The sequence below is a fragment of the Candidatus Borreliella tachyglossi genome, assembly GCF_003076595.1.
GTDB classification, from domain to species: Bacteria; Spirochaetota; Spirochaetia; order Borreliales; family Borreliaceae; genus Borrelia; species Borrelia tachyglossi.
On sequence record NZ_CP025785.1, the window covers coordinates 690,754 to 748,424 of the forward strand.

Below are 57,671 nucleotides of genomic sequence, written 5' to 3' on the forward strand. Positions count from 1 at the left end.
ACTTTTTGAAATGTCTTTAGAATCTAGCACATTAAATTCAAGTTCATATTTATTTAAAAATTCTTCTATGTATGGTACATACATATCCATATCTTTTGAAAGGCAAGTTATCGCGATATCATTTAGTTTTAAATTATTATTTTGTGTTGAATATAAAATGTTATTTACTAGAATTTCTACTTCTCGTTTTTGTGTTTTTGTCTCTATTATTTTAAAACTATTATCTAAGTTCAATAGAGGAGTGTTTATTATAATATTGTTTTTAAAACTTGCTAAGAAATTTTTCTCTTCAAAGATTTGAATATCCGCTTCTTGTTCTACTTGCGTTTCTATGTCGTATTTTTCCACTTTGACTGGTATTAATTCTTCTATTAGAGAAGATTTGTATTGAGTTATATCTTCGAAAAGTAATTCGTATATTGTGAGTTTGAAAATTTTTTGTAAGCAATATAAGATCTTTCTGTCAATCTCTCTAGTTTCGCCAATAATTATTATTCTTTTTGTTTCAATGCTTTTTGGGATGTCTGTTGTTTCTTGTACTAGTCTGTAATACAAATCGAGAATATTGATTTGATCCTCAAATAGTTTTTTAAACATGTCTCTTTGCATTGATTCATATTGAGCCTTAATTTTATCTTTAAATAAGAGACTATTTTGCTGCCAGCTTTCAAGTAATTTAAAGAATTTGGAGTAATATTTGTGAATTAAAGTTATTATCTTTGATGCAAAGAGATATCTGTTTTTTGTTGATGTGAATTGCTTAATATTTTTCGTTTTGTTTTCTTTGAGTATATTATACAGAATGAATTTTTCTGTCTCGGAGTAGAGAAGTAAAGTATTGTTTTCTAGAAAATTTTTGATATTTTGGTTTTCTATTGAAAGTTCATATATCATTTTCATTATGTTTTGTTTTATATTAAGGTTATATGAAACTCCATTAAGAGCTGCTAGATATTTTTTGATTTGTGCATCTAGGATATTGCTTTTTAGAATGATGATGGTTTCTTTCTTAAATATGTCATCATTTCTAATTAACTCTTCAATTTTATTGTAAATTTTACTTACTTTGTTTGTTTTGTATATTTTGTACATAAGTTCATAGCATTTTGCTTTCTTGAGTTAGTTTGTTCCTTAAGTTTTTTAAGTTTTCTGTAATGCTTACTTTATATATATGTGGATTTATTATTCTCTTGTATGTGTGATCAAGGCTTTTAAGATCAGTTTGAGCTCTTTCTCTTATATGCCCTAGGTTTGCTTCGCAAGTGAGATGAATTTTGTTATTTTCAAATATAATATCCATTAGAAATTCGAAACTTTCATAAGTTTTTATTTCTTTAAATATATTTTCTTGTAGAGGGTGAAAAATTGTAAGTTTCTTTTTTAAATTTAACATTGCTTTTATTTCTTCTTCTTCTTCTTTTAAGAAGATTAGATCAAAAATCATTTGTTCATTTGAGTATACTCTAGCGATGCCTTTTTGAGAGGGTAGGGTTGACTTTTCAATGTTATTTGACATTTTCATCTTAGAAATAAATTTACCATCTTTGTTGATAGATATCATTTTATATACGCCTGAAAGGTTGGGATCGCCCTTAGCGGTAACTAAGTTAGTGCCTACACCCCAAAAGTCAATGGGTGCATTAATTGATGTGAGGTATCCAATAATCTCTTCGTCGAGTTCGTTGGATACAATAATTTTTACCTCACATAGCCCATTCTCATTAAGTTCTCTTCTAACTTCTTTGCTTAAATATTCAAGATCGCCGCTGTCGATTCTAACAGAGAAATTTTGACTACCTTTGAGCTTAAGTGCTTTAAAAACCTTGATTGCATTTTTAAGACCACTATTTAGGGTATCATAAGTATCAAGTAGTAAGCTTACATTATTTGGATATATTTTTGCATATTCCCAAAAAGCTTCTTCCTCACTGTCGAAACTCATTACCCAACTATGAGCCATTGTTCCGGTAACTGGGATATCGTATGCATATCCGGCAAGCACATTGCTTGTAAAATCAGCACCACCTATGTATGCAGCTTTACTTGCCGAGAGTGCACCATTGATTCCTTGAGCTCTTCTGAGACCAAATTCAGCTAGAGTTTTAGCACCAGCTTCTTTGATTCTTGCTGTTTTTGTTGCAATTAGACTCTCAAAATTTATCGTGTTTAATACTAATCCTTCTATAAGTAAGAGTTCAATTAGATTCCCTTCGATGATTAGTATGGGTTCATAAGGAAAAACGATTCTTCCTTCTTTTATTGAATTTATTTTTATGTTTAGTCTGAGTGTTCTTAGGTATCCTAAGAAATGCTTGTCAAAATAGTTTAGGCTTTCTAAATATTCAAGTTCTTCTTCTATGAAATGAAATTCTTTTAAGATATTAGTTAATGTCTGGATTCCAGCTAAAATTATGTACCCATTTTTAAATGGGGTTCTTCTAAAAAACATTTCAAATTGCGCTTTTGGATTGATGTTTTTTATGAAATAAGCATTCATCATTGAGAGCTCATAAAAGTCTGTAAATAGTGCTAAATTTTTCATCCTCTATATTATACACTAACTCAATAATTTGTTTTTTAGGATTTGTTGGTATGTATATTAAATTTTATTAAGTTTATTTTATTTAAATTGAATTAAAGTAAGTATCACTGCTTTTGAGGAGAATTGTATCATAGGTTTTGGTTTTACAATAATAGTATAATTGTTTATTGGAGATATTTATGAGGGAAAAGAATGTATCTAATTTTGATATTGTGATATTTGGAGTTACGGGGAATTTGTCTAGAAGGAAGCTTATTCCTTCTCTTTTTAATTTGTATAAAGATGGTTATATTAGCAATTTTAGGATTATTGGGTTCTCACGCAGAACTTTTACTGATGAGGGGCTGAGGCTTTATATTAAAGATTCTTTGTGGCAAGAAGAGGCTACTGCTTTAGTTGATGATTTTTTGAAGTTTTTTGTTTATTTGTCAGGAGATTTTAGAGAAAAAGATACTTATGCTAAATTATTTGACCTTCTGGATGATAGGGAGAGGTTGTATTACCTTTCAACCTCACCTGAATTTTATGAAACAATAATTGCAAATTTAAAACCATATTCATTTAATGATGCACTTGCCTTTTCAAAAATTGTTCTTGAAAAGCCTTTTGGTAGTAGTCTTGATACAGCTAGGTATTTAAACTCGCTTCTTTATTCTGTTTTTAAGGAGGAACAAATCTATAGAATAGATCATTATTTGGGCAAAGAGACTGTTCAAAATATTTTTACATTTAGATTTGGGAACTCTATTTTTGAGAATATTTGGAATAATCGGTATGTAGATTTTGTTCAAATTACAGTGGCAGAGGAAGTTGGAATTGATGGCAGATTTGAGTATTATGATTCTACTGGTGCCTTAAGAGATATGTTTCAGAATCATATCTTGCAACTTTTAAGTCTTATTGCAATGGAGCCACCTATTGGGTTTAATTCTGATTTTATTCATGATGAAAAGGTTAAGGTTTTAAAAAGTTTGAAAAAGCTAGGTAAAGGGGAAATTGAACAACGTATTGTTAAAGGGCAATATGTGTGCTCTCGGGTACAAGGGGTTTTAAAAAAAGGATACAAAGAAGAAGCTGAATTTTTGAAAATTTCAAATACTGAAACTTATTTGGCGATGAAACTGTTTATTAATAACTGGCGTTGGTCAGGAGTTCCTTTTTATATTAGAACAGGGAAAGCACTTGCAAGGAAATTATCAGAAATATATATTCAGTTTAAAAAGCCCGATTTCACTATTTTTAATACTAGTTTGAACAATCTTTCAAATGCTTTAATTTTTAGAATTCAACCAAGAGATGGTATCGAGATTAAGTTTAATACTAAGCGTCCAGGATATAATTATGATATGCAGGAAGCCAATATGGAATTTTCTTATCATTCTTCATTTAATAAATTTTTTGGTGAATCTTATGAGCGATTACTTCTTGATGCTTTTTTAGGTGATAGGACTTTATATGCTCGTAACGATGAAATTGATAGTTCTTGGGAATTTGTCTCAGATATTCTAGGTAAGTGGGAAGATATGAAAAATTGGGATTATTTTTATGGATCAGAAGGACCAGTTGAAGCAAATATGATTTTAGAAAGGGGTCATTTTTGGCGTAAGATCTAGACATCAAATCTAAATAGTTGATTTTTCTGCTTTAACTAATTTTAGAAATGCATTGCCTTAGTTTTGTTAGTGCAAGAGTAAGCATAAGCTTGAGATAACAATATGATTTTAGCTTTAATTGATAATTTTTCCCTTCTTTATTAAATTCCTCAAATATTAACTTATTTGTGATAAAATTACAAAAATATATCTATATTTTAAGCATGTAAGTAATTAAGGTAATCTAACTTACTCTTTTTGGTGTATATTTGGGGGGTATTGTATGAAGAATATTGACATTTATGTTAAACCAAGGTTTTTAGGACTTTTGCCTTTTATTGTATTTGTTGTGATTTATTTGGGTACTGGAGTTTATTTGGAATTTAGAGGTGTGGAAATGGCCTTTTATCAGCTTCCTGCAAGTGTTGCTATGTTGATTGCATCTATTACGGGATTTTTAAGTTTTAAGGGAAAATTTGAAGATAAAATTCATACTTTTGTTGAGGGCGCTTCTCAATATGATATTATTTTAATGTGTCTTATTTTTTTATTAGCAGGGGCTTTTTCTACTCTTTGTAAAGAAATAGGTAGTGTTGAAGCTTTTGCGAGTATTGGTCTTAGATATGTTGGGACTAGATGGGTTGTTTCAGGAATATTTTTAGTTACTTGTTTTATTACCTTTGCAGCAGGAACTTCTGTTGGAGCTATTGTAACTATTGCTCCAATTGCTTTTGAAGTTGCAAATAGGAGTGGTGTTAATCTAAGCTTAATGGCAGCTGCTGTGATGTGTGGTTCTGTGTTTGGCGATAATCTATCTTTAATATCAGATACAACTATTGTTGCAAGCCGTACTCAGGGAAGTAATATTGTAGATGTTTTTAAAGCTAGCGTTGTTTATGCCCTACCAGCAGCTATACTTGCTTTTTTTGGGTTATATGTTATTTCAAATAAAATATCTAATATTGATTTTATTTCAAATAACATCAATAATGCTGAAGTTTTAATTGATAATCCATTAAATTTGATTAAAGTAGCTCCCTATTTTGTTATTGTGGTCTTGGCACTAACGGGTTTAAATGTTTTCTTTGTTTTATTTGTAGGTATTGTTATTGCAAGTGTTATTAGTATTTTTAATGCGAACTTGCAATTTTTAGATGTAATGAAAAAGATTAGTGAAGGTTTTTTAGGAATGGGTGACTTAATTTTCCTATCAATACTAACAGGAGGAGTTTCTTTTATTGTAATTAGAAATGGAGGGGTTAGTTGGATTTTGGTTAAACTTAAAGCTTTAATACGAGGGAGGAGTTCTGCAGAGTTTGTAATTGCGTCTCTTTCTTCTGTTGTTGATGTTTTGCTTGCTAATAATACAGTTGCTATACTTATTTGCGGCAAGGTTGCAAAAGAAATATCTATTGAGAATAATATACCGCCTCATAGAAGTTCTTCTCTTCTGGATATGTTTTCTTGCATGTTTCAGGGACTTATTCCGTATGGTGCTCAAATGATAATTTTGGTGAGATTTTTTGATGGTTTTGTTTCACCTATCAGTATTATATTATTTTCAATTTATCAGCTATTTTTGTTGCTTTTTGTGATTTTATCTATAGTTGGTCTTGATATCAAGAGCTTTGTTTGGTCTTTTGATAGGCATTAAAAGCATTAAATTGGCTTCAGATTTTTAGATTTTAGAAGATCTTTTTACTAGGAGGACGTAATTGTATCTAAATTATTAGGAGGTTGAAAAATGAGTAATAGTAATTATATAAAGCCAAGTTTTTTGGGGCTTGTTCCCTTTCTTGTTTTTATTGTTGTTTATATTGGAACGGGAGTGGCTTTAGAAATTCAAGGAGTAGAGCTGGCTTTTTATCAGATGTCACCAATAGTTTCTATGCTACTAGCTGTGGTTATAGCATTTCTTTTGTTTAAAGGATCATTTGCAGATAAAATAGATGAATTTATTGCAGGGTGTGCACAGTCTGATATTATATTTATATCCTTAATATTTATGATTTCAGGTGCTTTCTCGGCTGTTTGTAAGGAGATAGGAAGCGTTGAAACTGTAGCGAATATTGGACTTAAATATATACCTTCTAATTTATTGGTAGCAGGTATATTTTTAATATGCCTTTTTCTTTCTACTTCAACTGGCAGTTTTATGGGTACTGTTGTAGCTATTACTCCGATAGGACTTGAGATAGCAAATAAAAGTGGACTTCCATTAGCAATGGTTGCTGGAGCTGTTCTTGGAGGCGGTGCATTTGGGGATAGTATGTCTTTAATATCAGATACAGCTATCATTGCAAGTCGTACCCAGGGGGTTAAGATTAGGGATGTTTTCAAAAAAGGTGCTTCCTTTACATTTCCTGCAGCTGTTCTGGCAGCTATAGCATTTGCTATTTTGGGATCTTCTGCTGGCAATATTGAGGTTGGCGTTCAACTTGGTGAGGTACATTATTTAAAGGTTGCCCCGTACCTTTTTGTTGTAATTTTTGCGTTTTTAGGGGTAGATGTATTTTTAGTTTTATTTTTTGGTATATTGATTGCAGGTGGTATTGGTATTTTTGATGGCGATTTAACTTTACTTGTTATGACTCAAAAGATTAATGAGGGGCTTTTAGATTTAAGTGACATGCTTATACTTGTTATTTTCACAGGAGGGGTTTCTTATATGACTATTAGGCATGGAGGTTTTGAATGGGTTTTAACTAAGTTGAAGCATTTAGCTAAGTGTAAGATGAGTGCCGAGTTTACGATTACTTTTTTAATAATGATGGTAACAGGATTTGTTGCAAATAGTGGTCTGGCCATTTTGGTTAATGGGCCTATTACTAAAGATATATCTGAGGCTAATTCAGGATGTTCTAAGCGTTGCGCGGCATTACTTTCGGTGTCTTCTTGTGCTTTTATTGGCGCCTTGCCATATAGTATGCATATGATTAGTGTAATAAAGCTTGCGGAGGGGGTGATATCCCCCTTTGATATCATTCCGTTTTTGTTTTATCAAGCGTTTTTAGTTGTTATTATTATTTTATCTATAATTATTCTTGGATTAAAAGAACGTTTGTTACGTTTTGCTAGAACTTAAAGAGTAAAACCTTGTCTCTGAAGGATGTGTTCTAAGAGATTTTACTTATTAGGATGCTAATTCTACATATATTCTTAGCTGTTCTTCTTTTACTTCTTTTGGTATCGCTTTAAATACTTCATATTTCGAAAAATCTTTTGGAATAAATTTTTCTTCCAAATATAAATTTATTTCAGGATTACTCTGAGATTCGCTCTTTAATCGAATTGATACATTCTTGTTTGGTGAATTATATCTTGTTGCTTCAAAGTTTGCATAGGATGCTTCATTCTCATATAGGAAGTTTATGAATTTATAAGCAAGTTCTTTGTGAGGTGCATCCGATGGAATTGCAATTGCATCAATCCAAAGATTTGTACCCTCAGGCGTATAGAAGTCTAGGTTTGGATCTTGCTTCATTGCAGCTTGAGCTTCCCCACTCCATGTTAGTTGAATTGATGCTTCACCATTAAGTATTAGTGACTTTGCAGCAATATCTGAAAAATATCCTACCAATAAGGGGACTTGTTTTTTTAATATCTTTCCAGCTTCTTTTATTTTAGATATGTCGTGTTCGTTAAATGAATAACCAAGTATTTTAAGTGCGACGCCAATGTTTTCTTTTGGAGAATCTAGCATTGCAATTTCCTTGCTGTATTTTTCATTAAATAAAATATCAAACCCATTCATATCTTTTATATCTACTTTTGTTTTGTTATAAAGTATTCCCATTAGACCCCAAAATATGGGTATAGAATAAGTATTGCCAGGATCATATTCTAGGGATTTCAGTTCTTCTAATATATGATCTCTTACATTTGGTAATTTTGAATGGTCTAGTTTTTCAATCTTATTTTCACTTGCTAATTCGTTGATCAAATATTCTGATGGAACTATTATGTCATAATAGCCTTTTGTATTGTTAAATTTTGCCATCATTTCTTCGTTATTATTGAAAACTTCATAATTTATTTTGATATTATTTTCTCTTTCAAATTGGGATAATAAGTTTTCATCAATATATTCTGCCCAGTTAAGGACATTGAGGGTACCTGTTTTCTCTTCAGAAGAACAAGAGAGCACCATTAAAATTATTATTGAAACTAATATTTTGTTCAAAAGTAAACTCCTTTTCTAAATTTCTGTGTCTGCTGTTAATTTTTTAATTCCTACAAGTTTATTAATACCAAATAAAAGACAGAGTATTACAAAAAATAGTATAGAAGAAATTGCATTTATTATAGGTTTTATTCCTCTCTTTGTTAAGGAATTGATAAGTATTGACAAGTTGTTAAACCCTTGACCTGTCGTAAAAAAGGATATTAAAAAATCATCAACTGACAATGTAAACGCAATAAGACCACCCGTAGCCACGCTTCCAATTATTTCTGGATATATTATGTTGCTAAATATTTGACTTTCTGATGCACCAAGGTCTCGAGCTGCATCAATAATGTTTTCCGGAAGTGAATATAGCTTGGGCAGAATTGTTATTACTACATAAGGTGTTGAAAAGATTACATGTGACATTAGCATTGTAGAGAAACCAAGTTGCATCTTGATAAAAGAGTAAAATGTCATTAAACTAATGCCTGTTACAATATCAGGATTAATTATTGGTATTTTGTTTATTGATAACAAGATTGTTTTTATTCTTTTGTTTTTTGTTTTATAAATACCATAAGCACCCAAAACACCAATTGCTACAGATATGAAGGATGATATCGTTGCTACTAATAGGGTATTATATATTACTGTTTTTACTTGCTGCGACGCAAAAACTTCTTTATACCATTTTAAACTAAATCCTTGCCAAAAAAAGCCATTATCCCCTGCGTTAAAAGAATAAACTACAAGAATTAGTATGGGCGCATAAACAAATCCAAATGTTAAGAATAAAAAAGTGTTTTTTAGTATTCTAAGCATATTAATATCCTATTCCACATTATTTTTTTGCATCAACTTAAGTATTGTTAAATTAAACATTAATATTACTATCATGACAATAAATGAAATGGCAGCTCCAGTATGCCAATCTTCTATGAATAAGAATTGTTTTTCAATTAAATTTCCTATTAAAATTTGCTTAGAGCCACCCAAAAGATCGGAAATAATAAATACTGTAATTGAGGGAATGAATACCATTATTATTCCTGTTGCAAGATATGACAATGTTAATGGTAATTTTATGTATAATAGTATTTGCCACATTCTTGCTCCAAGGTCTCTTGCAGCTTCAATATATTCAGATCTTATTTTTAAAAGTCCTGTATATATTGGCAAGACCATAAACGGCAAAAAATTATATACCATACCGATTATTACGGCTTGTTCATTGTAAAGCAAGTCTGCATTGTCAAATCCCATTATATTAAGCAAGTTATTAATGATTCCATTTTTTCCTAGTATCCTTATCCAAGCATAAGTTCTAAGTAAGGTGTTGATCCACATAGGAAGTATTATCATTATTATGAGCATATTTTGGACGCTTTTTTTTGATATTGATATAAACCATGCTGTAGGATATCCAATTAGAATGCAAAAAATGGTTGCAATTAAGGCAAATTTTATGCTTCTTGAGAAAATTCTTAAGTAGCTTGGTTCTAATAGCCGGATAAAATTTGCAAAGGTAAGTTCGTTGTGCTCATTAATGAATCCTAGAGTTATTATTATTACTAGTGGGAAGATGATAAATATTAACAAAAATAGAACATATAATAATAAAGTTAATCTCTTCATAGTTATTGTTCCTTGCGCATTACATGAATATCATCGGGTTCTAAGAATATATCAACTTCTTCACCGACTTTTGTAAGCTTTGTGCTTTGAACTAACCAGTTAGATTTGTTAATCGCTAGCGTCATTTCGTAATGTACACCTTGAAATATTGCTGAGGTTATAACGCCACTTAAATGTCCTTTACCTTTAGGAAGTATTTTTACATCTTCTGGCCGTATTACAAGATCAACGGATTCTTTATTTTTAAACCCTTTGTCAAGACATTTAAAATCTTTACCAAACATGTTAACAACAAATTCTTTCTCGTATGTTCCGTCAAAAATATTGCTCTCGCCAATAAAGTCAGCTACAAATTTTGTTTTGGGTTCATTGTAAATTTCCTCAGGTGTGCCAATTTGAAGGATTACGCCTTCATTCATTACTACTATTCTGTCGCTCATAGTTAAAGCTTCTTCTTGATCGTGCGTAACATAAATAAAAGTTATGCCAAGCTTTCGTTGAAATTTTTTAAGTTCTCTTTGCATCTCTTGTCTCATCTTTAGATCAAGAGCTGAGAGTGGTTCATCTAATAGTAAAAGCTTAGGTTCCATCACTATAGCTCTTGCAATAGCAACTCTCTGTTTTTGACCACCTGACAGTTCATTTATATTTCTGTAGGCGTATTTTTGCATGCCAATTAAAGAAAGTGCTACTTTTACCTTTTCTTTAATTAAATTTTTGTTTGTCTTTTTCATTCTAAGACCGAATGAAATGTTGTCAAAAACATTCATATGTGGGAAGAGTGCATAGTTTTGAAATACAGTATTAATCTCTCTTTTATTGGGAGTAATTTTTGAAATCTCTTTTGATAGGAAGTAAGTTTCGCCTTCATTTGGATTTAAAAATCCGCCCAGTATTTTAATTAGTGTTGTTTTTCCGCATCCCGATGGACCAAGTAGAGTAATGAATTCGTTTGTTTTAATTTTTAAATTAATTGTATCTAGAGTTTTATTACTACTATCAGTGTAGTAATGACTTAAGTCTTTAATCTCTAAGATATAACTATTCAACTAATGGAACCCTCCTTTTTTATGCGTGGTGTTAATTAATTATATGAGACTAGATTATACTTTATATTGATATTTATGTAAATGATTTTTATTTAGTGTTGTGACTTTTTTATATCAAGGATGATTTTTCCGAATTTGCCCTCTCTGTAGTCTTTTATTAATACTTTTGATGCTCTTTCAATGTCTATTTCGTGGTTTTTATTTATAAAACCCCTTGTTCTTGCAAATTCTTCTAAAATTTGCAGTGGATCTGTTGAGGATATATTATATCTATCTAGGAATTTATTTTTATTATTTGTATGCATTTCGTTAATTAAGTATAGTGATAGTTCTGTATTGTCTATTATTTCATTTTTTATCATGTCCAAGATTGCAAGTTTTTTTGCAGTCTCTTGGTCTTCTAAATTGTGCCATAAGATACCTGGCATATCGAACATGTTAATCTCTTCATTTACTTTTACTATTTGTATATTTTTTGTGTGACCTGGTTTATTTGCAACGCTTGTGCTTTTTCGCCCTACTAATAGATTAATTATTGATGATTTACCAACATTAGGGACACCCACTACTAAAACTTTTATTTTTTCTGTGTAAGTTCTAATTTTCTTCACATTTGCTGTTTTTTTTATATTGCCTATTATATGGTTTCTCATTCCTTTTTTATATATGTTGGTAATGATTACATTATTTCCAAGTGTTTCAAAATGTGCTTTCCATTTCAAAATTTCTCTTGTTTGTGCAAGGTCTGATTTGTTTAAAAGTATTATTTTGTCCCTTTGCGCATTTCTAATTATTTTTTCAGTTAGTGGATTTTTGCTACTAAGTGGGGCTCTAGCATCAATTATTTCTAGGACAATGTTTGTTCTCCTAAGGTTTTCCGTTATTAATTTTAGAGCTCTTTTCATGTGGCCAGGGAACCAGTTGATTTTATTTGACATGTTTAAATTATAGTTTAATTTAAATAGATATAAAAATTTTTGTATTGTTATATTCTTAGAGTTATGGTGAATTGTATTTTTTAAAAAAAGTATAGTTTATAATTTAAAATTATTATTAAAGAATGATTTGTAGGAGGTTTTGATATTATTGGAGAGATTAAAAGAGGTTTAATTGTTTCTTGTCAAGCTCTTGAAAATGAGCCATTACATAGCAGTTTTATTATGTCTAAGATGGCCTTAGCAGCTGAGATGGGAGGGGCAATTGGAATTAGAGCTAATGGCGTTCTAGATATTAGCAAAATAAAAACAGAGGTTAGTTTGCCTATAATAGGCATTATTAAGAGAGTTTATAATAATTTTCCTGTTTTTATTACGCCTACTATTAAGGAAATTGATGAACTTTGTAGTGAGGGAGTTGATGTTATCGCTCTTGATGCTACTCTGAGGGATCGCCCTGATGGGCTTTCGTTGTCTGATTTTTTTAATAAAATTAAGGAAAAATATCCCCAGCAACTTTTAATGGCAGATATTGCTTCCCTAGAAGAGGCTATTAATGCGGATAAACTTGGATTTGATTTTATTGGTACAACTTTGCATGGATATACAAAGGATACTGAAGGATTAAATATTGCAGATGATGATTTTTCCTTTTTAAAAAATTTGCTTAAGTACAATTTTAAATCAAAATTAATAGTTGAGGGGAAAATTGATACGCCTCTTAAAGCTAAGAGGAGCTTTGAATTAGGAATTTCTTTGGTTGTTGTAGGCGGGGCTATTACTAGACCTATGGAGATTACGAAAAGTTTTGTTGAGAAAATAAATGAAGTTAAGGAAATTTGAGAATATTTATAAGGTTAAGGAACCTTTTTATTTATAGGAGTTTTTATGGGAAAATTTTTTGAGCAGGCTCAAAAATTTGGGCGTTCTTTTATGTTGCCTATTGCTATTCTTCCTGCAGCAGGATTATTTTTAGGTATTGGAGGAGCGTTGTCGAATCCGGCAACTGTTAGTGTATATTCTTTTCTAGATATATTTTTATTGCAATCAGTTTTTAAAATAATTAGTGTGGCGGGTGCTATTATTTTTGTTAATTTGGCTCCGATATTTGCCATTGGAGTTGCAGTTGGGCTTGCAAAATCAGATAAGGGAACAGCAGGACTTGCAGCTTTTATTGGATATCTTGTTATGAATGCTACTATTGGTATTTTAGTTGATATGTCAGGGAAAGCTGAGGTTCTCTCAAGTGGATCTGTTGGAACAATACTTGGTATTAAAACTTTGGAGACAGGTGTTTTTGGGGGAGTTGTTGTTGGTATTCTAGCTTATTATCTTCACAATAAGTTTAACAAAGTTGAACTTCCAAAAGTTCTTGGATTTTTCTCAGGTTCTAGGTTCATACCAATAGTAGTGTCTTTTTCAAGTATTCTTCTTGCTGTGTTTATGTTTGTTTTTTGGCCATTTATGCAGTCTGGGATTGGCAGGATAGGTGTCTTGGTAGATGCGACAGGTTATATTGGTACTCTTATTTACGGTGTTTTTTTAAGAATGCTTGGTCCTTTTGGGCTTCATCATATATTTTATTTGCCGTTTTGGACAACTGGTCTTGGTGGTTCTGAAATTATTGATGGTAGGTTGATTGAAGGAACTCAAAACATTTTTTTTGCTGAACTTGCGGCTCAAGGTACTGATAAGTTTTTTATTGGGACTAGTCGTTTTATGAGTGGAAGGTTTATTACCATGATGTTTGGATTGCCTGGTGCAGCTCTTGCACTTTATCGTCTTGCAAAGCCTAGCGAGAAGACGAAGGTTTTCGGACTTTTGCTTTCAGCAGCCTTGACTTCCTTTTTAACGGGCATTACAGAGCCTCTTGAGTTTTCTTTTCTCTTTGTAGCACCGATCCTTTATGTTGTGCACGCTGTATTTGATGGGTTTGCATTTATGCTTTCTCATATTTTGGAAATTACAATAGGCCAGACTTTCTCTGGCGGATTTATTGATTTTATTCTTTTTGGGATTTTGCAGGGAAATTCAAGGACAAATTGGATCTTAGTTCCAATGGTAGGTATTTTGTGGTTCTTCCTATATTATTCTACTTTTGTGTTCTTAATATCTAAATTTGATTATAAGACACCTGGGAGAGAGGATAATGCAGAATCTAGCGATTCGGCTCTTTCTTCTGAAAAGAGCAAGTATAAAACTGTTGCTTCTCAAGTGATTGTGGGTCTTGGTGGTATTGATAACATTGTCGAACTTGATTGTTGTGCCACAAGACTTAGAGTGACTGTAAAAGACCCTCTAAAGGTTTTAAAAAATACTCTGGATAATACTGGAGCAAAAGGAGTTATTGTCAAAAATAATGGGATTCAGGTGGTTTATGGTCCTGGAGTTACAGTACTTAAGAATGAAATTGAGGAAATTCTTGAAAATTAATGATTCCGAATGCTTTTTTTGAATAAGTGGTATGCTACTGTATACCACTTACCTATTTGATATTTTTGATAAAATCAACTGCATATTTTGTTAAGTAAGATGTATTTTGGGCACTTCTGTAGCTAGCATTTCCTGCAGGAACATGAGAGTGAGTACTCTCAAGAAGAATCATAGGCATTACTTGTTTTTCCCCTTTATACTCGTTTATAAATTGACTTATTCCCTCAGAGTCCACCGTAGGATCGCAAGGTGAGTAGATTATTGTTATGGGTATGTACATATTATCAAATCTATGTAGATTGATTAACTTAACAAGACCCATCATGGCAATTATTGAATCGACTTGTTGTATTTTTGAATCGAATTTTTTAATCTCATTATGTTCTATTCGTTTTTTTTGTCTTATCTCAGATTTTTTGTATCCACCTGTTATGAGATATGCAATTTGTCGTCCCCAAGGATAGTAGATTAAGTTTGTTCTTCTGTCTTTAGGATAAATATTAGGTGACACTAAAACAACAGAGTGTATTTCGCTTGAGTAGCGTTGTGATGCCCAAATAGCACAAGCTCCACCATTAGAGGTTCCAATAATTATTAATTTTTCTCCTATTAATTTTCCAATCTGAATAGCCTCATCGATATCTTGAAGCCAGTCTTCGGTCTTAACACCCTTAAATGCATCCTTGTCGGCAATTCCATGTCCCTTAAGTCTTGTGTAGAAACTATTTGCACCCAATGCTCTAGCGATGTTGTGTGGAACAGGGTAAATTTCATTTTTGGATGCCCCAAATCCATGAATGTATACTACCGAGTATTCTGTTTTTTCCTTGTGTCTATTCCATATAATTTCTTTTATTGTATTGTTTTCTAGGTTAAACTTAGATTCCTCAGTAAGTAAGTATTGATCAAGATCTTCAAGTTTATCCGGGATTTTGATTTTTGTAAATTCATTCTTAGATTTTACTCTTGGTCCCATTATTATTAAAAGAAGTAAGAAGATAAAGATGAAAATGGCATTTTTGACATTCATAAATTGTTTCCCTTGTGGTTAGAGTCATAATGCGCGTTAAGATTTTCTTTTTGATCTTTTTGAGATTTCTGGCAGCAGTTGTTACATGCTCCTGAGTAAATGATTTCAATAGATTTAGTTTTCCATGCTTCGCCAAGTTTGTCTTTCAGAATATCTTTTATGTCATCAAGTTGTATAGGGTAAACTTGATTGCATTGATTGCATTTAAAGTGAGCTATTGTAGAAGACAAACTTAGATAAAATCTTGTTTCTTTTTGGTCAGTCGTTTTTATATCTTTAAGGATATGGCGTTCTTTGAGGATATTTAGTGTATTATACACTGTTGCTTTTGATAAACTTGGTATTTCTTTGATTAGCTTATTGTAGATTTCTTTTGCTGTAAAATATTCTTTTGGATTTGACGCTATGTGTAAAATTATTCTATTCCTTGAATGAGAGGCTTTCATTCCTAACTCTGTTGTTAATGATTTTAGCAAGACAGGGTCATTAGTAATTCCCACTTTTTCCAAAGTGGAGTGTACTTCTATAGTGTTGTTATTCATATAATACCCTTTATTGTTTAAGATTAAGTACTTTAATGTCCTTATAAAAATAATTCTATAACGATTTAGCAATATTTTACTACTGATGGCTATTTATTTTCATCTTTTTTATGTTTGGATAAAAGAGTAGATTTTTTATTTTTGAATTTATCTTTATTTTATTGTCGAAATTATTATTCATTGGGAGCAATAATAGATTTAAACTCAAAGAATAATTTTTCAAATCCTCAGATTTTACTCTATTGTAAGAGCCTCCTATATTTAAGATGAACCATCTCTTAGAGCTTCTTTTTTCAATTTTATAATTGATCGTATATATAATATATTTTTCAATATTTAAGAAACTGATAAAGAAGTTGCTGCTTTGATCGCTTCCCTTAGATATTAAAAATTCTGTGCCATTAATATATCCTTTAATATCTTTTTTGGTTTCAATGATTTTTTCATAAGTGTCAGAGTCATTGTATCGTGCAGTAATTTTCAAGTATGTTCCTTTGTCAACTTCGAAGATAGGTATCTCTAAACTTGAATATTCAAGTAAATCATTGATATTACCTATCTTTAGATTTTTATTGTCAAAAGTCAGAGTAGAGGGCCATACTATTTTGATTGATATAAAAAAGCTTGCCAGACTTTCATCTAGAAAAAAATCAAGTATTGATTTTTCTTGTGTATCGAAATTTAAGTATTGCCTAACTCCTAAAATATTTTCATTTGAAAATGAGAAAGAACTTTCAATAGCTGGTTCTAGGGTGATATCTTTTTTTGATGAAAATTTGAGGTAAGTTTTGCAAGAATCTAGAAATTCAGCATTTCTCTCTTTGTGTTTTATTTTACTCAGCTTTCCTGCTTCGAATTTCACATGATATTTTTCATGGGATAATGTAAAATTGCCTTCCATGTTGTATTCAAGATTTTTACTTGTAATAGGTTCTAAGTTTGTTAAATGATTTTCAAAATTTTTATTAATTAAAAATTCCTTTAGTGAATTTTCATTTATTTGGTATTCTTTTAGTCTTTTGTTTTGAAATTGTAATATTAATCCTTGATCTTTTAATGAGTTAAACTCTGGGATCTCTAAGAGTTCTGTGGCTATTTTTATGCCTTCTAGATTTTGTATCTTCGTGCTGTAAAAGTTGGTATCTAGTTCTTTTAAAGATAGTAGAAAGTTCTTTAAGTCTTGATTGTTATAAATATCTTTAATTTCATGAAAATAAATAAGTGTGCCTATGTTTTTCTTTCGTATTTCGGGTTCTTGGATTTCTGATAGGAATTGGCAGTTATTTTTATAAAAAACTAAATACTTTTTATTATTTCTTGCATATCTTACTCCTTCTATGTAGTTAAAATTAAGTTTCCTATACAGTTCAAGCACTCTCTTTCTTCTTTTTTCCATGTTGTATATGTAAAATATGGGCGGAGTATCTTTAAATAGGTCTTTGTAACCGCTACTAAATGGATTCTTTAAAGCCCAATATAAATCTACATGTATTTCATCATGTAGCATGTATTCATGAGGGCTTCCACTGTATGTGCTTGGGATATAAATATCTTCATTGTTTTGAAGTCTTTTAAAGAACCATTCGTGTAGTTCTGGATTTAATTTTAGTTTTTCAAAAAAATATGTTGGGAATGTCCAATGTATCTTATAGCTTAGATGTTTATTTTCAATTAAATATTTCGCATTTGATAAGATAGAATATAATTTACCTTCAGCAAATGCCGTAATTGAGATAATAACAATATAGGTTTTGGAGTATCTAAATTTTCTAAACAACATAAGAAGTCTTTATATAAGAAGTATATATTAGATTAGTAAAAATGGTGTTTATTTTGTAGCAAATTATTGTTGTAGTAGTGTCTAGACTTTTCTGTAATTTTAGTCTTGATTAATGAATGAAAAAATTTTATATTCTTATAGTAATATATATGAAGTTTATGCTAACTTTATAATATTAGGTTCAAATTTAATTTTTTATACTTGAAAGGGGTAAGATTTATGGCTAAGGAAATGTATTTTAATGAAGATGCTAGAAAAAGTTTGCTCAGCGGCGTTGAGAAATTATCAAATGCTGTGAAGGTAACTCTTGGGCCTAAGGGGAGAAATGTTTTGATTGATAAGAAATTTGGCTCTCCTACGGTTACAAAAGATGGAGTTAGTGTTGCCCGTGAGATTGAGCTTGAAAATTCTTTGGAGAATATGGGAGCACAACTTTTAAAAGAGGTTGCTATTAAAACAAATGATGTGGCTGGAGATGGGACTACTACTGCTACGGTGCTTGCTTATGCAATTGCAAGAGAGGGGCTTAAGAATGTTTCTTCTGGAATTAATCCTATTGGGATTAAGAAGGGTATAGATCATGCTGTGGTTTTGGCTGCTGATAAAATTCGTAAATCCGCGAAGAAAATTACCACTAAGGAAGAAATTGCACAGGTGGCATCTATTTCTGCAAATAATGATAGTTCGATAGGTGAGAAAATTGCTGAGGCTATGGATAGAGTTGGAAAAGATGGAGTTATTACTGTTGAGGAGTCAAAGACTTTTGATACTACAATTTCTTATGTTGAGGGAATGCAGTTTGATAGAGGATATCTTTCTCCTTATTTTTCCACAAATAAGGAGAATATGAGTGTAGCCTTTGACGATGCTCATATCTTAATATGCGAGAAGAAAATTAGCACTATTAAAGAACTCTTGCCAGTACTTGAGAAGGTTTTAAATACAAATAAGCCTTTGTTGATTATTGCTGAGGATATTGAGGGGGATGCTCTTGCTGCACTTGTTTTAAATAGTGTTCGTGGAGCTTTGAAGGTTTGTGCTATTAAGTCTCCTGGGTTTGGTGATAGACGCAAGGCAATTCTTGAGGACATTGCGATACTTACTGGTGGTGTGCTTATTAGTGAGGAGTTGGGGCTTACTCTTGAAAATGTTGAACTTGAACAACTTGGGCAAGCTAAATCAGTGAAAGTTGATAAGGATAATACTACAATTATCAATACTGAAAATAAGGAGCAAATAAAAGAGCGTACGGAGCTTATTAAAAAGCAAATTGAAGAGACAAGTTCTGAGTATGATAGAGAAAAGCTTCAAGAGCGTTTGGCAAAACTTGTTGGTGGGGTTGCTGTTATTAATGTTGGAGCTGTTACTGAGGTGGAGCTTAAGGAGAAAAAGCATAGAGTTGAGGATGCTCTATCTGCGACTCGTGCTGCTGTGGAGGAAGGTGTGGTTCCTGGTGGTGGGACAACTCTTATTGAGGTTGCGATATATCTTGATACTATCGATACAAGTAAACTTACTTATGAGGAGAAGCAAGGTTTTGAAATTGTTAAGAGAAGCCTTGAAGAGCCAATGAGACAAATAATCTCTAATGCTGGATTTGAAAGCTCTATTTATATTCATCAGATTAGAACTGAAAAGAAAGGGTTTGGTTTTGATGCAGCTAATTTTAAATGGGTAAATATGATTGATAGTGGTATTATTGATCCTGCCAAGGTTACAAGAAGTGCCCTTCAGAATGCAGCTTCAATTGCGGGGCTACTTTTGACAACGGAATGTGCTATTACTGAAGTTAAGGAAGAAAAGAGTGGTGGAGGGTATCCTATGGATCCTGGAATGGGAATGATGTGAGGTTGTTTTGACTTTGGATTTTTCCTTTAGTTGAGATACTTATAATGTTAAGGAGCTAGATTTTGAGTGAAAATGAGTTTATGTTTTGCATAGGATATGATGGCTCTAAGGCAATAATAGATAAGGAGCTCTTAAGGCAACATAAAGGAAAGAGCGTGGAAGAACTTTTTGAGCTTGGACTTTATAGAAGTGCTTTTAGTAGAGCTCTTTATAGAGATGATGATACTCTCATTGAGTATTTGATTGAAGGGTATAATAAGATTAGTAAATCTAATTATGGTAAAAAAGAGGAGCTTAAGCTCCTCTTTGGGGTAGTCTATCCAGATGATATAGCTAAGATAAAAGTTATTTATGTTTAAAGGTTAGGAGATTTTATGTTTTTATTACAAGAATTTAGCCATAGTAGTAGTTTTTTTAGGAGCTTGTTAGTTTTTGTCCCCGTAATTGCTATATTTTGGTTTTTAGTAATATCTCCTCAGCGCAAAGAAGAAAAGAAAAAGCGGGAAATGATAGCAAATCTTAAAAAGGGTGATAAGGTGTTAACGATAGGTGGGATTTTTGGGGTTGTCAAGAAGATTAGTGATTCTGAGGTTGTGCTTGAGCTTAATCCAACTTCTGAGGCAAAATTTATAAAAACCTCAATTGAAAAAGTGATTTCTGAAAAAATTGAAGATAAAAATTAAGGCGTTAGAAAGCAATTAATATGACATTTTAAATTAACATATATTAAAGGTGTACCAAAATGAATAAAGCCTCTAAATTTATATTAATATTATTTGTAACATCTTTTGCTTATCTTTTAATATCTCCTACTTTGAAGTGGTATTTTTTTACTGAGGATGAAGATAAGAGAATCAGTTCATATTCAAAGGAAGCTTTAAAGGATCATTCTAAGAAGAGGGCTCTTGATTCTCTTGTTAGACTTAAAGAATTATATCAAAAAGATCCAGATGCCCAGATTCCAGATGATTTGAAGTATTTGATTCCAGTTGCACAAAATAACTATAAGATTTATGGAAAGGATTTCCCTAGGTCTTTAAATGTCAAGGTTTTGCGGGATGGATTTTTGACAGATTCTGATATTGAAGAGCTTAGTCTTGAGATTTATAGATACTATGAGAATATAAAGCTTAATAAGAACAGAATAATACAGCTTGGACTTGACTTGTCTGGAGGCATGAGTATTACTATTTCGCTTGATTATTCAGGTCTTGAACAGAGATTGGGACGAGCTTTGAGTTCTTTAGAAAGAGAAGAATCGGTTGAGCGTACTATGCAAATACTGAAAGAGAGGGTAGACACTTTTGGACTTACGGAGCCTAAGATTACAAGAGAAGCGGGTGGAAATAAAATTTTCTTAGATATTCCGGGGGAGAGGGACGAACAGCGCGTTGATTCTCTTTTAAGTGGCAAGGGCAATTTAACTTTTTATGTCGTTGATGATGAGTCTACTTCTGTGCTTAATTCTAAAATATTAGAAGCTGGTCCTCTTTTCTCTATTTTTGATATTAGAGATAGCATGGTACTTGGGGAGAATAAGAAAATTTTTCCATGGTATGTTAAAGATGCTTATGGTGTTGATGATGAGTCTGCGGTTCGTTATTACGTTGTTGATTCTAGTGTTGGGAATTCTTTTGATGGTACCCATATTAGGGATGCTGGGGTTTCTAGCGACCATGGAACCGGTAGAGATATGGTTACATTTAATTTAGATAATGAAGGAAGTGAGAAATTTTTTGGATTTACTCAAAAGAATATCGGAAAAGCTTTGGCTGTAGTTATGGAGGGGAAGATTAAATCCGTAGCGAGCATTAATTATGCTATTGCAGGTGGAAATGTTTCAATTCAAGGGGATTCTTTTGATAAAAAGGAAGCCAATGAGTTGGCACTTGTTTTTAAAACAGCGGCTTTTCCAGTTGAAATAAAAATAGATGATCTTAGAGTTATTGGTCCTACTGTTGGAGAGAAGACGGTTGAGAGTGGAATAAAAGCATCTTTACTTGCGCTTGTGTTGGTTTTTCTGTTTATGTTGATTTATTACAAGGTAAGTGGCTTTGTAGCAGGATTTTCATTGGTGGTTTATAACTTATTATTAATACTAGCGATTCTATCAGCCTTTAACTTTACTTTAACTCTTACAAGTATTGCAGGCCTTGTGTTAACTATGGGTATGGCTGTTGACATTAACATAATTATTTACGAGCGGATTAAGGAAGAAATGAGAAATGGTCGAAAATTTGAGAGAGCCTTTGAGGATGGGTTTAAGAAAGCTTTTTGGTCAATAATGGATTCAAATGTTACCACTTTTATTGCTGTGCTTTTTTTGACTCTTCTTGGAACGGGAACCATTCAAGGTTTTGCATGGTCTTTGTCTGTAGGAATTGTCGCATCGCTGTTTAGTAGTTTAGTCTTTTCAAGGTTTATTTTGGAATTTATCGTTTCTTTTAGTAAGAGCAAATTTGTAAGTATCTCTTGGAGTTCAAAGTATGCAAAAAGTGTTTAATTTTTTAAAATATGGCAATAAAGTTATAGTAATTAGTATTTTTGCGATTTTTTTGGGCTTTATTTATACTTTTATGCAATATGGTGGATATAATTGGGGGATAGATTTTTCTTCAGGAGTTAATATTAACTTGGTAATAGATAAGTTAGGTATTAAAGATGATGAGATAAAAAGGATACTATCCTCAGTTTATAAAACATTTGATGTTAATGAAATTATTTCAAATGAGCTTTCTGGAAGCCATTTTTCTATTAGAGTGAAGTCAGATATTACTGATTATGCCTTAAAAAAGGATATTCAAGGCACTTTAATTGCTCGATTAGAGACAGAGTATGGAGCTAATGTTGAAATTCTCGATTCTTATTTTATTGATTCAAGCTTTTCATCTACTTTAAGGAGCAAATCGATGTTATTGGTTTTTTTAACATTTGCACTTATTTTAGGTTATGTGGCCTTAAGATTTAGGTTGAGTTATGCTGTTGCGTCAATATTTGCAACAATGCATGATATATTTTTTGTAGTTGCTTTTTTAGGAATATTTAGGATAGAAATAAATAGTTCAATCATTGTTTCAATGTTGACGATTATTGGTTATTCTTTAAATGATACTATAATTATTTTTGATAGAATTAGAGAGAATTTTAGAAATCTTACAGGAACTTCATTCTTAAATGTTGTAAACATAAGTATTAAGCAAACGCTGTCAAGAACTATTTTGACATCTATTACGACATTTGTTGCTGTGCTCTCTATTTATGTGTTTACTGAGGGCGCTATAAAGGACTTTTCTTTAATATTTATGGTAGGTGTGGTTGTTGGTACTTATTCTTCAATGTTTATAGCAGCCCCTATTCTTTTAAGTCTTTATAAAAAGATTAAATAAATGTTTTGTTATAATATATGATATGAAGTTTTTTGATTTTGGATCGTTGGGGTTTTATAGGTTTTTTGACTTTCAAAAACATCTAAATTTCAGTATTTTTAGGTATAGTTTAATAAATTATTATTCTTATAAAGAACAATCGAGCCTTATTAATGATGCTAATTTGCTTAAAGGTAAGATTGTATTTTTGGATAAAATTCATAAGGATATCATTAAGATTGTTAGTAATTCTTTAAAATCAAATGAGAGCTTAGATGTTAATAAAAATATATTTGATGATACTTTGGTAACTGTTAAAAATCTAATAAAAAAATATTATCCAGAATCAGAGTTTTTAGACTTGGAATATGGGGTTTTGCTGAATGATGAAGATGGTTTTAATAAATTTTTAGATAAACTTAGATATTTAAATTTCAGAGTAGATCTTAAGCAAAAAATTGAAGGATTTGATAAAATGAGTAAGACTCCATACTCTTGTATAAAGATTGCTACCTTTTTTATTCAGGAAGAATTTTTAGAAAGACTTGCAAATACACTTGATTTCTTTTCCAATGAAGCTAATAATAATAATTTGGATTTAATCAATAAAGAAATTGGTGAGTATTATAAAAAAGTAGAGCAGGTTAAAATAAGCGAGCATATTAAAGATACGCATAAAAAGTTTATTATAGAACATACAAAAGAAAAAATATCAAAAATCATGAAAGAGCATAGTCTCGATATATCTAAATTGATTATTAAGATTTCTTTATTAGATATTACTATTCAATGTTTTGAGAGCTATTATTTGAATTTATTAGAAACACTTCACATTCTTTTATCAATAAATAATATTATTGAGATTGGATTAGATGAACTACCCGATGCTATTTTTAATGAGTGGAACGAATTTATTTATTTGCGCAGGAAAGAATTTCAAAAACTTGTATTAATTTCAGATTATGTTTTTCAAAAAAGAATAATATCTACCATAAATTCTGGGGGATGGAAATTTACATTCTTTACCCTTGCTCCTAGGCAGGGTGATATTGTTCAATTTTCAGTAGATATGAATAAGAATTTTGGCAACATTGAGGAAGGCATTAAAGAGTATGAACTTAAAATAAATAGACTTAGTGATCTTAATCTTGAATGGAAGAAGAACTTGAAAAGTTTTGAGCATTTATTTGTCTAGAGTCTTTAATTGTATATTTCTTTTAATCTCTCATAAAGGGTTTTTACTTCATTATTAATTATTTTGGGTACTTCTATTATTAGATTAACTCTAAGATCTCCTGCTATAGTATTTCCAAGTGTTGGCATTCCAAGACCTCTTAAGCTAAGTGTTTCGTCTGTTTTTATATCTTTTGGAATTCTTATCTTTATTTTTTTACCTTCAATTGTTTCAAAAATTTTTTCACTTCCTAGAGCGATTTCCCATGGGTATACATTAATTTTTGTTTCTAAGTTTCTCCCCTTTAGGTTAAAATTTTTATAACTTGATATTGCGAACTTTACAATTAAGTTGCCTCTCCTCCCAGAAATTGGATTGATATTTCCTTTTCCATTGATCTTTAATTTAGTAGTTTCTATTGTTCCTCTTGGGATATTAATTTCAATTCTTTCATTGCTTATGAGTGCTGATTTTTTCCCTCCCATATAAGCATCATACAATGAAATATTAATTGTTATCTCTTTATCTTTAATTATTCCTCTTGTAGATCCTTCAAAAATATCAGAGAAGAAATCAAAAGTTTCAAAAGAATCAAAACTAGTGCTTTTAAATCCTTTATCAAAAGGCTTTCTGTTATGATTGGTACTAAAATCTGCATTTCCTAAATGATCATAATTGGCTTTTTTTTGAGGGGATGATAGAATCTCATAAGCTTCATTTATTTCTTTAAATTTTTCTTCAGCAAATTTATTTCCTTTATTTTTGTCAGGATGGTATTTTATAGCTAGCTTTTTGTAGGCTTTTTTTATCTCTTCAGTAGTTGCATTTTTTCGTATTCCAAGTATGTCATAGTACCCTTTAGTCATTAAAAACCTCTTGCTTTTATTTGTTGTTTTGTGTCGAAGGGTTTTAATTCATTATAATCTACTTTATCACTATATATGTTATAATGAAACTTAAATTTTTTAAAGACCGTTTGCATGAGAGTGAATTTTTTACCCTTAAGTGATTTAAGTATTTATATTGATATTACTAATTGCTTTAAGTATTCTTTTTTAAATAAAATATTGAGTGAGTTGAATTGTTATTTAGAGGCTTTGAGTTATCCAAAAATTAGAACTCTTTATATTAAACATCAGAAAGATTTATCTTTCATTAATGAGGCTAATTTGGAGTCTTTTTTAGCTTCTTTATCTGAGAGTATTGACCTTGTTCAATTGAGTGAGTTTACCTTCGAAGTGTATTCTAGAGGGGTTACACCTTCTTTTTTAAGGATTTTAAATAATTTTTCTGTTAGTAGGATTAGTCTTAATATAAAGAGCTTTTCTCAGAAATTTTTAGGAATTATGGGCGCTTCTAGGGTGTCTTTTAAAAAGGTAAATGCCGTGATTGATAATATTCGCAGGTTTAATTTTGATTTGAATATTGATTTAAATATTCAAATACCCTATCAAGAGAAAATGGAGCTTAAACGTGATTTAGTAAGGTTAGTGGGATTTGTTCCTGAGCATATTTGTCTCTCAGAAATTTCAATTGATGAGAAGAATTTTATTAAGAATCTTTTTGGTGATACCTCTTGTGAAGATGAGGATCAGGCTGAAGATTTTTGGTTTTATGCTCTTGATTTTTTAGAATCTAGTGGTTATATAAATTATGAGATTTCAAATTTTGCTTTAAAGGGGCACGAAAGTAAGCATAATTTAAGATATTGGAGACTTGAACCATATTTAGGTCTTGGGATGAATTCTGTTAGTTTACTTATTGGTACCTGTGGGAATGAATTTACGGCCCTAATTAGGAAGGATGATAATTTTTTAGAGAGTGAAAAATCTTCTGCAACTTTTGAAATGATAAGCAATTTAGATTTTTTTATTTTTCACTTTATGACAAATCTTGGAACCAGAGATGGGCTGAGTATTTCTGTTTTGGAGCGTAGATTTAGATACAATCGAGAAGATTTTGTTAAATTTATTGACTATCTTTTGAGCTTAAATAAAGAAGTGATTTTTAGCAATAATATTCTTTATTTAAATGGGTATGAAAGATTTAAATTGGATTTTTATCTTCACTTGATTAGGGAATATTTACTTAGCAATTCTTTTAAAGTCAATTTTAAGTTTCTTTAATTTGTCCATTTTGATAATATATAATTTTGGTATTTTGATGGTTGAAAATGCCAACTTCAAGTATTCCTGGAAACAGCTTGAAGTATCTTTCAGCTCCTTCAGGGTTTTCAATATTCATTTTTACATCTAAGATATAGTTATTATTGTCGGTGAGTATTGGACCTGCTTTAAGTTTGCAAGATCTTAAAACGGGATTAAAGTTCATTCGCTCTAATCTGGCCATAATAAATTTAAGAGAATCTTTAGCAATTTCAATTGGTACAGATGTTTTTTTTCCCAAAGTTTCGACAATTTTTGTTTCATCTGCAATAATTAATAGTTCTTCAGAATTGTAAGCTACTACTTTTTCCATTAAATGAGCTGCTCCACCGCCCTTTAGTAAAGCTTTTTTTTCTAATAAAATTTCATCAGCACCATCAATCGTGATATCTAGGGTTTTGCTAAATTTTGCAAACCTAGATTCATAGGAAATTCCTTCTCTTGCAAGTAGATATTTTGTATCGTTACTTGTTGGGTAGAGCTTTAAATTCCCTAGAGCTCCTGATTTTATTTTTTCGCTTAAATAATTAATTGCATAAAAGACGGTTGTTCCTGTTCCGATTCCAAGATGCATGTTATTTGTTACATAATGATCAATAGCGTATTGTGCAACTAATTTTTTTTGCTCTTCCATATGGATTATCCTTGATCAAATTATCTTACTTATACACTTACGAGTATTATATCATTAAGAGTAATATAATTAACAGTGCTAATTTGTAAATGAAATTATCTGAAATTAATTATATTTGGAGGTATTAGTTAATAATAATTATGCTATTAACATTAATTAGGTTTTGTGCTAATTTATAATTGTAAGGTGTTGTTAGATAATGCAAACATTGCTTAGGAGATTTTATGTACAAATTAGTTTTAGTGCGACATGGTGAGAGTGAATGGAATAAGGAAAATCTTTTTACAGGTTGGACTGATGTTAAACTTTCTGAGAAGGGTATTTCAGAAGCTTTAGAGGGTGGTAGAGTTCTTAAACGAGAAGGATATTCTTTCGACATTGCTTTCAGTTCAGTCTTGGTAAGAGCGAATGATACCTTAAACATTATTTTGAGTGAGTTAGGGCAATCTTATATTAACGTAGAGAAATCTTGGAGACTTAATGAGAGACATTATGGGGCTTTGCAAGGGCTGAATAAAGCTGAAACGGCTGCAAAGTATGGAGATGATAAGGTTTTAATCTGGAGACGTAGTTATGATGTTCCTCCTATGTCTTTAGAAGAGTCTGATAAGCGTCATCCAATTCATGATTTGAGGTATAGGGGAATTCCTAAGAAGGAGCTTCCCTCAACAGAATGCTTAAAAGATACTGTTACAAGAGTTATTCCTTATTGGACAGATAAAATTGCTAGGGCTGTTCTTGAAGGGAAAAGGGTCATTATTGCTGCTCATGGCAATTCTTTAAGAGCTCTTGTTAAGTATCTTGATAATATGAGTGACGATGATATATTAAAGCTCAATATTCCCACTGGGATTCCTTTGGTTTATGAACTTGATAAAGATTTAAAACCTACTAAGCACTATTACTTAGGTGATGAAGATACGATAAAAGCTGCTATGGAGGCTGTTGCTAATCAAGGCAGAGCAAAATAAAGAGTGTGATTTAGAGACTACTAGTATAAAGAGGTCATACTGATTTAATGATCTCTTTATATTTTGTTTTAAATTGTATATTAAAGCTAAATATAGTGTTTTACGATTTCTTCAAATTTGTTGATACCGATTGTTTTAATAAATCCTGCTAATTTTGGTCCTTTGTTTTTATTGATTAGTATATTGTAAAGATGCTTAAAGAATAATGGAGGATCAATGTTATTGTATCTTGCGATATTATAAATTTCATTTTGAATATCTTTTTCAGTTATATTTTCAAAGTCTTTTTTTAGGAAATCTAATAATTGCTTTATCTTGTGTTTGTCATCTTTTAGGGATTCAATGTCGTCAAATTTAGACCTTAGTGAAAATTTAAAGTCTGCAGGTGCAAAGTTGCTTACCCAGTTAAGGGCACAATCAATCTTATTTATAAGCTTTTCTTTTTGGGATTCTTTGACATCATTTAAATATTTGAAAATCTTATCTTTGTCTCCTTCAAAAATTTGACAGATTACGCTTAAATGTCTAAAGCCAATTTGATAGGGAATATCTTTGTCTGGCAAGTTTGGCTGGGATAGTTCGTAAATTCTCCTAAAAGCTTCTTTTTTGTTTTCCTTAATCTCATCAATTCCATAGTACACTCTTTCAAATTTATCGTAATCTTCGTAGATTTTTATTACATCAAGATCGAATGATATTGAAAACTCTATATTAGGTCTTGTTGCTACAAATAAAAATCTTGTTACCTCAGGAGTATATACTTCAAGTACATCTTTCAATGATACAACATCGCCAGATGATGAGGATATTTTTCCGCCACGTCCCTTGATCGATATGAAGTCATACTGAAATGTTATAGGAGGAGCACCTCCAAAAATTTTTACAATTTTTTTTGAGGTGTCAAAACTCCCGCCACTACTATGATGATCTTTTCCAGCAGGTTCAAAGTCAACACTTTCGTATTTCCACCGCATTGGCCAATCAATTCTCCATGGAAGTTTCACAGCCCCTGTTTTTCTCAAATCAAGTGATTCCTTATGCCCACATTCACAATAGTATTCAATAGAATAACAATGATTATATCCTCTGACAGTCGTGGTATCTTTGTTGCATGTAGTGCAAAAAACGCTAATAGGGTACCAATTATCTTCAAGCTTTGTTGTTCTATACTCATTTAGGGCTTGTGCTAGTTCATCCTTATGATCTAACGCGAACTTAATTTGACTTGAATAAGCACTTGACATGTATTGTAGACTTTGGTCTATAAATTCTGGATTAATTCCTACAGTGGGTAAATATTTTTCAAATTCAACTTCGTTTGCTCTTGCATAACTTGATTCATTAGTTTTTGTATCAGGAACTCTTGTTATGGCCTGTCTTAAATAGGTTTCAAGTAATTCTTGTTTTGGCATGTTTTTTGGCACTTTTCTAAATACATCATAATTATCCCAAGAATAGATAAATCTTACAACATGACCCGCATCTCTTAGTGCTCGTGCTACAAGGTCAACAGAAATGACTTCTCTAAAGTTTCCAATATGCACGGTTCCTGACGGAGTAATTCCTGATGCAACTGTATACTGTTCTTTTTTGCCCTTTTCTTCTATGATTTTTTTTGCATAGAAATCCGCCCAGTGAGCTGTTTTCATAATTGACCCCTTATAAGAGTTAATTTTATCACTCTACTTTTTTTGTTTCAAGGTTTTAGGAGTGTTGTTTGAAGGTATGATTTTTGCTAATTTATTAGCGCTTTAATTACTTTAGTTTCTTTATTCCAATTTTTCTTTAATTTGACTTGTAGGAATAAATTACATCTCTTCTTAAATATTTTTGATATTGTGCTTCTTGCTTCTTCTCCAATTGTTTTTATTCCTTTCCCTTCCTTGCCAACAATGATACCCTTTTGACTCTCGCCAGCTACAATAATATTTGCCCTAATGAAAAGTTTGTTTCTTTTCTCTTCTAGGGTATCAATCTCTGTGTATAGGGAATATGGTAATTCTTCTTTAAGTTTTTTAATAGTGATACCTCTAATTATTTCACTAATTCGCAAATTCATTTCTTGATCTGTATAATATTCTTCTGGATAGTAAAGAGGTCCTTCTTTGAAATTTTCGTAAATCTTGTTTTTAAGTTCTTCAATATTAATTTTATTCTTTGCAGAGATTTTTATAATACTTTCTTTCTTTATTTCTGATTCTTCTAAAAATAGCATTATTTCTCTTTCTTTTGTTTTTTTAATGTCAATTTTGTTTATGACTACTAAAAAATTAACTCTGGATTTGTTAATGATTTTCAATAGTTCATGCTCTTCAGTGCCAGGTTCATCTTGGATATCAATTAGGTAAAGGATTAGTTCTACTTCTGTAATTGAGGAGTATACATTATTCATCAATGCTATATTGAATTTCTTTGTACTTAGGTGAAAACCCGGGGTGTCTATAAAAATAATTTGACCCCTTTTGTCTGTAAAAATTCCTTTTATTTTGTTTCTGGTTGTTTGTGGGTTTGATGAGACAATAGATATTTGGTGCCCACATATTGAATTTAGGAGGGTAGATTTTCCTGTTGAGGGTCTACCTATTATTGCTACAAAGCCTGATTTCATTTTAACCTTCCTTTAGATATTGATATATTTTTGATTATAATTAATGTATACTATGTTTAAGTATTTTGTTAAGGCTTTTCTTAAAGGATTATAGTTTGAAAAAGGGAAGTTTTGAAGTTTTTTGCGAGCAATGTAGGGAAAAGGTTGGACTTAACAAATCTGTATGTCCTAATTGTAAGTCTAGATTGGGGGATATTGAGTGTCCCAGTTGTAAGTATGTGGGTATTGTTTCTGAATTTGGAGAGGGATGTCCAAAATGTAGTTATAGCCCTTTTGAGGAACTTAAAGAGGCTCCTTTTAAAAGAAAGCAGAGAGTGAGGCGTTCATGGGATGATATTGTCCTTTTTAAGCCTATATTTAATTTTGGGATTAATATTAATGTCATGCTTTATTTGTTTTCAAGTTTTTTAATGGTTTTGCTTTTTATGTATATTCTTTTTTACTAAGGATAAGCTAAGGTGGGGATTACAGTTTTTTATTTGTTTTCTATTTTTTTATCTTTTGCGATTGGAGATAATATTGAATCCGTAGAAAATAATGTTCGTCAAAACTCTATTTTTTATTATGATGTTGAAGAAGTTGAATTTCCTTATGCTAAAACTCAAACTTTAAAATTTGAAGGTAAGAGCCATTTAAGATACGCTTACTTTAATTTTGATAAGAATAAGCTTTATTCTTATACTTTTGTTTTTGATAAAAAGTTGATTTCTCAATATTCTATCTTTCTTAGTGTTAAGGATAAATTTGGAGATGCTACTAGTGTAGCTCCTTTTAATTATTTGTGGGATGTTGGTGATTTTGTTGTTGCTTTAAATGGTAATATTTTAAGAATGACATTAAAATCTTATATCGATAAGGAGAGTTAATTCTGAGAGCTTTTTTAGCTTTTTTTATTTTAATTTTTTGTGTATCCTGTGTGGCTAGTCATGTTTATGACAAAGAGATTATCATTAATGATGCCAAGTTTTTTGTTAAGCTTGCGATCGATGAGCTTACTAGAGCTAAAGGTTATATGGGAACAAAAATCATAGATGAAAATAATGGCATACTTTTTATATTTAAGAAAGAGAGGAATTTATCGTTTTGGATGAAAGACACGCCTGTGCCACTTGAAATTGCTTATATTGACTCTGGAGGTATTATTAAGGAAATTTATAGTTTAATACCTTTCGAGGAAAAAAGCGTGAATTCTAAATATAAGGTTAAGTATGCTCTTGAGGTACCTAGTGGATCTTTTTCTAAGTTTAAAGTCAAAATAGGTAATAGGGTGAAATTTAATTTTGATGTTGATTCTTTGGAAGTAGAATGAATTATTCGGCTTTTATTTTTCGAAGTTCTTCCTCTGCTGGATCTTTTGTGTGTTCTTCCTGGGTCTCACCTGAGGTATCATTTTCAATTTCTCTTGGGATATTTGTGAGATTGGTAGTTTTAGTATCGTTAGGAATATTGATTACTTTTTTAAAAATAGCTATTGTTGCTGCGACTTCCTCAAGAACATCAAGTAAAAACGTTTCTTTGGCGTTCTCTTCAGCTTTTACGATGTATGCTAGAGAATTATTGCCTCTTTCAGGATCATGGATAATTTCCCATGATCCTAAGACTCGGTTATTGTAGCTGTCACTCATTAAAGATTCTGATATTTCTTGGATTCTATCTGAATTGACATCAAATGTTTCGACAATTCCAAATATTTCTCTTACTCTTGAGTTTTGATATGAATTTAGTTTTGACCGGATGATTATCTGTATTGGCGTATCATTAAAGGTTTTAAATACAATAAAGTCATTTTCTTTGTCTATTCTATATTCAATTTTGTTACTATCAAGGATTTTTTTTACTCTCTTGTCATAATTTACATTATGGTCTTTGCAACTCGTAAGTATTAAAACAATAATAAGTATGGTATATTTAAAACCATTAATGTTTAAGATACTTGTTTTTAACATTTTAGTGCTTATCATGCAGCCATTATAGTTTAATTATAAGGATTTTTAAAGTAAGCTTATGTATTTTAAAAATAATGACTATTCTTATACAGTTATTCAGTCTAAGAATAATTATGTGCAAAGATCAACTTTTGGAATCTCTTTTGTGATTTTGAATAGAGGTACAAAAATTTTTAGAGAGGATTTATTTGAGTTTCTCTCTAATTTTGATTTTATAAGAGAAATTATTTCCATTGAAAAGCAAAACAATAGGAATTCCCTTCAGTTGCTTTCAGAGAGCTATGATAAATTAAAGTTTATTTTGCTTTCTGATGATTTGAATTCTGGAGAGAAGGTCAATTTGGCAATGAAAGAATCAAGTTGTAGTTTTGTTTTTGTTTTAAGAAGTGATATGTATTTATTAAATCCTTTTTGGATTCCTAATATATTCGACGAGATAGTCAGGAAGGGTGTGCTTCTTGTTGGAGGGGAATTTTTTGACAAAGATGAAGAGGTTGTTCCTTCAGTTTTTCTTCCCACTATTGATAAGCAGCAAAAATTGAAGGTAATTTTAGTAAATTCTGAAAAGGATTATGAGAAAACTTTAGTTACTATGGATTATTGTGGTCTCTACTCTAAAGAAAAGTTTGTTCAACTGGGAGGTTTTGATAGAAGAATTAAGAATGAATATTTCCAAAGATTAGATTTTGGGTTTAGAGCCATTTACTTCGGAGAAAGTGTATGTATCTATAGGAAGCTTAGAATACAATATACTGCTTTAAATTTTCCAGAAGATTTAACAAAGAATAGAAGTTTTGTGATTTTTTTGCTTAAAAATTATGTTCCGATTTTTATTGGAAATGGGATTAAGTTTTCGTTTTTAAGGTTTTTGAAAATATGTTTAAGATATAGCCTTAATCCTTTTAAGTTTAGCAGAGAATTCAGAGAAATAAAGCATGAGGTTGCTAAGAATAGCTTAAGGTTTAAAGGGGACTTAAAGAGTGCAATTGAGCTTTGGGAAAATAATATTATCGATTAATTTAATCTTTTTATGTGCGATTTTGAAGGCTCAGGAGTTTGATTATGTTAATATCCTTGATGTACTTGATGGGAGATTCTTTAAGTTTAACTTTAGCATTGAAAGTGATATTCTGACTATTGAGCATGTAAAGGGACACCTTAAATTTAAGGTGGGATTTGAATATGGTCTTTCCTCTATTGGTTATTATATTTACGTAGATCCTATTCTGTTAAAAGAAGGAGAGATCTTAATAACCAAAAGGGCTTTGATGCAGATTGAAAACCATTTTAAATCCTTGCAAAGTTATAATAGGCCAAGAATAACATCGATAGTAGTAGATCCTGGGCATGGTGGGCATGATGGAGGAGCTGTTGTTACTCATAATATAAATGGCCATGACATTACTCTTTTAGAAAAGGACTTTGCTTTAACTTATTCTATACATTTGTATAAGATCTTGAGTAATTATTTCCTAGACAGAAATATTTTCTTGACACGTGTAGATGATGTTTTTGTGCCATTAAAGGATAGGGCTGAGTTTGCGAATGCAATTAAGCCAGAATTTCCAAATAATGTAATATTTTTGTCAATACATGCAAATAAGGCACCAAGTCCTGAAGCTAGGGGAGTTGAGTTTTGGTATCTTCCACAAAATTCAAAAAGGGAAGTGGTTAGAAATTTGAAAGGATATGATATTAGAGATAATCGATACTTAAGAGAACTCAATGATATATTAGATATCAAATATAAGTATGAATCAAAAAAATTAGCTGAAATTCTGTATAAGATTTTTATAAATGCTTTAGATGAAACTAAAATTAGATCCATTAGAGAGGAACAATGGTTTGTAATAAAGAATAGTAGTATGCCTGCTGTATTAGTTGAGATTGGGTTTTTATCAAATATTTCTGATGCAATGTTAATTTTGGATTATAATTACATGAGTAAAGTAAATATATTAATACTCGAATCTTTAATTGAATTTATTGAATTTTATGAAAAATAGTATGTTAAATACATTTTTAAAATGTAGGTTTATTTATTTCAATTTCCTTAGTCTTAATAGAGAAAAATATACTATAACACTAGCTGTGCTTTTATTTTTGAGTTTTTTATTTTCTTCATACATGATTTTTTTAAATTATGATAGTATCTTTTCTAGGAAGATGTTCTACTTTTATTCTGAACATGACTTGATTTATGATTTGAGATATTTAAAGGAGAAGAAATTTTTAAAAGGGAGCTTGGATTCTTTAGTGAAAGATTTTCTGTTGGGCAATAGTAAGGGAGTTTCTTTGAAGGTGGGAACAAGGAATACAAAGCTTTTGTATTCCTTTATGAGTGATCATGTATATTTTATAAATCTATCAAAGGAATTTTATGATTCTTTTGATAATGGTGGTTATTATGATTCTGATAAACTTAGGGTGAATTTGTTTATTAGGTCATTAAAAGAAACAATTAATTTTAATTATCCTGGGTATGTTAGAAAAATTGTTATTTTTATTGAGGGTTATATTTTGCATGATAAGGGTAACGATTTGACAAATTCAGATGTTTTATTCAAAAGTAATTAAAAAAGAGAAATTTTAAATGATTTTTTGGAGAAGGAGTTAATTATTATGACAAAAGTAAAGGGTTTTATTTATGTTGTATTGTTTTTTATGCTGTTTAATCCTCTTTTTGGACAAGAAGTGGCTGGGACGGGGGATGGTGCTCAGAAAAATGAGCCTGGGCCTGGAGAATTAGTGCTTGATTTTTCTGAGCTCGCGAGAGATCCAAGTCCAACTAAGCTTGATCTTACAAATTATGTTGATTATGTTTATTCTGGTGCTTCGGGTATTGTTAAACAGGAAGACATGATAATGGATCTTGGAATAAATAATTGGAGTGTTTTATTGACTCCTTCAGCAAGAATGCAGGCTTATGTGAAAAATTCTATTGTTGCTCCTGCTGTTGTTAAGAGTGATTCTAAAAGGTATGCGGGTGATACTATTTTGGGAGTACGAGTATTATTTCCAAGTCATTCTCAAGCTTCTGCAATGATTATGCCTCCGTTTAAGATTCCTTTTTATTCTGGGGAGAATGGGAATCAGTTTTTAGGTAAGGGTCTTATTGATAATGTTAAGACTATGAAAGAAGTCAAGGTAACTGTTTACAGCTTGGGTTATGAGGTAGATCTTGAAGTTTTATTTGAAGATATGAATGGTATGGAGTATGCTTATCCTTTAGGAACTTTGAAATTTAAGGGTTGGGCGGATTTAGTGTGGTCAAATCCCAACTATATTCCAGTCGTAAATTCTAGAATGGTTAAAGATGATATTCCTAATTATCCTTTGGCCTCAAGTAAGATGAGATTTAAGGCATTTAGAGTTACAAAATATCATAGTTCAAAAGAGCAGAATTTTATTTTTTATGTTAAGGATGTTCGAGTTCTTTATGATAAGTTAAGCGTTTCCTTAGACTCTGATATTGATAGTGAATCTGTTTTTAAGGTTTATGAGACAGATGGAACGGAGTCTTTGCGTAAATTAAAAGCACAAGAAACTTTTAAAAGGGTTTTAAGGCTTAGGGAAAATGTGTCAATACCAGAGGAATCTTTCCAAGATTTTCTAGAGAGAGATAAATACGATAAAGCTGGAACGGATACTCCAGCAAAATAAGTTTGATTATGTGTTATAGGGAAAAATCTTTAAGAATTTTCCCTATAAACTTAAATAGGGAAAATAAGCTCATGCTAGATTCAGAAAATGAGGAGCTTTTAGGAATTTTTTTTGAAGAAGCTCAGAATCTTGTAGATACTCTTGAAGAAAATATTATGTCACTAGAGGATGATCCTAATAGTTCAGAAACTATTGATGAAATATTTAGGGCAGCACATACTCTTAAGGGTGGTTCAGCTTCGGTTGACATGATGGAGCTTTCAGAGTTTACCCATATTGTTGAAGATGTATTTGATGCTATTAGAGCTAATGAGTTAAAAATATGTAATGACCTTGTTGATTTACTTTTAAATTCAATTGATGTAATAAAAGCAATGCTTGATGCACGCCTTAATGGAAATATTTATTTAGAGGATGTAAGTGAACTTAAGAATAAGTTAAGAGAGTTTTTAGGAAATGGCAATAATCAGACAACTATAGTATCTTTGGGGAGTGTTAGTAACGATGAATTTTCATTGTCGTCTTTTGATCTTGGTGATATACGTGAAGGTTTGGGACTTGGTCAGAAGGTTTTAAGGGTTAGTATTAATTTCAATGAAGATAATCCTATGACAACAATTTCTGGTCTTCAAATGTTTCAAGCTTTGAAAGATTTAGGTCCAATTCTTTGTACTATTCCTGCTTATGAGAAGATTATTGCAAATGAATTCTTACGAAGAGTAGATTATTATTTATTATATTCAAATATTGATAATGTTGAGAAAAAAATAAATTTATCGGATGTTGCTTTAAGTTATACAATTGATGAGTTTAATATTGATGTTGAGCTAGAAAAAGCAGAGGCAAGAGGGAGAAGATTTGCTGTTCGTGAACCCTTATCTGGGTGTGAATTGCGACTTTCTAAGGATGAGATTATAATCTTAAGAAATCGTATTGGTAATGCTAAGTTATTTGAAGTGAAGTTGAATTTCAATAAGGATAATCCTATGGCAACAATTTCTGGTTTTCAGATGCTTCAAGCATTAAAAAGCTTGGGAGAAGTTTATAAGTCTGTCCCTAGTAATGATGATTTATTGGCAGATGAGTTTTTTGATTTAGTTGTGTATTATTTAGTATCAGATACTTCAATAGAGAGTATTTCTAAAAAGGTGGATTTATCGGATGTTGTTGTTAGTTTTGAGATTAAAGATATTGATTTTGGAAATATTAAAGATTTAAGTTTAAATATTGAGGCTGATACTGATGTACCTGGTAAGAATGCCAAGCAAGGAGCACCTGTTAATGTTAATTTAATTAGAATTGATAGTAAAAAAATAGATTCTATATTAAATCTTGTAAGTGAAGCTGTAATAAATAAGTCTGCCTATAATCAAATAAATGCTGATATGACATCTTTGCTTTATAACTTTAATTATTTTTATGACTATCAAGAAAGTTTTCAGAGAAATTTTTTAATAGATTTAAAGATTGTTTTTAAAGATGTGGGTTTAGATTTAGACAGTACTGTTGAAGCTCAAATAAAAAATTTACTGAATCATAAAATTGAGAGAACTTTGCATGATATGGGAGAATTAAGAGATTCTTATCTTAAAATTCTTCAGGATTTCAGATTTGTATCTAATAGACTTTCTAGAATAATTACTGATTTACATGAGAGTGTGTTAAAAACACGGATGTTGCCCATTTCTGGTATCTTTACAAGATTTACTAGAGTTGTAAGAGATCTCTCGAGAAAATTAGGCAAAACTGTAGAGCTCCATACTGAAGGAGAGGATACTGAAATTGATAAATCTGTTATAGACGATCTTGTAGATCCTTTGATGCATTGTGTTAGGAATTCTATGGATCATGGACTTGAAACTTCTGATGAGAGACTTAAAAAGGGCAAGGATAAAACTGGGTATATAGTTTTGCGTGCTAAGAATGAAGGCAATGTAATATCAATTGAGGTTGCAGATGATGGTAAGGGCATAGATCTGGATATTATTAGACGAAAATCAATTGAGAGGGGGATTATTAAGGAAGGTTCTGTTTTGTCTGAGAGTGAGATTCTTAATTTGGTATTTTCCCCTGGATTTTCAACGGCTAGTCAAATTACGGATATTTCTGGTAGAGGTGTGGGGCTTGATGTTGTTAAGAAAAGCATTGAGAAATTAAATGGAACTATTTTAATAGATTCAAAGATTGATGTTGGGACTACTTTTAAAATAAAGCTGCCTTTAACATTAGTGATTGTTCAAGGTCTTCTTGTAAAATCAGGAAGTGAGATTTATGTTATTCCTTTAAATAGTGTTCTTGAAACGCATAGAATTAGTGAGGAAAATATTAAACTTCTTGAAAACGATCATGAAGTATATAACTTAAGGGAAGAAATTATATCTGTTCTTAGGCTTGATGAGCTTTTCAATATAGAGAACTATGAAAATTTACGTGAGAAGTTTTTGATAGTTATTAGTATTAATGATAAAAAGGCAGGAATAATAGTAGATTCTATTCTTGGAGAAGAAGATTTTGTTGTCAAGCCTATTAAAGATAAGTATGCTTCAAGTCCTGGGATAGTTGGTGCTACCACACTTGGTAGTGGGAAGGTGGTCTTAATTGTTGATGTATTTAGGCTTTTTGATTTAAAGAAAATGAAGGAATAGGCTTATGATTGATATAAAAGAGATACATTTAAGTGAACATGATTTAGATGGACAGAGTAGAGAATCTAATTCTAATTTTGTTAACTTGGATTTTAAGGTAGTGTCTTTTAATATTGGAGAAGATAACTATCTAATAGATATTATGAAAGTTAAAGAGATTAGAAAATCTAGCAATTTTACATATGTTCCCAACTCTAGGAGTTATGTGGTTGGTCTTGATAATTTAAGAGGAGAAATAATCTCTATTATTGATTTAAGGATAATGTTTGATCTGGAGATCAGTGAGAAGGAACTTGAAGATGTTATGGTACTTAGAAATGAAGATCTTTTAATAGGTATTATTGTCGATAAGGTTAATAATGTCTTCTCTATTGATTCTTCTCTGATTCAGGATCCTCATCCCGTTTTATCTCAGGATTCATTTATCAGCTACATAAAAGGGGTGATTGAGTATGGTGGAAAATTATATATACTCCTTGATGTAGATACGATTTTTAATTATGATGAGGGAGATAGTCGTTTATTAGAGAATAAGGGGAATGTTTTAGATATTTCTGGGGATGGCAATAATTTTATTAATAGTTCCCTTGATGAGGTGGCAGGCGACTCTGTGAATGGGGAGACTGATACATCTGGTATTTTTTTAGATGACCTGAAAATCATAAAGGAGAATCTTTTTCAATATTCTTTCAATGTGTCTTTGATCAAAGATGAGTTTTTGAGAAAAGTTGGGATAAACTTAAATATTATTAATATTAATGATTTGTCGTATGAGAGGTTTTTAACTGAATTTTATTCAAAATCATCAGGGTGCTTATGGAGTGATGAATATTTAAAAGAGTTTCAGGATGAGATTATTAAGAAGCATGTAAATAATATGAGTGATACTAGTTCTGTTTTAAATGTGTTTGAAATTGGGTGTGGGAATGGAAAAGAGACAATATCTTTTGTAAATGCTTTATATGAGGGTTATAATAAACCTTTTAAGGTGACAGCTATTGATAATGATTTAATTCGAGTAATTGGTACTTCTGGTTTAGTTTTCTCAGATTCTGACATTAATTTGAGTAAAATTTATAAGAAGAACTCCTTTCAGCAGAGTTCAGGAGTTTATAAATTTAAGCCAGAAATTATGAATAATATTTTGTTTGAATATTCGGATGCCATTTTGTCAGAATTTCCGGAAAATTTAGGTATTGTTTTTTTAAGAGATGTTTTATGTTTTTTGAATGATGATGACCAGGCTTTAATTTTAGATGCGATTGCAAAAAAGACTGTTGGAGGTGCTCTTTTGATTTTGGGAGATAATGAGGAGCTTAAGAATAATGATATTTTTGTGAAGGATAGATCTGTGGAGCACTTTAACTTGTACAAAAGGATCTAAAGGAGAAATTAATGAGGATAGATTATATAGAGCCATTTTTAGATGCTGCTTCTTCGGTTTTAAGAGATATGTTGCTTGTAGAGGATATTAAAATGGGCAATCCAGGTCTTAAGTCAATAAACCAGAAAATAAGGGGAGTCTCTGTTATTGTGGGACTTGCTGGTTCTGTTGAGGGCAGTATTGTTATTGATATGGATATTGAGACAGCTCTTTTTGTTGCTTCTAAGTTGAATTTTGAGGAGTATCTTGATTTTGATGATGAAGAGACTAGGGAGATGGTTGCTGCAACTCTTACGGAGGTTGGTAATATTATTGCGGGTAATTTTGTTACTACTTTGCATGCTAAGGGATTTGTATTTGATATAACCCCACCGGCTTTTATTTATGGGGAGAATATGAGGATGAGCAATAAGGGCTCTGAGGCATTAATAGTGCCCTTTACTTTGCCAGATGGTAAAATTATAGAAGTTAATATTGCAATAAGAGAGAGGGTTTGATATGATAATTAAGTTAAATGTGCTTATTAGAAGAGAGGGTTTGATATGATCCAAAAAACTACAATTGCTATGGATTCTTCAGTTAAGCCAAAGGGTATCAATTATGAGACGGGAATTCCTTTTAATGTTTTGATTGTTGATGATTCAGTTTTTACTGTGAAGCAGCTTACGCAAATTTTCACTTCTGAGGGGTTTAATATTATTGATACTGCTGGCGATGGTGAGGAGGCTATGATAAAGTATAAGAATCATTATCCTAATATTGATATTGTTACTCTTGATATTACTATGCCTAAGATGGATGGGATAACTTGTCTTTCTAGTATTATGGAATTTGATAAAAATGCTAGAGTGATAATGATCTCTGCTTTGGGGAAGGAACAATTGGTTAAGGATTGTTTAATTAAAGGTGCAAAAACATTTATTGTAAAGCCTCTTGATAGAACTAAGGTGCTTCAGAGAGTTATGTCTGTATTTGTTAAATGAGGTATTTTGGTATAAGAAGTAGAGTAGAAATTAAAGATGTTTAGTTTGTTTTGTAGAAAATCATTTCATTTTTTATTTCATTTGGATTTTTTTTGAAATAAGATATATTTAAGTTAAAAATTTCTAATTTATTTTTTTTGTTATTTCCTATATAGAGTTCTAATTTATAAAATCCTTTTTTTGTGTATAGTAATGCTAAACTTTTAAAAATTTTATCCATAGCTTTTATTTTAAATATTTTGTATTGAAGAAAGCTTTTGTCGATAATTTCACCTTTAAGTAAATATTTGTTGACTTCGCTGTAAGTAGGAGACATCGCAGTATAATCAATTTTACCCTTTATAATGCTTTTTGTAAATTTCTCTGTGAGTTCATATATGTCTATTTCATTTTGGATTTTTGGATGTTTGGTATAATATTCTTCCTCCAATATTAGATTAAAAGCAGAATATTTTTTAATTTCTTCTGATGTTCGTGTTTCAATTGAAGTTGTGATTAACCTTGAGTGAAGTGCTATATTGAAAAATAGTATTAGAAATATTATTTTTATCATGCTTGTTCCTTATTAGAATTTACTATTTTTTTCACTTTTTCAATTTCCAAGGGAAGTTTGCTCCTTCTTTTTGCATTGAGCTTGTCTTTTAATAAAATATTATTAAATTTTTTTGCCATTTCATATACTTTTTCTTCACTAAAATGAAGTGGGATTTGAATTTTTCTATATTCAATTGGATCTTGTAAGACTTTTTGCATTAGTATAATTGGATTTAGGAAGCTTGCTTTAAAGAATCTGTAAGAATTCATTAAAAAAATAGCAAATGATATGAAAAGTGTAAATAGAAATAATCCAAGTATAGAATCATTTTTCCTTTGTAAATATTTATCTATGTAGAATTTTGTTTGATCTATTTCAATAATTTTGTATTCACTAGGGCTGTAGTAAAAAAAAATATCACTTGACTTAGAGTATATTGTTTTCCCTATGTCTTTGATTATTAGTATAAAAGGATATTTTTCTTTAATATAGTTTCTTTCAGTTGTTATTGAGATGTTTTTTATAATATTAAATTCTTGCTTTTCTGGAATTGTGTTTGCAAAACCTGAGCTTGAAAATATTATAAAACATATAAATGGAATTAATAAGCTTATTGAGAATGTTCTAGCAAATGCAATAAGTATTATGTTTTTTTCTTTTGAATTATAATAAATCTCAACCATTAAGTCATTAAATCTAAGAAGTCTTAAGAATCTTAATTTGAAAAGGGAGAGTACTATTGGATTTAAAATAGTTTCATGAGGGTTAATTATATTTCGGATTTGATAAGAACTATAAAATAGCAAGGGGATTAGGCAATGTATTAGATCAAAGAGTAGATTATTTCTTATATATATTTGTAGTTTTTGTGAAAAATAAGCTTTGGTAATTTTATATAAAAAAAATAGAATAAATACCAAATCAAATAGAAATCCAATGGAAATTAGAGCGAATCGGATTTTATAGGGCAAGAAAAGTATTATTGACAATTCTTCTACTAGGAATTCAAATATTGAAGCAATTAAAGTAGCTTTAAAAAAATTTGAGAATATCTTTACCATTTATTTTTCCTAGCGATTTCTAAAAGTTCTTTAATAACTCTTGGGTCGTATTCCTTTGATCCTGAATGTTTTATTGAAAACCAGCTTTCATCATATCCTAAAAATCCTTTCGTTTTATTATTTTTAATATTCGGGATTCTTGCTCTATTTGAAAAAATAGATATTAAAGTTGCGATTGGTGATATATTATTGAGGTTTTCGTACTTAAAGAAACTCTGAGTTATTAACTTAGCAGTATTTTCGTCTAAAAAGTCGATTTCTTTACTGGCTAAGTTTGTTGTGTCTGCAATATTTTGTGAATTCAATTTTATATCTTTTTCAAAGTAAATTTTAATTATGAGAACTCTTAATAAGAGTAGGATTTTTATATAATTTTTTACAATCTTTGAAGAATTCAGAATATCATTTTCTTTTTTGATTAAATATATTGTGTAAGAATTTTTATCTTCAAAGAGTTTATTTATGTAAAATGTTATATATCCACTACTTATGGCATTGAAATTGTATAAGAATTCTTTTCTTAAGTAAGGATTGGCTTTAGTTAAATTAAATGTTAATTCTAAATTATTTTTGTTAAATTCTTTTGTAAAAAGGGCTCTTACAATATTAAAATCAATCGATTCAATGCTTGATAAAATAAGAGGGGTAATGATCATATCTGTTTTTTCTTTAACATACTGAATTAGTAAATTAATATCGGATTTAAAATCTTCATCTATGAATGTTGAAATAGTTTTTTTATTTTCTTTTAAATATTTAATTATTTCAATTTCTTTTTCAAAGACAGATAGACTCTTTATGTTTTCATGATTAAATAAATGATGATACAAATGAGGAAAATATGCCTTTAAAGTCATTTTATTATATCCAGCAGTTCGGAAGGGTTGTTAATAATGTATTTTGCTCCGCTTGTCTTTAATTCCTCCACTGTCCTAAATCCCCATGAAACTCCTATCGGCAGAAATCCAGCATTCCTAGCGGTCAGCATATCAACATCGCTGTCTCCGATGTATGCTATCTCCTCGGGTTTAACATTTAGTTCTATTATCATGTCAAGAGCATTTGTAGGATCTGGCTTTGCCTCAAATTTTGATGAATACCCTCTGATTTCAAAAAAGTTGATGTCTTTAAATATATCTTTTGTTACTATTAAGAGTTCTTCATGGTTTTTATTGCTTAGAATTCCAATAGGAATTCTAAGCTTGTTTAGTGTGATTAATAGTTCTGGTATGCCTTCATATGCTTTTGTTTGGGAAGAAATATTTTGATTATATTCTTTTATAAATTCTTTGTAAAGATTATATTTGAGGTTTTGATCGTTTAAGCTTAGGCTAAGATATTCTAGAGCGTTATCTACGAATTTCTCGAATCCTCTTCCAACAAGAGTACTAAATTTATCTGTTTTAATTTCTCTGTATCCTAAATTTTTTAAAGCAGAATTCATTGAAAATGCGATATCCATGATGCTATTTATTAGAGTTCCGTCCATATCGAAAATGCAAGCTTTTATTTTCATATCTTGATCCTCTTAAAAGTAATCATTATATATTGTGCTTCTATTTTATCATTTATTTTTTGTCTTTTATTAAATTTATTTCATGATTTTATATATTGTGAATTATCTTTATTTTTAGGAGTGATCTTGAAAATGTTCATTTGAAGGTATATTATGTTTTATAAGAATATGAAATATGAATAGATATTATTTTTCCTTTTTTAAATTCTAGGCTGGGTTTTATGCAAGATGTGTTAACTTTAGATAAAGTTACTAAGAAATATGGGGATTTTGTAGCTAATGATGAGGTTTCTATAAGTTTTAAGAAAGGGGAAATACATGCGATTTTGGGTGAAAATGGTGCTGGCAAAACTACTTTGATGAAAACTATCTATGGGATTCACAAGCCTAATAGTGGGCGTATCTTTTTAAGAGGTAAGGAATTGCAACTTAAGGATTCAAGTGAATCTATCCGCAATGGCATTGGAATGGTTTTTCAGCATTTTATGTTAATTGCGAGATTTACAGCTGTTCAAAACATTATTTTGGGATATGAGGATTCAAGATTTGGGTTTATTAATTATAGGCAAGCATGTAAAAAGATACTTGATATTTCTAAGAAGTATGGTTTAAAAATAGATACTGACAAGCAGATTGAAGATTTAAGTGTTGGTATGGGGCAGAAAATAGAAATACTTAAGGTTCTTTATAGAAATGCAGATATTATTATTTTTGACGAGCCTACGGCAGTACTTGCTCCGAATGAGATTGATGAATTTATGAATATTTTAAAAATGTTGGTGGCAGCAGGGCATACTGTAATACTTATTACACATAAAATAAAGGAAATAAAGGCTATTGCACAAAAGTGTACAATAATGCGTCTTGGGAAGGTTGTTGGAACTTTCGATGTTTCTGAAGTGGATGAGAGAACTCTTACTAGATTAATGATAGGCAAGGAAACGGTTTTAGATGTTTCTAGGAGGCAATTTGTCGATCATGAAAATATTCTTGAGATTAAGGAATTAAATGTTAGGGATGAGAGAGGCGTTTTTAGGGTTAAGAATGTGAGTTTTAACCTTAGAGATAGTGAAATTCTTGGAATAGCTGGAATTGAGGGAAGCGGTCAAGAGGAATTAGTTGAGGCAATCCTTGGCGTTAGGGCAGTATATAGTGGAGACATTCATAAGAGAACTAATGGCAAGCTTGAATCAATAAAGGGACTTAGTGTAAAGCAAATAATAGATAGGAAAATTGGCAATATACCATCCGATAGACAAAAACATGGTCTTATTTTGGATTTTAATATTTTTCAAAACATTGGACTTAAAAGTTTTGATGATGTTAAGTATTTAAAAATGAAAAAGAATAATAGAAATAATAATAAATTAAACTTTAATTTATTAAGCACTATCAAGAAACAGTTTGTTGGGTTTAATTTAAGTATTCTTAAAAAAATAAGTAGGCAACTTACAACTTCATTTGATATTAGGCCGAGAGATATCTTAGCTAAGGCTAAGAATTTGTCTGGAGGGAATCAACAGAAGGTAATTGTTGCACGTGAAGTTCACTTAGAGCCTGAGGTTCTCTTAGCCGTTCAGCCTACAAGAGGGCTTGATGTTGGTGCTATCGAGAATATTTATAAGAAGATGGTGGAGCAGAGAGATATGGGAACAGCAATTCTTCTTATATCTCTTGAGCTTGATGAGCTTATGAGCGTTTGTGATAGGATAGCTGTAATGTATGATGGACAAATTGTGGGTATTTTGGAGGGTAATTTTGATGTTAATGTTATTGGAAAAATGATGACGGGTATGGTTTGAATGGACATTTGTAATCATAAATATAGAAAGTTAATTTTGGAATTTTTAAATTCGCCAATATTCATAAATTTTTTTGCATTGTTTTTGGGGTTTTTAATTGTTGGTTTGGTAGTGTCTCTTCTTGGGTATTCTCCTTTTAGAATGTACTACATAATAATAGAGATTATGTTTTCTTCTCCTAAGCATTGGGGGTATATTTTAAGTTACGCAACGCCCTTAATTTTTACAGGTCTCTCAATTTGTCTTGCTGTAAAAGCGGGGCTTTTTAATATTGGTGTTGAGGGTCAGTTTATCCTTGGCTCAATTGCAGCTTTAATAGCTGGAATTTTTTTGGATTTACCTCCTTTATTGCATGTGATTTGCGTTTTTCTTTTTGCTTTGTTAGTTTCAGGAAGTTTAGGAATTTTAATTGGATGCTTAAAAGTTAAATTTAATATAAGTGAAGTGATCTCAGGAATAATGTTTAATTGGATTTTATTTCATACAAATAATATAATTATGGATTCGACTTATATTAAAAAAGATAATAGTGATCTATCTAAACCAATCAGAGAGAGTGCTTTTATTGATTTTTTTGCTTCTTGGAAACTTTCACCTGAAGGGTTGGCTTATAGAGCTGAGAATCCATTTATTAATGATCTGTTAAAGGCTCCTCTTAGTCTTGGGATAATTATTGGAATCATTCTTGCTATTTTAGTATGGATTTTACTCAATAAGACGATACTTGGGTTTAAGATAAGCACTACAGGACACAATAGGGAGGCTTCTTATCGTGCGGGAATTGATATTAAAAAGGTGCTGATATTTTCTATGTTTCTTGCAGGGGCACTTGCAGGTCTTGCGGGTGCTGTACAGGTTATGGGTGTTAATAAGGCAATATTTAAGCTTAATTATATGGAGGGGACTGGTCTTAATGGGATAGCTGTTTCTTTAATAGGAAATAATTCTCCGATTGGAATAATATTTTCAAGCATTTTGTTTTCAATTTTAATTTATGGTAGTAATAGAGTACAGAGTCTAATGGGTTTATCTTCTTCGATTGTATCTTTGATGATAGGAATAGTGGTTATTGTAATTTCTGCTAGTTATTTTTTAAATAAGGTGATGTTGGAGGGTATAAAACGTGTTAAACGTGGCAATATTCATAGTTAGTGAAACTTTAGTAAATTCTCAGACTTTAATTTTAGCGGGCCTTGGGGGATTGATAAGCGAAAAAAGTGGAGTAATAAACATTGGCCTTGAGGGTATAATGGCTATGGGTGCATTTGTTGGTGCTGCAGTCGCATATTTTTATGGGAGTCCATTATTTGCAATCTTTGCTGGAGGTTTTGCTGGTGTTATGCTTGCAGTTCTTCACGCTGTTTTTACTATTTTTCTTAAATCAAATCAGGTAATAACTGGAATGGCTATTAATTTTTTGGGACCGGCTATTGCTATGTTGTTTGGAACTTTTATTTTTGGTTCTGCCTCAACTCCTCCAGTAGATGCTAAGTTGCCTATACTTTTTGATGGGGTATTAGATAAACGATCTATTATATTTCAGATTTTTGGTAAAAGATATTCACTCTATATAGCAATAATATGTGTTATGTTATTTCATTTTGTATTCAAATACACTAAGATTGGACTTAGAATTAAAGCTAGTGGTGAGGAGCCAGAGGTTTTAGAATCTCTTGGAGTTAATGTAGTTATGATTAGGTTTTTTTGCGTGCTTTTGAGTGGTTTATTTGCAGGAGTTTCTGGGGCGGTGATTTCTACTGTGATCACTTCAAGTTATATGCAAGGGATTATTGGTGGACAAGGTTTTATTGCTATTGTTATGCTAATTTTTGGGAAATGGCAACCTTTTGGAATTCTGATGGGTAGCTTTTTATTTGCTTTTGTAAGAACTTTAGTAGTTGTGATGTCTCAAATTTCCTTTTTTTCTTCAGTAGTTTCTCCTAAAATGTTGATTATTTTACCTTATGTTGTTGTGATTATCAGTCTTATGTTTTTTTCAAAAAAGAATTATGCTCCTAAATCTTTAGGCTTGCCTTATAAAAAAGACTGATTTTTAGTATTCTTTCTTTTAAACTTCTTTTTAACTAATATTGAAATTATTTAATGTTTATTTGGGGAATTATGTTTTTTGATCTAGAATTATGATTGATATTTTCTGGATTTTGGGTTTGTTAAAATAATTAAATAAGTAATTGATTTATGAGGTACGTTTTATGTTGAAGATGAAGTATAAATTTGTTGGGTTTTTATTTGCATTTTTAATGGTTGTTGTATTATTTTTTTCTTTAATTTTTAGGTACATTTTGGGTAATTATTTAGAAAAGTATTATACACAGCTTACAAGAGGGCAAGTAAGAAGAGCTGCTTTTGCTACTCAGTCTTTACTAGATACATTTTATATTATAATTGATGGCACAGCGTCTACGTTGGCTCTTGACACACTTTATGAATATGCTTTTTTAAAAAATGGTGGGCGTAGTTTCACAAAATCCGAGATAGACAAACTTAGAGAAAATTCTAAAATGGTTCTTAATTCTGTAAAGGGAAATAGGAGATATCGTAGTCGATTGTATAAGACATTAATAGATTTAAAACTTGATACTGTTTATGAAGAATTTGCATTCCTTGACTTTGAAGGTAGAGTAATTGTTACTACAAGACATGAAAATAATATGGATTTTGGTCAATCTGAGTCTAACACTAGGTATTTTAAAAAATCTTTAGAAGAGTATAAGAGAGATAAATTAAATTTTGTTGGCTGGTATTCAGGTCTCACTGAGGGAATAGCAGGAGAAGTTGCTGTAAGATCCCGCCAACAGGACAAAAAAGCTTTTGTCATAGTTGTTCCTGTATACTCGGCAGAGGATAAGATAGTTCTTGGGTATTTGGTAGGTTATTTAATTAACGATACTATAGGAAATAGCTTAGATAAGGCTAGATTTGGGTTTTATAATAGGGGAAATTTATTATATTTGGACCGAAATAATTTTGCTGTTAATCCTTTGGTTGAGTATAACGAAGCTACTAAGATTAGTTCTAAGTTTATTGGGACTTTAAAGGAAGCTTTAACTAAGGCTCCTAGAGCGCCTGCTGTACCAACTGAGATACCAGTTTATCAGATTGAGAGAGCGTACTTTCCAGAGATGAAGTTGGATAATTATTACGCTATACTGCCTATTACTAGTAAGCTTGGTGAGAATAGTGGAATCCTTCTTGCTAGGATTCCTTATGAAGATATTTATGGGGTTGTTGACAGTTTAGCCTTTAAATTTATTTTGTGTTCTATTATGGGTATTATTATGTTAGCCATTCTGATTGCAATAAGAATAGATGCAATTATTAGTTTTAGGTTGGATGTAATTAGGACACTGGTAAGAGAGCTCGTGAAAGGGGATTTAGATAAATCTTATGTGCTTGATGAGAGATATTCTGATGAACTAAGTTTGTTGTATTTACAGATTGTTAAGATGAGAGATGCTATTGCAAGTGCTATTGCAAGTGTCCTTAGGAATATTAGTTATGTGAATAAAGCAAGTATTGAAGTTGCTAATTCAAGCCAAAATTTAAGCTCTAGTGCATTACAGCAAGCTTCAACTCTTGAAGAAATGTCAGCAAATATTGAGCAGATATCAGATGGCGTTAAGATGAGTGCAAATAATTCCCGAGAAACAGAACAAATTGCTTTAAGGACTAATGAAAATTCGCAAATAGGGGGCAAGGCTGTTGAGGAATCTGTTAAAGCTATGCAGGCTATTGTTGAGAAAGTTAGCGTTATTGAGGAGATAGCTCGAAAGACTAATTTGCTTGCTTTGAATGCGGCTATTGAAGCTGCTAGAGCTGGAGATGAGGGTAAGGGATTTGCCGTTGTGGCAAGTGAGATTAGAAAGCTTGCAGATCTTAGTAAGATTTCTGCTCTTGAGATTGGTGAACTGGTTGAGGAAAATTCTAGGATAGCAACAGAAGCTGGATTGATATTTCAGGGTATGTTGCCTGAAATAGAAGAGACTACTAATCTTGTTAAGAAGATTTCCGAGGAAAGTTTTAAGCAAACTGAGCAGATTGCTCAGTTCAAGATGGCTCTTGATCAGGTTGGCGAGGTTGTCCAAGCTTCAGCATCAAGTAGTGAAGAGCTTTCAAGTATGTCTGATAGGATGCTTGAAAAATCTAAGGAACTTAGACAAGGGGTGTCATTTTTCAAAATTAAAGATTTCGATATTGATAATTCTGATTATGATGAAGTAACTTCTATTGATCATGACCTTGTAGCTGAAAGTGTTAATTTGGGTAGGGAGCATAGGGAATTTTTAGGAGATGGACGAGATGATATATTTAATCACATAAATAATAAACCTGTAAATAAGAGGGTAGATCCTAAGAAAGCTATTGATGTTGTTGATAAGAATTTAGATTTTGATGAAGATTTTTCAGATTTTTAGAATTTATTTTTGTAAGAGGTGGTTAATATATGAAACTGAAAGCTAGAATATTGCTTCTTGTTGGGGTTTTTATATCAATTTTTATTTCTGTGTTGTTTTTTATATTTGGGATGTTGATTAATAATAATTTATATGAACAACAGTTGGATCTTATGAAAAATCTTATTGGGAATGTCAAAAATTCTTTAACGATTTACATCTCTTCAATGGAAGAGAGGGTTAAAATTAACTCTATGTATTTAAACTCTTCTGCTAAATTTAAAGCAATTACTAATCTTAAATCGAAAAGAATAGAATCTATTTTAGATCAAGCTGAGATCCTAGTTAAGACAGGAAGTAATATGATGATAACTAATAAGAGGGGAGAAATAGTATTTACTACTGCTGTTAAAGATAATAGTGATTATGGTGTTTCTATTGCAGATAAAGAATACTTTATTAAATTAAAAGAATCTGGTTCTGTTTATAATTCTTCTGTGCTCTTGGCGGGTCATGGATCTATTGAAGAAGTTTTAGTTAGAGGTATTTCTAAGATAAGGAACAAGGAGGGACAAATTCCTTATTTATTAATAGGAATTCCTTTAAGAGATTATGAGAATAATGATGTTTTTGGTTATTATATGATTTTTTATTCAACCGATTATCTTTATAACTCTTTTAGAGGTATTAGCTTTGGCACATTAGGTAGTGGACGAGCTATGGTCTTTGACAGAGGTGGCACATTCCTTGTTCATCATACTTGGTTGCCAGGTGTTAATTTAGTTGATTCCAATGCTTATTATGAGAATATAATAAAGAATACTACTGAGGAATTAATTCAAAAAAATAAAGACCTTATTGTTATGAATTACTTTGACCCCAATCATAACGGGAGGCCGTATGTTGGAGTTGCTCAAAGAATAAAAGGCAAGTTATCTAATTTGTCATTTATAGTGTTGATGCGAATTACTGGTGATGATTTTTATCATATGACTAGAGTCACTACTTTGATTTTGGCAGTAAGTTTTGTAATGACTGTAATTGTTTTAGGTTTAGTTACTGTTTACCTTGTAGAAAAAGTTAGTTCTTCTTTGAATGGAATCTTAGCCTATTCTGAAAGACTTGCTTCTGGAGACTTTACTGTTGCAACTAATCCTTTAAGATGGGAAACTTTAGAGCTTTCTAGGCTATATGAGAATTTGGAACAATTAAGGTCTACGTTCTCATCTGTTGCAAAGGGAGTGATTGAAAATCTGGATTATCTTTATGAGAATGCAATTCAGATAGCAAACGCAAGTCAAAATTTGAGTTCTGGAGCAGTTGAGCAAGCCTCTACATTAGAGGAGATGACAGCAAACATTGAGCAAATATCTCAAGGTGTTTCTGAGAATACTGAAAGTGCATCTACTACTGAAAATATTGCTGTTAATACTAATGAGAGAACTCAAGAAGGGCATAAATCTGTTGTTAAAGCTATTAAAGCTATGGAAGTTATTACAGATAAAATAGGAATTATTGATGAGATAACGAGACAAACTAATTTGCTTGCTTTAAATGCTTCTATTGAGGCTGCTAGAGTAGGAGATAAGGGTAAGGGGTTTGAAGTTGTTGCTGCTGAGGTTAGGAAACTTGCTGATCAGAGCAAGGATTCCGCTAGGGAAATTATTGATATTGCTCATAGAAGTTTGACTATTGCAAGTAGAGCGGGTAATAATTTTGAGCAGATCGTCCCTGGAATGGAGCAAACAGCAAAGCTTGTTAAGAATATTACTAGAGAGAGTTCTAACCAGAGTCTTCAAATTGGACAATTTAAGAATGCAATAGAACAAGTTAGTCAATTGGTTCAAACAACAGCATCAAGTAGTGAGGAGCTTTCAGGAATGTCTGAAAAAATGTTGGAAAGTGTTAAGGATCTAAAAGAATCAGTTGATTACTTTAAAGTTGATAAATAATTTGGAAGGAATAAGTTTATACTTATTCCTTTGATATTTAAAGTTATGTGTTCTTATAGTAATGCCTTAAGGATTTTAGCGCCTCCCAGACATTCATCTTCTTGATAAAATATGCAAAATTGTCCTGGTGAGATTCCATGATCTTCTTCTTTTAAGGCAACTTCTATGGTATTGTCTTTTAGCATTTTTATTTTGCATTGTATTTTTTTCTCACCATGTCTTATTTTGACGCTTAAGTTTTCATTGTTCAGGGGTTCATTGATCCAATTTGTTTTGTGAACTAGCAATTTTTGCTTTCCTTGTTTTAGATAATTTTTGCTACTCGATATGTAAATAATATTATTGTCAATGTCCTTTCCTGTTACGAACCACGGCCCGTTGCTAAGTTTTATCCCTTTTCTTTGCCCAATTGTAAAAAACCAATAGCCATTATGCGTTCCAAGTATTTTGCCCGTTTCTTGCTCAATGATTTTACCCTTAAGTTCTCCCAAGTGATATTTTATAAATTCGTCATATTTGATTTTTCCTAAAAAGCAAATGCCTTGACTGTCTTTTCTATTTTTATTAGGCAAATCTATTTTTTGTGCTATTTCTCTTATTTCAGTTTTCAGTAGATCTCCTAAGGGGAAATATAATTTTGATATTTGTTCTCTAGATAGATGAGATAAGAAGTAACTTTGATCTTTTATTTTATCTTTAGCTTGTTTGAGCATATAATGATTGTTTTTATTTTCTATTTTAGCATAATGCCCCGTAACAATTAAATCATAGTCTTCGTTGATTTTATCAAAAAAAGCACCAAATTTTATTCTTTTGTTGCAAAATATATCTGGACTTGGAGTATTACCAATTTTTAATTCTTCAATAGCATAAGAGACCACTTTTTTGTAATATTCATCTTGTAGACTGATAATTTCATATGGTATATTAAATTTTGTACACACAGCTTCTACATAAGCAATATCTTCTTCCCAAGGGCAGTTCCCAAGATAGGAAAGTTCATCTTCAAGCCAAATTTTTAAGTAGTAACATTTTATATGTTCATATCCGTTTTTAATTATTTCATAAAGAGCTACAGAACTGTCTACTCCGCCAGATAAAAGCACAGCGATTTTCATAATTTATTTTCTCTTAAGTATTGTAGCATATTTAACTTTTATGTTTGTTATAATCTATAGTATAATACTTGAGAATTGGTTTTTTTGTTAGGAGGACTGATGAAAGTAGGCATTAGTGATATTAGGGTTTTTTTACCTTTAAATTGTTTAGATTTTTCTGTTCTTTTAGAAAGTCCTGTTTATCAGTCGGATGAAAATTTTTTTAGGAAATTTAATAGAGCAATTGATTCAACTCTTCAGAAGGCATTTAGATTTACAAGTCCTAATGAAGATAGTGTTACTATGGCTAGTTCTGCGGTTAAGCTCATTTTTGATAATAATAATCTTAGATTAGATAAGATGAGGTTATTCTTAGGTGGAACTGAGACAGGAGTAGATCACTCAAAATCAATTTCATCTTATGTTTATGGAGCACTTAAATTGGCTGGTATTTGTTTGCAAAATAATTTTCTAACTTTTCAGATTCAGCATGCATGTGCCGGTGCAGCACTTGCTCTGCACAGTACTGCAAGTATTTTAAGTCAGCTAGGTGCATCTGAGTATGGAATAGTATTTTCTAGCGATATTGCTCATTACAGTAATCTTACTACAGCTGAGATTACTCAGGGAGCTGGAGCTACAGCTGTGCTTATTGAGCAAAATCCAAAATTGTTATCTCTTAATTTATCTGAATTTGGGACTTATACGGATGATGTCGATGATTTTTTTAGACCATTTGGAAGCCTTGAGGCTAAGGTGAGGGGTCGTTATTCTATGGAATGTTATAATAAAGCAAATGAAAAAGCCTTGGCAGATTTTGCACATAAGAAAAATATGAATATTAAAGATTTATTTTCTAAGTATAGATTCATTTTACATGTACCTTTTGCAAAAATGCCTATAGATTCAATGTATTATGTTTTAAAGAAATATTATAGTGAAGATGAGTCTGAGTGTCGTGCTTATTTAGAATCAATAGACTTTTATGATTCTATTGAAGCTTCTAAGGAAGTGGGAAATTTATATACAGGTTCAATATTTTTATCTTTAATGTCTTATTTGAAGAGAGTATTTGCAAAAAAGGATATTAGAGGAGAGGGAATACTTTTATGTTCCTATGGCTCTGGTAATATTATGGTTATTTATGAGGCCATCATTGAAAATAATGCACTTTCTGTTGTGAAAACTTGGGATATTGATGAGATCCTTTCTGTAAGGCACAATGCGAGTTTTGATGAGTATAGGGATTTTTTTGAAAATAAGGTAGTTCCAGGCGAATCTTCTGGGTTTTATTTAAAGGAAATCAGGGAGGATGGATACCGAGTTTATGGGTATCGAGCCTAATATATTAGAGAATAAAAGACGACACATTGAAATTTGTTTAAATAAAGAGGATGTTAGTAGAGATAATAATCTTTTAAGCTTTATTAATTTAAAGCACGATGCACTAACCGAGCTTAATTTTGATGAGATAGATACGGGCGACAATATATTTGGCTATAAAATTTTTATGCCTATTTTTATATCGTCAATGACGGGAGGTGTCAGAGAGGGGAATAAGCTAAATAAGTCTCTTGTTAAGATTTCAAATGATTTTAGGATCCCAATGGGCTTGGGCTCTTTTAAACTTCTGTTTAAATATCCTGAATATGTTAAAGATTTTTCCTTAAGAAAGTATGCGAGTAATATTCCTTTGTTTTCAAATATTGGTGTTATTCAGTTAAGAGAATTTGGGATTTCTAAAATAATTGAGATGAGTAAGAGGCTTGAGGTTGATGCTGTCATTGTGCATTTGAATGTAGGGCAGGAATTAATGAATATTAAGGGAGAGAGAAACTTTGAAGGAATAAAGAACTCAATTGTTAGCCTATGTTCTTCATCAAATTTGCCGGTAATTGTTAAGGAAACAGGTTTTGGAATTTCACCTGAATCTGTTAATAACTTGTTAGATCTTGGCGTTTCCTATGTTGATCTTGCTGGCAGTGGTGGAACTAACTGGGTTTTGGTTGAGGGTATTAAAGAGGAGAATTTGGATGTTGCATCTTGTTTTTCTAATTGGGGGATATCTTCAGTTTTAACATTACTTAGCGTAAATGATTCTATTAAAAGTAGAATTTTTGCATCAGGAGGATATGAGACTGGCATGGATATTGCCAAAGGAATAGCTCTTGGAGCTAAATTGGTAGGTATTGCATCAACCATTCTTAGGACTTTTTATGCTGGTGGTGAGGATGCTTTATATAAACTTTTCAGAGATTATGAATATGTTTTGAAAATGTCTATGCTTTTAAGTAATAGTAAAGATTTGGCACAATTTAGATCAAATAAATATTTTTTAAGTTATCCGTTGCTCTGTAACGTTAAGAGCTTTAAAGAGTTTTATGAAACTTAGTGAAAATTTTAGAAAGAAAGATACTTTGGGAAAACGTCAAGAGATAAAGAGTCTTTTGAAATTGGATCCAGGTGATTTTTTTTATGATTCTGACGATGAGAATTTTCTTTGCCATATGATAGAAAATTATGTTGGATATCTTTCCTTACCCGTTGGCATTGTTAAGAACCTGAAAGTAAATGGAAAACATTATACTATACCTATTGCTACAGAAGAACCTTCAGTCATTGCTGCATTAAATTTTGCAGCTAAGATCCTTGAGCATGCTAATTTAAGTTATTCTGTAGATGATGAGGTGCTAGGAATTGCTCAAATTTATATAAAAACAGATAAAGACTTAAGTAATATACTTTTAGATCTTTTTGAGAAAATTGATCTTTGGTCTAAGCCCCTTTTATACAATATGGAAAGTAGGGGGGGCGGGTTTAGAAGGATTGAGACTAAGTTCATTAGAGAAATTAGTGTTCAAAAATTAAATATCTATGTGGGTGTTTGTGATGCTATGGGTTCCAATTTGCTAAATTCAGTAGCTGAGAAAGTAGCCCACTATCTTACCCTAGAGTTTGGCTATGAGTGTGTTTTAAAAATTTTAAGTAATGATTCGAATGATTTTACCTCAAGAGCTAATTTTAGATTAAATATTAATGATTTGCTTAAAAGTAATAAAGAATCTTTAATGCTAGCTCAGAAGATTGCACTTATTTCTAAGATAGGATTTTTTGAGGAAGAACGTGCTGTTACCAATAATAAAGGTATTATGAATGGTGTAACGGGTTTGTGTGTTGCAACGTTGAATGATACAAGAGCCCTTGAGGCAAGTGTACATAAGTTTGCATCAAAGAGTGGTAGGTATTTACCTCTTAGCAAATTTTACATCTCTGGTGATAATTTAGTTGGCGAGATTGAGCTCCCTCTGCAGGTTGGAGTTAGGGGAGGGTCTGTGAATTTTCATAAGGCTGCTGTATTGAGTTTTAAGGTCATGGGTATAGATTGTAAAGGGGAATTTATGGGTATTCTTTCTTGTGTTGGACTTGCAAGTAATTTTGCGGCACTAAGAGCATTGGCGCTTGATGGAATTCAAAAAGGCCATATGAAATTGCATGTTAATAAGATTTTACATCTTTTTGAAAGAGATTATAATATTTCTAGAAATGAGAGAGAAAAAATATTATTGGAAATGAATAATAATGAAATTTATTCTCTGAGTTTTGCTCTTAAAGTTTTAAAGGGTTTAAGAATAAAATGATGGTTAAGTGCAAGGTGCATCCTAGCTTGGCCTTAATTAAGTATTGGGGCAAGAAGGATAAATTTTTAAACATTCCAGCTACTTCTAGCATTGCTGTAAGTATTGATGCATTTTATTCAACAAGTGAGCTTGAACTTTCAGAAAGGGATGAAATAGTTTTAAATTCAAAGACTGTTATATTAACAAGTAGGGAAATAAATTTTTTTAACTATGCAAGAAAAATCTTGAATGAACCAAATGCGAGCTTTAGGGTAAGTAGTAGGAATAATTTTCCAACAGCTGCAGGATTTGCAAGTTCAAGTTCTGGCTTTGCGTCAATTTCCGCCTGTATTTTAAAATATTTCAATCAATATTCTCATCGGAAAGCTTCAGAACTTGCAAGAATAGGTTCAGCCTCAGCAGCCAGAGCTATTTATGGTGGATTTACACTTTTAAAGGAAGGGGCGAAAGTTGCATGCCTGTTGGAGCATGACGATTGTTTTAATGACTTGTGCATAATATTTGCTATAGTTGACAGCAGAGAAAAAGAGATGTCTTCAAGGGTGGCAATGAAGATTTGTATG

General features: G+C 31.1%; 53 protein-coding genes (2 of these 53 only partly in view). 33 read left to right on the forward strand and 20 right to left on the reverse strand.

Features of this window, described 5'->3' with window-relative positions:
* Together CR532_RS03325 and CR532_RS03330 are read right to left on the reverse strand one after the other, a co-directional pair.
* Window positions 1–1,092 carry the 5' end (the start) of a PD-(D/E)XK nuclease family protein gene (locus CR532_RS03325; RefSeq protein ID WP_108729388.1) on the reverse strand. It extends 2,133 nt beyond the left edge of the window, so only the first 1,092 of its 3,225 coding nucleotides appear in the window; its start codon is at window positions 1,090–1,092; its stop codon lies beyond the left edge, outside the window.
* Window positions 1,093–1,096: 4 nt separating this feature from the next.
* Complete coding sequence (locus tag CR532_RS03330; protein WP_108729389.1) at window positions 1,097–2,542, reverse strand: nicotinate phosphoribosyltransferase; 1,446 nt, start codon at window positions 2,540–2,542, stop codon at window positions 1,097–1,099.
* A 179-nt stretch (window positions 2,543–2,721) separates the two neighbouring features.
* On the opposite strand from CR532_RS03330, the gene zwf reads away from it, so the two are divergent.
* The 3 genes from zwf (at window position 2,722) to CR532_RS03345 (ending at window position 7,219) form a co-directional block, all read left to right on the forward strand.
* A complete protein-coding gene (gene zwf, locus CR532_RS03335; protein ID WP_108729390.1) occupies window positions 2,722–4,155 on the forward strand; it encodes a glucose-6-phosphate dehydrogenase in 1,434 nt (477 codons plus the stop codon).
* Between the two features lie 262 nt (window positions 4,156–4,417).
* On the forward strand, window positions 4,418–5,788 hold the full coding sequence (locus CR532_RS03340) for a Na+/H+ antiporter NhaC family protein (protein ID WP_108729391.1): 1,371 nt from the start codon (window positions 4,418–4,420) through the stop codon (window positions 5,786–5,788).
* Window positions 5,789–5,878: 90 nt separating this feature from the next.
* Window positions 5,879–7,219: a Na+/H+ antiporter NhaC family protein gene (locus tag CR532_RS03345; protein WP_108729392.1), complete on the forward strand. Its 1,341-nt coding sequence runs from the start codon at window positions 5,879–5,881 to the stop codon at window positions 7,217–7,219.
* A 48-nt stretch (window positions 7,220–7,267) separates the two neighbouring features.
* Here CR532_RS03345 and CR532_RS03350 read toward each other — a convergent pair whose 3' ends face one another.
* From CR532_RS03350 to ylqF, 5 genes are all read right to left on the reverse strand, one after another.
* A complete protein-coding gene (locus CR532_RS03350; RefSeq protein ID WP_108729633.1) occupies window positions 7,268–8,284 on the reverse strand; it encodes an ABC transporter substrate-binding protein in 1,017 nt (338 codons plus the stop codon).
* A gap of 48 nt (window positions 8,285–8,332) precedes the next feature.
* Window positions 8,333–9,124 carry an ABC transporter permease gene (locus CR532_RS03355; protein WP_108729393.1) on the reverse strand — a complete coding sequence of 264 codons (792 nt, stop codon included), beginning with the start codon at window positions 9,122–9,124 and terminating at the stop codon, window positions 8,333–8,335.
* A gap of 9 nt (window positions 9,125–9,133) precedes the next feature.
* On the reverse strand, window positions 9,134–9,937 hold the full coding sequence (locus CR532_RS03360; RefSeq protein ID WP_108729394.1) for an ABC transporter permease: 804 nt from the start codon (window positions 9,935–9,937) through the stop codon (window positions 9,134–9,136).
* A 2-nt stretch (window positions 9,938–9,939) separates the two neighbouring features.
* The gene (locus CR532_RS03365; protein ID WP_108729395.1) at window positions 9,940–10,986 is read right to left on the reverse strand and encodes an ABC transporter ATP-binding protein; all 1,047 of its coding nucleotides are present in this window, start codon (window positions 10,984–10,986) and stop codon (window positions 9,940–9,942) included.
* A 92-nt stretch (window positions 10,987–11,078) separates the two neighbouring features.
* Complete coding sequence (ylqF, locus tag CR532_RS03370) at window positions 11,079–11,924, reverse strand: ribosome biogenesis GTPase YlqF (RefSeq protein ID WP_108729396.1); 846 nt, start codon at window positions 11,922–11,924, stop codon at window positions 11,079–11,081.
* Window positions 11,925–12,068: 144 nt separating this feature from the next.
* Here ylqF and CR532_RS03375 point away from each other — a divergent pair, with 144 nt between their 5' ends.
* Both CR532_RS03375 and CR532_RS03380 read left to right on the forward strand, forming a co-directional pair.
* Window positions 12,069–12,764, forward strand: a complete 696-nt coding sequence (locus tag CR532_RS03375; protein WP_108729397.1) for an N-acetylmannosamine-6-phosphate 2-epimerase — start codon at window positions 12,069–12,071, stop codon at window positions 12,762–12,764.
* Window positions 12,765–12,809: 45 nt separating this feature from the next.
* On the forward strand, window positions 12,810–14,354 hold the full coding sequence (locus CR532_RS03380) for a PTS transporter subunit EIIC (RefSeq protein WP_108729398.1): 1,545 nt from the start codon (window positions 12,810–12,812) through the stop codon (window positions 14,352–14,354).
* Between the two features lie 52 nt (window positions 14,355–14,406).
* On the opposite strand, the gene CR532_RS03385 is transcribed toward CR532_RS03380, so the two are convergent.
* The 3 genes from CR532_RS03385 to CR532_RS03395 form a co-directional block, all read right to left on the reverse strand.
* Window positions 14,407–15,384: an alpha/beta hydrolase gene (locus CR532_RS03385; RefSeq protein ID WP_108729399.1), complete on the reverse strand. Its 978-nt coding sequence runs from the start codon at window positions 15,382–15,384 to the stop codon at window positions 14,407–14,409.
* Window positions 15,381–15,926: a ferric uptake regulation protein gene (locus CR532_RS03390; RefSeq protein ID WP_108729400.1), complete on the reverse strand. Its 546-nt coding sequence runs from the start codon at window positions 15,924–15,926 to the stop codon at window positions 15,381–15,383. Before CR532_RS03390 ends, CR532_RS03385 begins: the two co-directional genes overlap by 4 nt.
* Before the next feature lie 79 nt (window positions 15,927–16,005).
* The gene (locus CR532_RS03395) at window positions 16,006–17,703 is read right to left on the reverse strand and encodes a histidine kinase (RefSeq protein WP_199911325.1); all 1,698 of its coding nucleotides are present in this window, start codon (window positions 17,701–17,703) and stop codon (window positions 16,006–16,008) included.
* 222 nt (window positions 17,704–17,925) lie between these two features.
* On the opposite strand from CR532_RS03395, the gene groL reads away from it, so the two are divergent.
* The 6 genes from groL to CR532_RS03425 all read left to right on the forward strand — a co-directional run bounded on the left by groL (window position 17,926) and on the right by CR532_RS03425 (window position 24,114).
* Entirely contained in the window at window positions 17,926–19,554 is a 1,629-nt protein-coding gene (gene groL, locus CR532_RS03400) for a chaperonin GroEL (protein ID WP_108729402.1), read from the forward strand.
* Between the two features lie 62 nt (window positions 19,555–19,616).
* Window positions 19,617–19,913 (forward strand): hypothetical protein, encoded by a 297-nt coding sequence (locus CR532_RS03405; RefSeq protein ID WP_108729403.1) that lies wholly within the window; start codon window positions 19,617–19,619, stop codon window positions 19,911–19,913.
* A gap of 15 nt (window positions 19,914–19,928) precedes the next feature.
* Window positions 19,929–20,237, forward strand: a complete 309-nt coding sequence (gene yajC / locus CR532_RS03410) for a preprotein translocase subunit YajC (protein ID WP_108729404.1) — start codon at window positions 19,929–19,931, stop codon at window positions 20,235–20,237.
* 59 nt (window positions 20,238–20,296) lie between these two features.
* A complete protein-coding gene (gene secD / locus CR532_RS03415) occupies window positions 20,297–22,057 on the forward strand; it encodes a protein translocase subunit SecD (protein ID WP_108729405.1) in 1,761 nt (586 codons plus the stop codon).
* Entirely contained in the window at window positions 22,041–22,940 is a 900-nt protein-coding gene (secF, locus tag CR532_RS03420; protein WP_108729406.1) for a protein translocase subunit SecF, read from the forward strand. The genes secD and secF overlap by 17 nt, the downstream gene beginning before the upstream one ends.
* Window positions 22,941–22,962: 22 nt before the next feature.
* Window positions 22,963–24,114: a hypothetical protein gene (locus CR532_RS03425; RefSeq protein WP_108729407.1), complete on the forward strand. Its 1,152-nt coding sequence runs from the start codon at window positions 22,963–22,965 to the stop codon at window positions 24,112–24,114.
* Between the two features lie 5 nt (window positions 24,115–24,119).
* Here the strand turns inward: CR532_RS03425 and CR532_RS03430 are convergent, their stop codons facing one another.
* The gene (locus CR532_RS03430) at window positions 24,120–24,959 is read right to left on the reverse strand and encodes a DnaJ domain-containing protein (protein ID WP_108729408.1); all 840 of its coding nucleotides are present in this window, start codon (window positions 24,957–24,959) and stop codon (window positions 24,120–24,122) included.
* Window positions 24,960–25,073: 114 nt separating this feature from the next.
* Here CR532_RS03430 and psgB point away from each other — a divergent pair, with 114 nt between their 5' ends.
* Window positions 25,074–26,219: a HemN-related non-iron pseudo-SAM protein PsgB gene (psgB, locus tag CR532_RS03435; protein ID WP_234416420.1), complete on the forward strand. Its 1,146-nt coding sequence runs from the start codon at window positions 25,074–25,076 to the stop codon at window positions 26,217–26,219.
* Here psgB and rpiA read toward each other — a convergent pair.
* Entirely contained in the window at window positions 26,206–26,892 is a 687-nt protein-coding gene (gene rpiA, locus CR532_RS03440) for a ribose 5-phosphate isomerase A (protein WP_108729409.1), read from the reverse strand. The two genes, psgB and rpiA, sit on opposite strands and share 14 nt — an antisense overlap.
* A gap of 224 nt (window positions 26,893–27,116) precedes the next feature.
* On the opposite strand from rpiA, the gene gpmA reads away from it, so the two are divergent.
* Window positions 27,117–27,863 carry a 2,3-diphosphoglycerate-dependent phosphoglycerate mutase gene (gpmA, locus tag CR532_RS03445; RefSeq protein ID WP_108729410.1) on the forward strand — a complete coding sequence of 249 codons (747 nt, stop codon included), beginning with the start codon at window positions 27,117–27,119 and terminating at the stop codon, window positions 27,861–27,863.
* A gap of 86 nt (window positions 27,864–27,949) precedes the next feature.
* On the opposite strand, the gene lysS is transcribed toward gpmA, so the two are convergent.
* A complete protein-coding gene (gene lysS / locus CR532_RS03450; protein ID WP_108729411.1) occupies window positions 27,950–29,512 on the reverse strand; it encodes a lysine--tRNA ligase in 1,563 nt (520 codons plus the stop codon).
* An 86-nt stretch (window positions 29,513–29,598) separates the two neighbouring features.
* Window positions 29,599–30,471 (reverse strand): GTPase Era, encoded by an 873-nt coding sequence (gene era / locus CR532_RS03455; RefSeq protein WP_108729412.1) that lies wholly within the window; start codon window positions 30,469–30,471, stop codon window positions 29,599–29,601.
* Between the two features lie 95 nt (window positions 30,472–30,566).
* Here era and CR532_RS03460 point away from each other — a divergent pair, with 95 nt between their 5' ends.
* Genes CR532_RS03460 through CR532_RS03470 form a run of 3 tightly spaced genes read left to right on the forward strand, consistent with a single transcriptional unit; the run spans window position 30,567 to window position 31,780 of the window.
* Window positions 30,567–30,917 carry a hypothetical protein gene (locus tag CR532_RS03460; RefSeq protein ID WP_108729413.1) on the forward strand — a complete coding sequence of 117 codons (351 nt, stop codon included), beginning with the start codon at window positions 30,567–30,569 and terminating at the stop codon, window positions 30,915–30,917.
* A gap of 12 nt (window positions 30,918–30,929) precedes the next feature.
* Window positions 30,930–31,337, forward strand: coding sequence for a hypothetical protein (locus CR532_RS03465; RefSeq protein ID WP_108729414.1), 408 nt, complete (start codon window positions 30,930–30,932; stop codon window positions 31,335–31,337).
* Entirely contained in the window at window positions 31,337–31,780 is a 444-nt protein-coding gene (locus tag CR532_RS03470) for a DUF192 domain-containing protein (protein WP_108729415.1), read from the forward strand. Before CR532_RS03465 ends, CR532_RS03470 begins: the two co-directional genes overlap by 1 nt.
* 1 nt (window position 31,781) lies before the next feature.
* Here CR532_RS03470 and CR532_RS03475 read toward each other — a convergent pair whose 3' ends face one another.
* A complete protein-coding gene (locus CR532_RS03475) occupies window positions 31,782–32,432 on the reverse strand; it encodes a hypothetical protein (protein ID WP_108729416.1) in 651 nt (216 codons plus the stop codon).
* Window positions 32,433–32,475: 43 nt separating this feature from the next.
* Here CR532_RS03475 and CR532_RS03480 point away from each other — a divergent pair, with 43 nt between their 5' ends.
* The 8 genes from CR532_RS03480 to CR532_RS03515 all read left to right on the forward strand — a co-directional run bounded on the left by CR532_RS03480 (window position 32,476) and on the right by CR532_RS03515 (window position 41,092).
* Complete coding sequence (locus CR532_RS03480) at window positions 32,476–33,435, forward strand: hypothetical protein (RefSeq protein WP_108729417.1); 960 nt, start codon at window positions 32,476–32,478, stop codon at window positions 33,433–33,435.
* Window positions 33,419–34,423, forward strand: coding sequence for an N-acetylmuramoyl-L-alanine amidase family protein (locus CR532_RS03485; RefSeq protein WP_375537740.1), 1,005 nt, complete (start codon window positions 33,419–33,421; stop codon window positions 34,421–34,423). The genes CR532_RS03480 and CR532_RS03485 overlap by 17 nt, the downstream gene beginning before the upstream one ends.
* A complete protein-coding gene (locus CR532_RS03490; protein WP_199911307.1) occupies window positions 34,413–34,994 on the forward strand; it encodes a flagellar filament outsheath protein in 582 nt (193 codons plus the stop codon). The genes CR532_RS03485 and CR532_RS03490 overlap by 11 nt, the downstream gene beginning before the upstream one ends.
* Before the next feature lie 45 nt (window positions 34,995–35,039).
* Window positions 35,040–36,080: a flagellar filament outer layer protein FlaA gene (locus CR532_RS03495; RefSeq protein WP_108729419.1), complete on the forward strand. Its 1,041-nt coding sequence runs from the start codon at window positions 35,040–35,042 to the stop codon at window positions 36,078–36,080.
* 71 nt (window positions 36,081–36,151) lie between these two features.
* Window positions 36,152–38,725, forward strand: coding sequence for a chemotaxis protein CheA (locus CR532_RS03500; protein WP_108729636.1), 2,574 nt, complete (start codon window positions 36,152–36,154; stop codon window positions 38,723–38,725).
* 7 nt (window positions 38,726–38,732) lie between these two features.
* Window positions 38,733–40,109: a CheR family methyltransferase gene (locus CR532_RS03505; protein ID WP_375537741.1), complete on the forward strand. Its 1,377-nt coding sequence runs from the start codon at window positions 38,733–38,735 to the stop codon at window positions 40,107–40,109.
* Between the two features lie 11 nt (window positions 40,110–40,120).
* Window positions 40,121–40,606: a chemotaxis protein CheX gene (locus tag CR532_RS03510; RefSeq protein ID WP_108729421.1), complete on the forward strand. Its 486-nt coding sequence runs from the start codon at window positions 40,121–40,123 to the stop codon at window positions 40,604–40,606.
* Window positions 40,607–40,651: 45 nt separating this feature from the next.
* Entirely contained in the window at window positions 40,652–41,092 is a 441-nt protein-coding gene (locus CR532_RS03515) for a response regulator (RefSeq protein ID WP_108729422.1), read from the forward strand.
* 40 nt (window positions 41,093–41,132) lie between these two features.
* On the opposite strand, the gene CR532_RS03520 is transcribed toward CR532_RS03515, so the two are convergent.
* The 4 genes from CR532_RS03520 to CR532_RS03535 are packed head-to-tail and all read right to left on the reverse strand — an operon-like array spanning window position 41,133 to window position 44,204.
* On the reverse strand, window positions 41,133–41,645 hold the full coding sequence (locus CR532_RS03520; RefSeq protein WP_108729423.1) for a hypothetical protein: 513 nt from the start codon (window positions 41,643–41,645) through the stop codon (window positions 41,133–41,135).
* Window positions 41,642–42,688: a hypothetical protein gene (locus tag CR532_RS03525; RefSeq protein ID WP_108729424.1), complete on the reverse strand. Its 1,047-nt coding sequence runs from the start codon at window positions 42,686–42,688 to the stop codon at window positions 41,642–41,644. The genes CR532_RS03520 and CR532_RS03525 overlap by 4 nt, the downstream gene beginning before the upstream one ends.
* On the reverse strand, window positions 42,682–43,545 hold the full coding sequence (locus CR532_RS03530; RefSeq protein WP_108729425.1) for a hypothetical protein: 864 nt from the start codon (window positions 43,543–43,545) through the stop codon (window positions 42,682–42,684). The genes CR532_RS03525 and CR532_RS03530 overlap by 7 nt, the downstream gene beginning before the upstream one ends.
* Window positions 43,542–44,204: an HAD family hydrolase gene (locus tag CR532_RS03535; RefSeq protein ID WP_108729426.1), complete on the reverse strand. Its 663-nt coding sequence runs from the start codon at window positions 44,202–44,204 to the stop codon at window positions 43,542–43,544. Before CR532_RS03535 ends, CR532_RS03530 begins: the two co-directional genes overlap by 4 nt.
* Window positions 44,205–44,425: 221 nt before the next feature.
* On the opposite strand from CR532_RS03535, the gene CR532_RS03540 reads away from it, so the two are divergent.
* From CR532_RS03540 to CR532_RS03560, 5 genes are all read left to right on the forward strand, one after another.
* A complete protein-coding gene (locus tag CR532_RS03540) occupies window positions 44,426–46,006 on the forward strand; it encodes an ABC transporter ATP-binding protein (protein WP_108729427.1) in 1,581 nt (526 codons plus the stop codon).
* A complete protein-coding gene (locus tag CR532_RS03545; RefSeq protein WP_108729428.1) occupies window positions 46,007–47,158 on the forward strand; it encodes an ABC transporter permease in 1,152 nt (383 codons plus the stop codon).
* Window positions 47,130–48,056, forward strand: a complete 927-nt coding sequence (locus CR532_RS03550) for an ABC transporter permease (RefSeq protein WP_108729429.1) — start codon at window positions 47,130–47,132, stop codon at window positions 48,054–48,056. Before CR532_RS03545 ends, CR532_RS03550 begins: the two co-directional genes overlap by 29 nt.
* A gap of 163 nt (window positions 48,057–48,219) precedes the next feature.
* Complete coding sequence (locus CR532_RS03555) at window positions 48,220–50,442, forward strand: methyl-accepting chemotaxis protein (RefSeq protein ID WP_108729430.1); 2,223 nt, start codon at window positions 48,220–48,222, stop codon at window positions 50,440–50,442.
* Between the two features lie 29 nt (window positions 50,443–50,471).
* Complete coding sequence (locus CR532_RS03560) at window positions 50,472–52,373, forward strand: methyl-accepting chemotaxis protein (RefSeq protein WP_108729431.1); 1,902 nt, start codon at window positions 50,472–50,474, stop codon at window positions 52,371–52,373.
* A gap of 53 nt (window positions 52,374–52,426) precedes the next feature.
* Here CR532_RS03560 and mnmA read toward each other — a convergent pair whose 3' ends face one another.
* Window positions 52,427–53,491 (reverse strand): tRNA 2-thiouridine(34) synthase MnmA, encoded by a 1,065-nt coding sequence (gene mnmA, locus CR532_RS03565; protein ID WP_108729432.1) that lies wholly within the window; start codon window positions 53,489–53,491, stop codon window positions 52,427–52,429.
* A gap of 99 nt (window positions 53,492–53,590) precedes the next feature.
* Here mnmA and CR532_RS03570 point away from each other — a divergent pair, with 99 nt between their 5' ends.
* The 4 genes in view from CR532_RS03570 to mvaD are tightly spaced (each overlapping or abutting the next) and all read left to right on the forward strand, a layout consistent with a single transcriptional unit that may run on beyond the window.
* Window positions 53,591–54,814, forward strand: coding sequence for a hydroxymethylglutaryl-CoA synthase (locus tag CR532_RS03570; protein WP_108729433.1), 1,224 nt, complete (start codon window positions 53,591–53,593; stop codon window positions 54,812–54,814).
* Complete coding sequence (gene fni, locus CR532_RS03575; protein ID WP_199911326.1) at window positions 54,798–55,862, forward strand: type 2 isopentenyl-diphosphate Delta-isomerase; 1,065 nt, start codon at window positions 54,798–54,800, stop codon at window positions 55,860–55,862. The genes CR532_RS03570 and fni overlap by 17 nt, the downstream gene beginning before the upstream one ends.
* Window positions 55,852–57,108 (forward strand): hydroxymethylglutaryl-CoA reductase, degradative, encoded by a 1,257-nt coding sequence (locus tag CR532_RS03580; protein WP_108729435.1) that lies wholly within the window; start codon window positions 55,852–55,854, stop codon window positions 57,106–57,108. Before fni ends, CR532_RS03580 begins: the two co-directional genes overlap by 11 nt.
* Window positions 57,105–57,671, forward strand: the 5' portion of a protein-coding gene (mvaD, locus tag CR532_RS03585) for a diphosphomevalonate decarboxylase (RefSeq protein WP_108729436.1). The gene runs 372 nt beyond the window's last position; only the first 567 of its 939 coding nucleotides appear in the window; it begins with the start codon at window positions 57,105–57,107; the stop codon falls past the right edge of the window. Before CR532_RS03580 ends, mvaD begins: the two co-directional genes overlap by 4 nt.

Excerpts from the sequence above, each read along its gene's own strand:
- CR532_RS03330 (WP_108729389.1), bottom strand. The coding sequence starts at position 2,542 with ATGAAAAATTTAGCACTATTTACAGACTTTTATGAGCTCTCAATGATG.
- zwf (WP_108729390.1), top strand. The coding sequence starts at position 2,722 with ATGAGGGAAAAGAATGTATCTAATTTTGATATTGTGATATTTGGAGTT.
- CR532_RS03340 (WP_108729391.1), top strand. The coding sequence starts at position 4,418 with ATGAAGAATATTGACATTTATGTTAAACCAAGGTTTTTAGGACTTTTG.
- CR532_RS03345 (WP_108729392.1), top strand. The coding sequence starts at position 5,879 with ATGAGTAATAGTAATTATATAAAGCCAAGTTTTTTGGGGCTTGTTCCC.
- CR532_RS03350 (WP_108729633.1), bottom strand. The coding sequence starts at position 8,284 with ATGGTGCTCTCTTGTTCTTCTGAAGAGAAAACAGGTACCCTCAATGTC.
- CR532_RS03355 (WP_108729393.1), bottom strand. The coding sequence starts at position 9,124 with ATGCTTAGAATACTAAAAAACACTTTTTTATTCTTAACATTTGGATTT.
- CR532_RS03360 (WP_108729394.1), bottom strand. The coding sequence starts at position 9,937 with ATGAAGAGATTAACTTTATTATTATATGTTCTATTTTTGTTAATATTT.
- ylqF (WP_108729396.1), bottom strand. The coding sequence starts at position 11,924 with ATGTCAAATAAAATCAACTGGTTCCCTGGCCACATGAAAAGAGCTCTA.
- CR532_RS03380 (WP_108729398.1), top strand. The coding sequence starts at position 12,810 with ATGGGAAAATTTTTTGAGCAGGCTCAAAAATTTGGGCGTTCTTTTATG.
- CR532_RS03385 (WP_108729399.1), bottom strand. The coding sequence starts at position 15,384 with ATGAATGTCAAAAATGCCATTTTCATCTTTATCTTCTTACTTCTTTTA.
- CR532_RS03390 (WP_108729400.1), bottom strand. The coding sequence starts at position 15,926 with ATGAATAACAACACTATAGAAGTACACTCCACTTTGGAAAAAGTGGGA.
- groL (WP_108729402.1), top strand. The coding sequence starts at position 17,926 with ATGGCTAAGGAAATGTATTTTAATGAAGATGCTAGAAAAAGTTTGCTC.
- yajC (WP_108729404.1), top strand. The coding sequence starts at position 19,929 with ATGTTTTTATTACAAGAATTTAGCCATAGTAGTAGTTTTTTTAGGAGC.
- secD (WP_108729405.1), top strand. The coding sequence starts at position 20,297 with ATGAATAAAGCCTCTAAATTTATATTAATATTATTTGTAACATCTTTT.
- secF (WP_108729406.1), top strand. The coding sequence starts at position 22,041 with ATGCAAAAAGTGTTTAATTTTTTAAAATATGGCAATAAAGTTATAGTA.
- CR532_RS03425 (WP_108729407.1), top strand. The coding sequence starts at position 22,963 with ATGAAGTTTTTTGATTTTGGATCGTTGGGGTTTTATAGGTTTTTTGAC.
- CR532_RS03430 (WP_108729408.1), bottom strand. The coding sequence starts at position 24,959 with ATGACTAAAGGGTACTATGACATACTTGGAATACGAAAAAATGCAACT.
- psgB (WP_234416420.1), top strand. The coding sequence starts at position 25,074 with ATGAGAGTGAATTTTTTACCCTTAAGTGATTTAAGTATTTATATTGAT.
- rpiA (WP_108729409.1), bottom strand. The coding sequence starts at position 26,892 with ATGGAAGAGCAAAAAAAATTAGTTGCACAATACGCTATTGATCATTAT.
- gpmA (WP_108729410.1), top strand. The coding sequence starts at position 27,117 with ATGTACAAATTAGTTTTAGTGCGACATGGTGAGAGTGAATGGAATAAG.
- lysS (WP_108729411.1), bottom strand. The coding sequence starts at position 29,512 with ATGAAAACAGCTCACTGGGCGGATTTCTATGCAAAAAAAATCATAGAA.
- era (WP_108729412.1), bottom strand. The coding sequence starts at position 30,471 with ATGAAATCAGGCTTTGTAGCAATAATAGGTAGACCCTCAACAGGAAAA.
- CR532_RS03475 (WP_108729416.1), bottom strand. The coding sequence starts at position 32,432 with ATGATAAGCACTAAAATGTTAAAAACAAGTATCTTAAACATTAATGGT.
- CR532_RS03480 (WP_108729417.1), top strand. The coding sequence starts at position 32,476 with ATGTATTTTAAAAATAATGACTATTCTTATACAGTTATTCAGTCTAAG.
- CR532_RS03490 (WP_199911307.1), top strand. The coding sequence starts at position 34,413 with ATGAAAAATAGTATGTTAAATACATTTTTAAAATGTAGGTTTATTTAT.
- CR532_RS03495 (WP_108729419.1), top strand. The coding sequence starts at position 35,040 with ATGACAAAAGTAAAGGGTTTTATTTATGTTGTATTGTTTTTTATGCTG.
- CR532_RS03500 (WP_108729636.1), top strand. The coding sequence starts at position 36,152 with ATGCTAGATTCAGAAAATGAGGAGCTTTTAGGAATTTTTTTTGAAGAA.
- CR532_RS03510 (WP_108729421.1), top strand. The coding sequence starts at position 40,121 with ATGAGGATAGATTATATAGAGCCATTTTTAGATGCTGCTTCTTCGGTT.
- CR532_RS03515 (WP_108729422.1), top strand. The coding sequence starts at position 40,652 with ATGATCCAAAAAACTACAATTGCTATGGATTCTTCAGTTAAGCCAAAG.
- CR532_RS03520 (WP_108729423.1), bottom strand. The coding sequence starts at position 41,645 with ATGATAAAAATAATATTTCTAATACTATTTTTCAATATAGCACTTCAC.
- CR532_RS03525 (WP_108729424.1), bottom strand. The coding sequence starts at position 42,688 with ATGGTAAAGATATTCTCAAATTTTTTTAAAGCTACTTTAATTGCTTCA.
- CR532_RS03530 (WP_108729425.1), bottom strand. The coding sequence starts at position 43,545 with ATGACTTTAAAGGCATATTTTCCTCATTTGTATCATCATTTATTTAAT.
- CR532_RS03535 (WP_108729426.1), bottom strand. The coding sequence starts at position 44,204 with ATGAAAATAAAAGCTTGCATTTTCGATATGGACGGAACTCTAATAAAT.
- CR532_RS03540 (WP_108729427.1), top strand. The coding sequence starts at position 44,426 with ATGCAAGATGTGTTAACTTTAGATAAAGTTACTAAGAAATATGGGGAT.
- CR532_RS03545 (WP_108729428.1), top strand. The coding sequence starts at position 46,007 with ATGGACATTTGTAATCATAAATATAGAAAGTTAATTTTGGAATTTTTA.
- CR532_RS03555 (WP_108729430.1), top strand. The coding sequence starts at position 48,220 with ATGTTGAAGATGAAGTATAAATTTGTTGGGTTTTTATTTGCATTTTTA.
- CR532_RS03560 (WP_108729431.1), top strand. The coding sequence starts at position 50,472 with ATGAAACTGAAAGCTAGAATATTGCTTCTTGTTGGGGTTTTTATATCA.
- mnmA (WP_108729432.1), bottom strand. The coding sequence starts at position 53,491 with ATGAAAATCGCTGTGCTTTTATCTGGCGGAGTAGACAGTTCTGTAGCT.
- CR532_RS03570 (WP_108729433.1), top strand. The coding sequence starts at position 53,591 with ATGAAAGTAGGCATTAGTGATATTAGGGTTTTTTTACCTTTAAATTGT.
- fni (WP_199911326.1), top strand. The coding sequence starts at position 54,798 with ATGGGTATCGAGCCTAATATATTAGAGAATAAAAGACGACACATTGAA.
- CR532_RS03580 (WP_108729435.1), top strand. The coding sequence starts at position 55,852 with ATGAAACTTAGTGAAAATTTTAGAAAGAAAGATACTTTGGGAAAACGT.